Genomic DNA, 57,671 nt, shown 5'->3' with positions numbered 1-57,671 from the left:
CTGCTTTTCTTTGACCATAATCAACGGCGATAACAGGATTCTGCGTCATCCCTTCTTGCCTTTTTCTAAAATACAGGGATTCTAAATCGGAATTCAGAGAAAGAAGTAGCGGAGAGTTCTTCTCTGCCAACTCAACAATCTTATCTATCGTTATTCTTTCTGAGTCTTTTTTTACAGTCTGAGCAGAATTGCCCGGAACAGCAAAAAAAGCCATGAGAAGGATGAGCAGAGTATAAATAAAAATAATAATGAACTTAGGGAGATTATAATTTCTCCCCTTTGATACTTTGTACACGTATAACCTCCACGTTTAAAGCAAAGACTTTAAAAACGTGGATTATATAAGGATTCGTATGGTATTAATGTTTGAGACTGGATCGGAATAAAGATAGATTGGAACTATCGGATCAAATAAATTCGTAGCTACAATATCTATATTCAGTATTGAATCTACAAAAGATATATAAGAACTTAGGAAAGAAAGAAGAGCAAAAGAGTAAGCCAATTTCTCTTTATGAGAAAGATTTAAACTACCCATGTCCCATTCACAATGTGATTCCTCTTTAGGAGCAGACGATTCATGGCAAGAGCCTAAATCGTGCAGAGAGGCTGGCTCAGTAGATTTTGTTAAATCAAATTCGCAAATTGTATTACAGGTGGCTGCAAGAAAGCTAGCAGAGAAAAGCGACAAGCATACTAGAATTTTGTGCAAGCCCGTAATCATAACCCAAAAGTTAGACTTGCAGAAAGTTTGTAAAGATAAAATTTAACGAGCACTAAAGCTCACAAATACATCAATAATATACTTTCAATACAATGGAGATAATGAGAATTCAAAATCAAAAAAAGAAAAGAGATGTAGTTTGATTTGATAATATATCAATTTATCTGATTATTCTACTAAATCTAAGCGGAACCTTTTTCCCGCAGGTCCCCCCTTTCCAGCTTTAAAACCAATACTGCAATTCCTACGGCTCCGGCTACGGATGCACTAAATACGAATACGAAATTCGGTCCGACATTCTCCCAGGCCCATCCTGCAAATACGCTCGCCACGAGTAAACATATGCTCTGTAATCCTGCATAAGTTCCTAATGCGCTCGCTGCTTCGGAAGAAGGTATGGTATTGCTGATAAGCGCCTTGGCGACCCCTTCCGTCGCGGCGGAATACATTCCGTATAGGAAAAAAAGAATCACGAATTCGTAAAGTTCTTTCGCAGAGCCCATTCCTCCGTAAGAAACCGCGAAGAGGATCAGCCCCAGGGAGAGGATTCTCTTTAACCCGATCCTATCCGCTATGTATCCGAAAGGAAATGCGAAAAGAGCGTAGATTAGATTATAGAATATGTATACCGAAATCATGGATCGATCCGAGGAGAGGACTTGTTTTACTCTGAAAAGTAAAAATAGGTCCGAGCTGTTTGCGAGTGCGAACAATAATAACAAGAGTACGATGGTTTTGTATTTTTTGGGGCTACTTTTCCAATATACGAACATATCGAAGAAGCCGTTCTTTTCGCTAACAGGTTTCTCTTCCTTCGACTTTTCTTTTTCTCTTAGAAACCAGCTTAGACCCACAGTGCAGATTCCCGGAATCGCTGAAATTAGGAACAAAGAAGAATAGGAAAGCTCGAGCGTATCCATAAGGGCGAGTGCGAGTACAGGCCCGAGGATCGCTCCGCTCGTATCCATAGCCCTATGGATTCCGAAAATTCTCCCCTTGGTTTCCGGTGTCGCTTCGTCCGAGAGCAATGCGTCTCTCGCTCCGGTCCGGATGCCTTTTCCGAATCGGTCCAGGGTCCTTGCGAAGAAAATCCAACCTATGGATCGGAATGCTACGAGTAACGGCTTAGAGATTGCGCTCAACGCGTACCCGAGTTGTATGAAGGGAACTCTCTTGCCCGATGCGTCGCTCCATTTGCCGAAGCCTCCCTTGCTGAGTCCAGCCGTAGCCTCCGCGCAACCTTCCAAAAGCCCGATCCATCCGAAGGAATATCCTATGGACGATAGATAAAGTGGAAGAATGGGATAGAGCATTTCGGATGCAACGTCCGTGAAGAAGCTGATCCAGCAGAGGATCCAAACCTGTCGGGAAATGACCGGAATTTTAGAGGTTGGGTTCAAATGATAACTCTCGCGTTTTTGGCATTGAAAAATTGGTTTGGAAAAAAATAGAGAAAAGAAATTCTTTTCCGGTTAAGAAAGGTTTGCTTTTGTCTAAGGATTTAGAATCATTCTAAATTCTATAAACCATTTTTACCAGGAGGATTTTATGAAACCGAATATTGGAATTCCGGAAAAAGACCGAGAGGCGATCAACCAAGGTCTGCAAAAGCTCTTAGCCGACACCTATTTCTTATACTTAAAGACTCATAACTACCATTGGAACGTGACCGGTCCCTTGTTCAATACTCTCCATCTCATGTTCATGACCCAATACACCGAGCTTTGGAATGCTCTGGATTTGGTCGCGGAGAGAATTCGTTCTCTCGGTTATCCTGCTCCTGGTACCTACAAGGCGTTCTCCTCTTTGACTTCTTTGAAAGAAGAAGACGGAGTCCCGAAGGCGGAAGACATGCTCAAAAATCTGGTGGAAGGACACGAGGCCGTGATTCGCACCGCGAGAGCCATTCTCCCTTCCGCGGATTCCGGCGGAGACGAGGTGACCACGGATCTTCTGACCCAAAGATTGGAGATTCACGAGAAGACCGCTTGGATGCTTAGGAGTATGCTCGAGTAGCTTTGTTGTTCGCTGCGACAGGGATACGTAGGGCCTGTCCCGAGCCGGTTTACGAGATCGTATTATTTTAAAAAGAATGCGAGGGATGAGCGATTAGCGAACCCGGAGTAGCCCGGCCCCGAAGGGGGTCGCCCGAATGTCTATTATGGAAAAATGAAGTTCGGCATTAGAATATTCTAACGAAAAAGACGGAAGAGGTTTTAGCTTCTTCTTCGGGAGAACCCGGCCGACACCGGGCTCTCCTGCCGAACAAAAATGGAAGTTATAATGTGAGTATGTACTCCACCAGATCGTCGATCTCCCCGCTCGATTGGGTACACCATGGGTGAGGAGTTGCCGGTAGTCCGATCGGCTTGGAGGTTCCCAATTCGTCCGGTCCGTATTCCCTTCTCATCTTTTGGTAATCCCAGTAATACCATTGGGTATCCCATGGAACCGTTACGAAATATTTATGCCTCTCGATGAATCGATTCCTTTTGATTCCCGCGTCGTTGGTCGGTGATCTGAAAGCCCGGAACACGTCGCCTTTCCTGTTTTGAGGAGGATAAGGCTCCGGGAAATCCGGTCCGCCCAACGCGGGGGTTGCAGGAGCGTGCAACGTATAATATTGGTTATACAGAGCGGATCCTTCCACGCATCGATCCGGATTCACCAAGTCCTCCAGGTTTCTCACGTGTCCGTCGCTTAATAACCCTCTGTGCTGCACCCAATACATATCTCTTAGGAAGGTCGCACGAATGGATTGTTGCGCTCTTTGGTAGATTGTGGGAGCGAAGAATCTTCCTACTTCGTTTAGCTTGAACATTCTTTCGTTGGAATTCAATCCTACCTTATCGTTGTGACAAGAGCCACAATCTCTTTGGAAAGTCGCCTTTCCTCGATTCACAGCCGAGGTCACTCCGGGAATATTCTCCCATCCCGCTTGCACGAAGTTTCCTTCACCCGGATCCCCTCCGACTTGAGGAACCAGTTTGCCTTTGGATTTCAGCCAACGATAGACTCCCACTTGTCTTAGAGGTCGGTCGTATTGGTCCAACTTCGTCATATATGCCGTAAGAGCCTGCAGTTCCTTCTGGTGCATGGACCCGGTGGCTCCGTCCGGTTCTTCCGAATGGATGTAGGAACCTTCGAATCCCACATAGGATTCCGTGTGGGAGAGGGATCTTCTCACACCCATATAATTGGTAACGTTCGGGATAGCGATAGGAGAGAATTGGTAATCGTTGTCCGTTTCGCTTCCTTCTCCCTTGATTCGTATGAGTGCGTGTTCTCCCGCTCCTTGAGGCATAACGTAGATGAGCATGGTCTTATCCACGTCTTTGGAACCGGAGTCGAATACCGGTCCAGGTTCGTTCTCCTTGATTCCTTTGAAATCTCCTAGTAGGGACCATTTCATGGACCATTTCGGGTTAGGAAGTCCTGGAATCACGCGAGTGACCGAATTTCCGGGAGAAGCTTCGAATGTGATTCTGTATCCGTGACAGGACGCGCAGTTGAATCCGATCCATTCTCCTTTTCCGGTATAAGGATGAGAAGCTTCCGCATAACGATATCCCGCCCATCCGCTGTTTCTCGTATTTCCTTTGAAGAGTTGGTCCCCTCCCAGATATCCCGGGATCGGAGTGGGTTGCGGATAAGGATCAAAATATACATTATCCGTAGCCGCTGTAGGAACTTCTCCTGCAACCGTTTTATACGCTCCGAAGAGCAGAAGAGGATCCGCGGTATATCCGGTAACCGGATCCGTCGCCTGGTAATTGAAGATCTTTTTCCAATCTAGGTTTCGGATGGCGTGTGCGACTCCGATATTGAAATCGTAGGACCAGAATACCTTTTCTCCGAGTGCCAATAAGGAAGCGAAGCCGGGGTTATTCACGTTAACGGGAAGAGGATCGGTGCCTTTCGCATCGCTCAAGAGGGAAACAACGTCGCATTTGTGTTTGAAATCCTCGTCCGTGATTCTTCTGGTCTGTGCATCGATTACGTTATGAGGTTGCCCGGGTCTGAGTAAGGAATCGTTATATCCGAGTCTTTTCTGTACCTGCACGATGATCGGACCGGAGCTTACATGTTCCGGAACCTTGAATTGGATCTGAGTATCCGTCCAGGAGAGAATGTATTTACTCCAGCTATCATGTACCTCGTCGACTTCGAAGTTGACTTGCTTGGTGATGTCCAATCTTTGCTCGAACATTCTCAGATCCGTTTCCAGGATCCTTGTGTTTCCGATCATGATTTTGGAATAATCCACATCCGGTCCGGCTCCGAAACCGGTACCTTTGAGTGTTATCGTTTGTCCCGGACTCAGCGTGGGAGTCGGGTAAGCCGGTCCGTCTGTGACGACTTGCCAGGCAAGGTTTCCGTTAATCAAAACGGATTGTAGAACAGGCTGGGGGAATACGGATGCGGAAATCGCACGGATACCCTCCCGAACCGGATCGAATTTACATATTTCCTCTTGGTCCGGGAATTCCGTAAAGATTCCTACGGGACATCCCGCGGCCAATACGCCAAGCCCGACCAACGCGTACTGCAGATATTTCTTAGCAGTACCTAACTTTTGCATTTCCATTTTCCGCTCCTAGTCCGGAAGGTCAGAATGATTCCGGATGAGATCTGTGTGAGGAGAATATATCGAAAATAAGAGACGGTCGTCCGAGAGATAGAATTCGAACGTTCGAGTTTCGTTATTCGAACAGTTGTTTCAAAAAGCAAACTTATAAAATAAGTAAAATATAAGAGGAGGAGGCTTTGTTGGTTGGGCATCCAATCGAAATAGAGGCGTTATAAATAAATGAATCTAATGAAACCGAATTGGATTCTTTGTGTGAGAATCGCGAATCGGGTCGAGAAAACTTGACAATCCCTTTCATTTTCTTAATATACCGACTATGTTAAATCCGGGGTTGGTGACTCCTATCCTTTACTTCGGAAGCGGTCTTTCCTTTCTTTTAGTAATTCAAAGACTGATTTCCCCCAAAAATCCGAGAGAAAATAGGATTAGCGCTCTTCTATTTCTTTCTTTGGGAATCATCCAATTCTCCGTGGCCAATGTGATTTGGGAATTGGACCAGACCTATCCTCATTCCATTTTTCTTCTTCTCACTTCCTTTTCCACCATCGGACCCTTGTCCTTATTGTATACGCATTCCCTTGTATATCCCAACCAGACTCTATACCGGGATATTCGTGTGCATTTTCTGATTCCCGGCATGTTCTTTTTAGGAGAATGTCTATTCTTCGCAAGACCCTGGGCCTCCATCATAGAGGATTTGGCGGAGCTTAGGGCCTATCGTTATAAGCATTACTTATCCTTCGGATTCTTTGCCACCACGGCTTTGACCACCGCGTATTTCGTTTTTCGTTATCGTATGCTTCTTACTGTCATTTCCGTTCCCGAACTAAAGGCGCAGATCCGTTTCATTCTGATCTTAGCCACCGTTACAATGGTGGCCATGTGTTCTCTCGTGTTCGGTTTCATGTTCGGCTCCTCTTCTTTTTTCAGCGTAGGAGGAATTCTAGTAACGTTGATCATTTTCATGTTATTCTTGGCTCCTTCCCGTTATCCGGATTTCTTCGCCCCCCTGACTCGGGAAGTGAGAAAGAAGAAATACGAGAAATCCCTTTTAGTGGGCCTGGACCTGAATCTTCTGGAACTCAGGATAGAAGAGCTTATGAACGAGGATAGATTGTATAGGGATCCGGACCTGACCCTTCATTCCTTGTCGGAAGACTTGGGGATAAAGCCCTACCAGTTGACTGAATTTCTGAACGAGCATTTGCAGACCGGCTTTCATAATTATATCAATCGATTTCGGATCGACGAGGCTGTGAGGCTTTTAGGGGAGAATCCCGATCAGGATATCCTTTCCATCTGTTATTTCGTTGGATTCAATTCTAAATCTTCCTTTAACGACGCCTTTCGTAAGGTTACGGGTAAGACTCCGAGCCAATTGAGACGGAAGAAGCAGGAGAATTCCGGAAATCCTAAGATTCATACTTCCAGATCCGGCCAAGCATTAGGACGCAATCTCGGAGGAATGGTGGAATTGGGAGAAGGTAAAAAGAACGGTTCCTTGGAAACCTCGTCAAGGCTGAAAGTCGGTGAAGAGTAGAATCCAGTTCTCACTCGTCCTTTCGAACCAGTCTTTTTCCTCATAAAAAGTTCCGGTCAATAACTCTAGAATCTTTTTCATATAAGGTTCTCCAGGGTCGAAATCCTGCGCATCTAAAAAGATGGAACCTCCCCATTTTTTCTTGGCTTGGGTGTGGGAGAAGATTCCTTTCAGGGATTCTATGCTTCTATTATTGGCGGGGATCTTGTATTTTTCGCAGAGCTCCCGGACCAATTTGGCCACGGATGCGGTTTGAGCCGGATTTGCGAGTAGCATCTCCGTGTCTTTTCCTACGATTTCTATTTGGAAACAGTTCCGGTTGGTCCCGGTCGCAGCCGCCGCCATATGCAGAGGGTGGTCCAGTAGCTGGTACATTTTTCCGTCCTTATCCGCAAGGAAAGTGGCGGCTAAATTTCGTTTTTCTAATACTCTTAGCGTTCCGTCGTAATCCGAGATCGCGGTAAAATGCAGGACCACACAATCGGCGCTGATCATCCCCCTGTAATTGTACTTGAGGCGTTTCTCTTCGGGCAATAGTCCTTCGGAAGTTTTCTCTATACTCTCCAGTTCGGCCTGAGGAATAGGAGTGATTCCTCTTCCTCTATCGTAGCTCGGATCCTTGATCTCTCCGTTTTGTCCTACGAAAGGACGCTCTTTACGAAGAACCCAATCTCCGTATCTATCCTTCCATTCGGATTCGGGGAAATATTTCCCTCCCGCTTCTTCTAAAATAGATTTGAGTACGTTTTCGTTTCCGCAATCGCTTCCATTCAGAAATCTTCCGAACTTTTTCTTGGCCTGGGTATGCGTGAAAATTCCCTTTTGGGAGGATACATCGTGATTCGTGAGGGGAACTCCGTATTGTTTGGAGAATTTAGCGATCAGGGAAATCAGGGCCTTTTTCTGGTCCGGTCGTTTGAGGATGTCGTCCTTGTCTCCCTCCCAGGTTACATGGATCATATATGGATCCATTTTAGGGGCAGCCTTGAGCTCCCAAGATCCCGGTTCTTCGAGTAGGAAGATTCTTCCCTTCTTATCCACGAGAGAATGCACGAGCCAGCCCGCATTCGCGCTCTTAGATACGTATTCCTCCGGACTCAGTCCTTTGGTATGATGTATTAGAATTCCTTTAACTTTCCAGCTCCAACGGGAGGATGCAAGATCGGAGAGTCGTTTTTCAGGAGGGAGTAGGGATGCGATCGGAAGAAAACCTTCTTCCTTTTCCGAAATGGAAAGAGAAGTAGGAATTGTTGAAGCGCATCCTAGTGAAAGGTAGAATAAGACGGAAACGAATACGATCCTTTTCAACAGCCTTTCTCCGAAAGTTTTTCCTTCAATAAGGAAAGGTCGGACCTGACTCTTTCCAGGATCTTTTTGGCCTTGGTGTGGCGATTTAGAAGATCCTTATATTCCAAAACGGCATGAGTCTTCTTAGATTTTTCCTCTTCTATCCGATCCGGTTCCAAAGGAAGAGTGTCCAGATCTCTAAGCGCCGATTCCGCCTCTGTCCGTATTTTGGTCCAATTGGCGCTGTAAGCGGAATGAATCTCCTTAGGAACTATATCCTTGGATCTTTTGATTCTCTCCTCCATTTGAGGGAGATCGATTTTTAAGAATTCTCCCAAGGCTTGGGAATCCTGGACTAGTTCGTCCAAAATTCCGCTTAGGTGTTTTTCCATGGCCTCGTTCTGGGAACGAATGGCCTTTTTGGCTCTCCTAAAGATTCGGATCATGGCGAGAGCGGAAAGTATTAGGACGAGTAGGAAAATCCAGAAGGAGAATTTGGAAAAGACCCAGTGGATCCAAGGGGAATCCAGGCTGTCCTGTAGGAAATATGCGGCGATTCCGGATCCTGCCAAAAGGGTGAAAAAAAAGAGAGTCAGTATTCTCCTCATCTACCTTCTCATTTCTGGGAAGCTTTTCTTTCTGTCAAGGTCAAGACTGGACCCTTCGGAACCGAAACTTAAAGGGATGGATGCCTCTCCTAATTTATTCCCTTCGGAACCGAGAAAGTCCGAGACTCCTAAGGTCGTGAACCTCGGATTCTATCGTATCAAAAAGACCCTTCGCGAGGAAGGTTTCGAAGTCGTGGAGAAAGCCGACGGCAAAATCACTCTGGTCCTAAGAGTGAAAGAATAAGAATCTAAAACGAAAGAAGGCGCGAATCTTTATCCCCTGTCACCTTTCTTGGAAGCGGAGTGTTTCATCTTCATATACACTCCTCTCTTTTGCAATTCCTCTAGCATTTGTTTCAATCTTTTTGCCCTGGTTTCCGGTAGTTTGGCTCTGACGATCCAGCTTATATAATCGTTTTGCTGGTAAGCGGGAACAATAAGCCGTATTCGTGAAGTGGGCACTCGGAAAAATGAGTTGCCCATGTATCCATATATAGGATACAACGTTGGCGCGTCCTTCGAAGTTCGCGTTCAAAAGACAGATAAGATATTTTCGAAACTTCCGAAGAATGTTCAAAAGGAACTCCTCTTTTAGCTTCCCGTTTCTTCTAACGTAGGAAGGTCCTCGGAGAATTCCTTTGTCTCCGGTTTTTTGGGGACCAGGCTTTCGGCACAGGATTTTTTGAGTAGCGCGTGTATCTTTTCTTTTTCTGAGGAGCGGGGAACGATGCGCAGATAGATGCGATAATTGCGAACGGCTCCCACACAATATCCGGACTTCAGATATAAACTTCCCAATAATCTACGGGCCCCCGGATGTGAAGGCTCGTGTTCTACGATTCGATTTGCGAGACGTATTGCTTTGTCCGGGTTTGTGTTGATATTCTTCTTGGATTCTTCCCAATTCTTTACCAGTTCGTCTTCGTAGAGTCTATAGAGTTGGTCGTTGCCCATATCGAAGACTCGAAATACGATTGTGTCTTGTGCCCCACTGCGACAGATTCCGAACCAAACGTCTTCCTGGGCGTCGGTGATCTTATTGCCTCGGATCCCTACGAGTTCGCTTCCGTCCAGACATCCCGCCATTTTGTATATGTCCTTCATGGCGGCAGGGGAGGCGGCGAGTAGAATACGGGCTTGGTTGGCGTAAGACGCTATATCGTCTTCGGGAAGAGCGTCCTCCGGATTCACCGTATTCGGAAAATCGCTAAAGATGCGTAACTTAATGGAAGAATCCAGCACCCAATCCGGAAGTTCTAAATTCTTTATGAAATCGTCCTTGGGTTTCCAATAGGAGCGGATGGTTTCGCAGGAGGCAAAGTAGGCCTGGAATACGATCAGAAGGACCAAGGATGCGTAGAATTTGGGGAGACTTGCTTCTTTTCCGGTTGCCACTCAGGGTATCTTGTGTTTTCTCGATATTAGAAGCAACAAGGAAACCGATGCCTCAAGAGTTGAAAGCAAAACTGGACGGAAAGGGACAAAAGCACTGCATTGTCGTTTCTCGTTTTAACGAATTTATCGTGGAGAGCCTTTTGAAAGGTTCTTTGGAAGGTCTACGCATGACAGGCGTGGAAGACAAGGATGTAACCGTGGTTCGGATCCCGGGAGCGTACGAACTCCCCATCGTGGTTTCCAAGGCGGCTGCGAGTAAAAAGTTCGATTCCATCATTTGCTTGGGAGCGGTTATCCGAGGAGCCACGGCTCATTTCGATTTCGTAGCCGGAGAATCCGCAAAAGTAGGATCTATCGGTGTGCAACATTCGGTACCCGTGATTTTCGGAGTATTGACCACCGATACCATCGAGCAAGCGATCGAGAGAGCCGGAACCAAGGCGGGCAATAAGGGATACGAAGCCGCTTTGACCGCCGTCGAGATGGTGAATCTTCTGGCCCTTCTTTAATCTATGTCTTCTTCCAGAAGGAAGTCCCGTGAAATCGCCCTTATGGCTCTGTATCAATTGGAATTGGTTCAGCCCGCCTTATCCGAAGTACTAAAATTCCGTTGGTACGATAAAAAAATCGAAACCGAAGAAAGGGATTTTGCCATTTCCATCATAAATGGTGTTGTGAAAAACACGGAGACAATCGATACTCTAATCAAGAAGTACTCGAGGAACTGGGATTTTGCCCGGATTTCCCCGGTGAATAAATGTATCCTGCGTTTATCCATCTACGGGTTATTGAACTCTAAGGAGATCCCTCCCAGGGTGACCATCGACGAAGCGATGGAGTTGACCCGGGAATTCGAGAGCGAGAATTCGGTTCCCTTCATCAACGGGATTCTAGATTCCATTCTTCAGTACGAGACGAACCGACATGGAAAACCCGATCCGCAAGAACCGAATCTTCCTGGAGACGGAAGAACCTAAGCCCTCCTTCTATTACGGAGACGAGCCGGAGGAATTTCGGCCCAAAAGACAGTACGGTGTCATGGCCTATTTTTGGGGGGCCATGGTGGCGGTGGTTCTGCTCTTCCTGGCTCTCGGAATCTGGTACCAATTCTTCAGAGATAAGACTCCCGATTTTGCGGGCTCCGGTTTCGGAGGGGGAAAGTCCCTTCTTCTGCCTAAAGGGGACGTCAGCCAAGAGTTGGAGAGGCCTTATCTCCCTAACGGCACGAATAATCCCGCGCTCACAAAATGCGTGAACTTATACAAGGAACGCCATTCCGAGGAAGCATTCCATAAATGTAATGAATTTCTGGCAGGACCCGCGACGGATGCGGAGAAATCCATCGCGCTTACGGTACTCGGAATCATATATGACCAGGCGGGAGGTAGATCCGCTCAGGCGATCGACGCGCTCCAGAAAGCTATTTTAAAAGATCCGAATAATATCTATGCCTATTATAATCTGGTTTTAGCATACAAACATGGCGGCCAGCCGACTGCCGCTAGAAACGTAGCTCTTCAGGCTCAGAAGATCGCACCGGATGATCCCAAAATCCAGTTGATGGTGGGAAATCTATTCAACGAAATCAACGATCCGGATGCGGCGATAGACGCCTATCGCCAGGGACTCTCCTCTTCTCCTGACGATCCATACCTGACCTATAATCTTGCCGTTAGCTATTTCAAGAAGGGAGAAATCCCCCAGGCGGAAGAGCAATTCAAACTCGTGGTATTGAGATCTCGGGGAGGAAAACTCGCGGCCCTCTCCAGTTCGTATTTGGGAAACATCGCCTATAACCGAGGGGACTATACCGCAGCGGAACATCATTTTAGGGAAGCGGCGGTTCTTACTCCGAACGACGCCAAGGCTCTTTACAATCTTTCCATCATACTTAAGAAAAACGGAAAATTGGAAGAATCCCTGAAATATATGGAACTCGCCAAGCAAAGCGGAGCTAACGATCCGGAATTATTCCGATCCATCGCCGAAGGCTTCGAGCAATTGAACCAGGGAGAGCAATCCATAGACGCTCTGCAGAAGGGACTCAAATACAATCCGAATAATTTGGATCTTCTATTCCAACTCGCCGAGACTTATTATAACCGCGGAGACCTACTCGCTGCGGAGGAAACCTATCGTCGTATCGTCAATTCTACTCCCGGAGACAGTTATACCGAGACTGCACTACTGAATCTGGGAGTGGTACTCGACCAGATGGAAAGATACGGAGAAGCGATCACCTATCTGAACCGGGTCCTCGATCTGAATCCTAAAAACGCAAAAGCTTATTATAATTTAGGATTGGTCTACAAACATAGCGGAAACGGAACTCAGGCGATAGAAAATTTCCGCAGAGCCTCCTATATAGACCCTAACGACATCAAGCCCAAAGAAGCGTTGGGAGATTATTATCTCGAGAACAAATTCTATCGTGAGGCGGTGGAAGAATATTCCGTTCTCTTCAAGCAGAAGGAAGACTATTACCGAGCGGCGCTCAAACTCGCAGAGGCCTATATGGGGACGGGAGAGACTTCTAACGCGGAGAAGGTTCTGTTGCAGGTATTGAATCAATCCCGTAATGCTGTAGAGATCAAGCAGGCTCATAAAAAATTGGCTTTATTGTATAATAAGTCCAAGGACCCGGATCTAAAGAACAAAGCGAAGGACGAGGCTTATCGTTCCGCTCATATGGATCCGGAAGATTACGAAGGTCGTTTGGTATTGGCCAAAATTCTCTTGGATTCCAATTCCGTTTTGGATCGGGAAAAAGCGATCGAGGAATTGACCGCTGTGGTTCGTTCGGAAGTGAAGCCTAAGACCGCTTCCACCGCATACAATTATCTGGGAGTCGCATTCTATAAGAACGGAGAATATAAGAAGGCGGTTCGCGCGTTTCAAAATGCGATAGACTTCGATCCTTCGAATACGGAAGCTTACGATAATAAGAGAGCGGCTTCCGCCGCATTGGAGGATTCCTCCAAGAGGGAAGGTCTTTTCTGAAAAGAATTCTATTCTTTTGCTTCGTATTCATTCTAAGTCATGCCCTTCTAGGCGAAGAAATAAAGGATCCGTTTAAAGAATCGATCCTATCCAAGGGACGTTCCCAGGCGAGAACCATCACCGAGATTAAATCCAAATCCCGTTTGGACTTAGTGAAAGAGCTACCTAAGATCGCTTCCGATCCGGAGGCGAGAGAGGATAGTATCTTTGCAATTCTCTCCCTCTATTCCGAGTTGGAGGATCTGGACAATCTGGCACCTACCTGGGCTCCCGAACTGGACGCTACGTTTAAGAATACGAAGAATGTGGAGATCCAAAGAAGGATCCTCGAACTCGCCGAAAGAAAAAAAGAAAAAAGACTCATCTACGCCGTGATCGCGGGCCTCACTCATTCCGAATTCGAAGTCAGACAATTGGCGTATCGTTATGTGCAAACCATCAAGGATGACCGCGCCATGCCTCACGTACTGGATATGGCGATTTCCTCCAATCCGATCTACAGGGAATATTTTTTGGAGTCCTCCGTATGGATCAAGGACGAGAGAGTGCAGAATCTGATCCAAAAATTCTCCTCCGACGATAGCCCGGGGTTGCGTAAGAAATTTTTCGTAATATTGCAGAAAAATAATATTCCAGACAATCGGGGACTGATTCCCAAGATGGCGGCGAGCGACCCGGACGAGGACGTGCGTATCCAGGCCTTGGAAATTCTCAAAAATAGGAAGAGCCGCCAATATATCAGTCTCTTTTATAAGGGAATTACTGAACCGAATCCTGATATCAGAAAGGTCAGCGCGGAAGCATTATTCTTCTTGAATGATAAACCCGGAGCCAAGTCCGTTTCGGAGCAACTTGCCAAAGAAAATGTGCCTGTTTTAAAAGCGAGGCTCATAGACCTCCTTCTGGAGCTGGGAGCTCATGGAGGCGGGCAGGGACTTCTTGCCGTTTTGGACGGAGATAAGGACCCGGCTCTCAGGTCCAGGTCCGCGGAGGCCATGGGAAAATTGGGTTTCAATCCCGGTTCTTCCGAATTGAAACGGATTTTCGAGAAGGAAAAATCCAACGAAGTAAAATTATCAGTCTTGCGCGCCTTGGGAGAATTGAAAGATAAGACTTCCGTTCCCGCTCTCATCACTTATGCTTCCAATAAAAAGGAAAAACTTCCTCTACGACTGCAAGCGGTGGACACTATCCGTATTATCGCGGATCCGGAATCTCTCCCTGCGTTATTCGATGCATATGTATTCGAGAAAACGGCGGAAGTAAAGTCGGAGATGGAGCGCGCCGTCCGGGAAATCATTCAGGTGAAAGTCTCTCACTAGAAAATGGAATGCGATTCTTAATTAGTCTCTTTATTCTTCTACTAAGCTGTAAGGGAGGCCAGAGAATTCCTTCGCCTTCCCAACAGGAATCTACATCCGAGCCTCGCTGGGAAAAGAAACTAGGAAGACCGGAAAGGCCGATATGGAAACCCGCTTACGAAGTCTACGCCTCAGAGATTCGCGGGGATAAGCTTCGCCAAATATTAGAAGATCCGAATAATAACAGTCTTCCTAAAGGAGAAAGTAAGAGTCTTCTCGATTCCGATTTGGGTTGGAATCCGGGAGGAAAGCGCATTTTCTTTATCCGTATCCATCCCAATTCCATGTACAGGGAAATCGATACCCTAGGAGAAGTGGGAATCCGCCTAGGCGACTGCGATTCCAAGGACAAACTGGAATTTCCTTATACATATTATGTTTTTCTCACGGAATTAGGAAAGGGAAGGGATCGGGTACCCAAATATCTACAGGAAAACGATAAGGCGGTATCCTCTCGCAAGAGAAAAAACTACAGCCATTATTTGGAGGAGACCAGAAGAGTTCTCGTAGCCTTTCCTTCTTCCTGTTTTTCTGCCGGTCAAAATCGATTGGAAGTGCAGCTTTTAGGAGAGGAGTTATACAGCTTCCCGTTTATTTTCGATTACGATTAGGGATTTCCTAGAGATATTCTCTCAGATACTTACTATTCTTCAGATGGCTAGGAAACAAAATGGGGAAATTCTTTCCGGTGCGTTTGCGTTTTCTGCGATAGGATTTGCTGGATTCCCAATAGACTTCGTATTCGGATTCCACTCGGAAGAGAAGTTTTTCCCAGAACAGAAAATGACTGTCCACGAATTCTTGGCGTATGTCCTTGGCTCGGGAGGTGAGAGGACATTTACTTTCGAATTCCTGCATGAATACGAGTCCCACTAAGATTCCTCTCGTATCCAGATAAGGCTCGAGAGGAAAGGTCCTACAACTAATGGACCTGTTTTCCCTTTCGCAATGCGCGACTCCCTTACATTCACAAAAAGTAATTTTCCTATGGTCGTAGACGGCGAAGTCTTTCTTCTCTTCGCGGGTCATCGGTACGTATTTCTTCCAGAGATCCGTTCTCTTGGATAGCATCTCGTACTCCGCCTTATACAGTGCCGGGAGAGCGTTGTCCGCTTGACAGCACACCGGTATGCCTCCGTTCCCAGGAGCGCAAAGGCTGCCGCAATTGTATTCCGTGACTTCTTCCTGTAGCAGGGAATAGTAGTATTCGATCTCGTCTGGAGATAAGGCCTTGGGATCAGGTTTGGGAGCTTTTTTCATTCAGTTCGATTTCTCTTTGTTTCTCTCGACGGGAGATCTCTTTGTCCAAGTACAATACTCGAAAGAACAGATAGCCTCCTCCCATAATTGCGGAAGAAGCGAAAAGCCCCCATCTACGATAGAAAAGATCGACCGATTCCGAGAGCCAATCGTTTTTCTGAAAAACGAAAAATGCAAAGGAGGAGAAAAGCAAAACAAAGAAGCAGACCAAAAAGAAATACATGGTGGCGCGCAAAGACCAGAGCTTATCCTCCCTTTCATGCTTTAGCATCAGGAATTGTTTGTATAGTCTTTCGTATTCCCTAGGGGTCGCGATCTTTTGTATTTCGAAGTACTTCTCGAATTCCGCCGGCACTCCTTCCGGATCGGGTAGTATGAGTTCGTAATCCAGGGATTCGTCGTATTTCTTGCGCCTTGTCTCGTCGGAGAGATGATAATACGCTTCGGCGCCTTCTCTTACAGCGGCATCCCTCCAAGGAATCCATGAATGTTGTTGCACATTCTCCAAATAATTGCGAAAGGCCTCGTCCACAGCAGTACTGGACGCGTCTCTGGGAATTCCGAACAGATCGTAATAGTCCGTTTTTCTGGTGAATCCTGTGCCGGGCTGATTCATAACGAGATCGCTTCCGATTATGTACCGAACCTCGTCCCGGGGAAACGATTTTTCGATCTTGGACCGGGTTGACAGAGCCTTTCCCCCTCCGAAACTCGTCCTATGAGCGTCATAGAAGTCGAGAAAAAAGCCGGTAAAGTCTATATTGAGACCTACGGTTGCCAGATGAACGAATACGATTCGGGCATCGTATCCAGTCTCATGCAAGGCGCTCAGTTCGAGGCGGTTTCCGATCCGGAAAATTCGGACGTTATTTTCCTTAATACCTGCGCCATCCGGGAAAACGCTCACGCCAAGATTTACGGAAGATTGCAGAGTCTGGGTTATTTAAAAAAACGTAATCCGGATCTAGTGATCGGGGTATTGGGTTGCATGGCCCAGAATCTAGGTGACGATTTATTCCACCAGGAACTGCCTTTGGATCTCGTTGTGGGGCCGGACAATTACAGGACCCTTCCGGATCTGATCGAAAGGATTCGCTCCGACAAGCAACCTGTTTCCCTCACGCGTCTCTCCAAGATAGAAACGTACGACGAAATAGAACCTCGAGTGGTTAACGGTATCCAAGCCTTCGTTACCATCATGAGGGGCTGCAATAATTTCTGTACATTCTGCGTGGTCCCTTATACCCGAGGCAGGGAAAGAAGCCGAGATCCTCAATCCATCGTTCGCGAAACCAAGGATCTGGTGGCGCAAGGAGTGAAGCAACTTACTTTACTCGGGCAGAATGTGAACTCTTATAAAGTGGACGGGACCGATTTTGCGGGCCTGGTTCGGATGCTTCTGGACGAGACCGAAATCGAAAGGATCCGTTTCACTTCTCCTCACCCGAAGGATTTTCCGGATCATCTTCTGGAATTGATGGCACAGAATCCTAGATTCTGTGCGAACATCCATCTTCCTCTCCAATCTGGAAACACCGATGTGCTTACCGACATGAAAAGGAATTATTCCAAGGAAGAGTTCCTACAAGTGGTGCAAAGAATCCGTAGTGTGGTTCCCGATGTGGGATTAACCACCGATATCATCGTCGGCTTTCCTGGAGAAACCGAGGAGCAATTCGAAGACACTCTCGACGTGGTCCGACAGGTCGGTTTCGATATGGCCTTCATGTTCAAGTATTCCGAAAGAGAAGGTACCATCGCTCAGAAACGTTATCCGGACGATGTTCCGGAGGAAACAAAGGGAGACCGGTTGACCAAGCTCGTGGATCTGCAAACCTCCATTTCCTTGGAGCAGAATCGGGCAAGGATCGGAAGAATATTCCCTATTCTCATCGAAGGCGTTTCCAAAAAATCCGGAAAGGAAATCTGCGGTAGAACTCCTTGCGGTCGCATGACCGTATTCCCTATCCCCGAAGGAAGCCAGGCGGAAGAATGGATCGGTAAGACACTGAACGTTAAGATCGAATTCGCCACCAGCGCCACCTTAAAGGGAAGGGTAGCGGATTGAAGAAGGCTTCCCCCCGAGGGGAAGGGGAAGCTCCTCGTAAAAAGAAATCGAATATTAAAAAATCCGATACTACTTCCTTCGGAACCGAAGCCTCTGGAAAAGTGGAAGAGGGTAGGGATCTCCGTTCCGTAAGGGTCCACAGCGTTGCGGATCTTCCCCCCGGCTTTTACGTGCATACCGACCGGGAGAGATTCTGGAGATTCATTCCTATTCTGGACCGTTATATCTTCTTCGAGATATTTCCTCCGTTTCTGGTTTCCCTTCTATTCTTCACGACGATCTTCATGGCGATCGCTCTCCAAAAAATGGTGGGCCTATTCGTGGGTAAGGGGGTGGATCCTCTCCGACTCTTGGATTATTTCGGTTATCTATTGGGGAATATTCTTCCCACCACAGTCCCTATGGCGAGTCTTATGAGCGGTCTCATGGCCGCAGGGCGTTTGTCCGGAGATTCCGAAATTACTGCGATTCGTTCCGCAGGAATAGGATTCTCCCGTATCTACGTAGTATTCGTGGCCTTCGGAGTCGCTCTCTCCATCGTGGTCGCTTATTTATGCTTCTATCTTTCTCCCATCAATACGAGAAAGATGACCGAGTTCAATAATTGGATCCTGACCTATAATCCGCTACTCGCCTTGACCCCTGGCCAATTCGCGGGAGATAAGGTCCAAGGTGCGGGCTCCGAAAAAGCCAGAGCCATGTATACGGAAGGTGTGAACGCTAAGACGGGAGAACTTTCAGGAGTTCAGATACGAGAATGGACAGTTTTTATTCCTCAAAATCAGGATCCTCTTTTGCTTTCCATAGGAGGAGGTGCCGGACGCCAGATCCAATTGGGAGAATCCTATATCACCCAGATTATTTCTGCTAGAAAAGGAACCCTAGTGGAAAAGGTCGGGCCGGACGGAGAATTCGAAAAATCCATCCGTCTTCGGGACGCTTGGATTCTGGAATGGGATAAGAGCAAGGGACAATTCTCCGTGGGAGACCTCCGCAAGGGAGAGATGGATTATAATATCCCGAAGACCGAGGAAAAGAAGAGCCTAGTCATAGACGTGGATCCCGAATCCTTCACTCTTTGGGCTCTCATCGAGATCCGAAATAATATAGAGCAGGGAAAATTGGAGGAGATTCCTGGCCTGGAAATCCTGAAGGAGATGGGTATTCCCGAAGATGGACCGCCTAAGGGACTGAAGCAAAGACTTTTGCAATTGCAAATCGATCTGGTTCAGATCATGAACGATCCAGATATTTCCGAACAGGAGAAATCCCAGAGAGTTACCATCGTAATACAATTGAACACCTTATTGAACGAGGCAAAGAAAAGACTCGCCCAATTCAATATTGAAATCCAAAGAAGATTCGCGATTCCAGTCTCTTGTATTATTTTTTCCTTAGTCTCTTTGCCGTTGGGGCTGGTGGTGAAACGGTCCGGAAAAGGAATGAGTTTCACGATGGCCGTGGTTCTCATTATTCTTTATTGGGGGCTTTTCACTTTCGGATCGAATATCTCGGATACCTCCAAGGTTCCGGTTTGGTTGGGGCCCTGGCTGGGAAATATCGCGATCGCAGTCGTAAGTTCGGTAATTATGTTAAAACGAACCGATATGCGGTTTCCTCCGGCTGTGGTTAATTTCTTTCAGAAGCTGGCGCAATTTTTCGCCCCGATACGAGTTTTTCTGAATCGCATTCTTCTCCCATTTTCCCCCCTAAAAACGAAATTGACAGAGGGACTCAAAAAATTATCCTTATGGAGAAACCCAGGAAATAGGGACTGACTCCCGCTTTCTGCGGGATCGGTAGCATAGCTACCGGCGTCTTTCCGGACGCCGAGTAAGGGGGAAGTCGGCTTTGAAAACCGCAAATATTTGGCATATTACTTCCGGAGCTGAATTCCCCGTACATATTTGGAAGCATCCGCGAATCAATATCGAATTACGTAAGGTTCAGTTAAAGGATTATAAATCCATAGAGTTGGATCCCCAGGATATCAACGTCTTTTACGTAAATACCCAGATCAAAGAATGGAATGCCATTAAGGAAGATTTCCTAAAAAGGTTCGAGTTGCATCCTTTCGTGGCTTTAACCATCATTTCCTCCCCGGACGCGGAGGAAATTTACAATAAGCTTTCTCCTAAGGGTAAAACGGAAGTTCTGGAAAATCCGGTGCAACCCCGTACCTTAAGGATCATCCTAGACCGAGTCATCCAAACCGAATTCTTCAAGGTTGTCGCAAACGAGATCGGAAACAGCTGCCTGGCTAACGTGGGCTTCTTCGAGGGTGTTTTCGAATTGGCGAACAAAGAATACAAAGATGCGACCAAAGCGAATGCAGCGTTGCACGCGATTCTGGAGTTCGAAGCCAAAATCAAGAAGAACAACGAGGATATTAATATCGCGATAGATAGGGTAAACGAACTCAAGAACCAGGAACTCTTGACCCTGCACGAGCGCCTCAAAGTCTCCGAAATCATAGACAATCTCAAGACCATGGAATTAAAGCATGCCCTCGAGTTGCGTAAGGCTACCGAGAGAGCTTTGGAATATTCCAGCATCGAAGAGATAGAGATGAATAAAATCCTAGAAGCGCAAACCAAGCTCTTCGAATACACCGAGCAGGAAATCCGGGAACTTGTGGAGGAAAATAAACGCCTCCGTAAGGAATTAGGTCTTCCGGAACAGGCCTAGTCTCTGGCCAAAAGCTCCAACACCTTTTTAAATTCGTAGGATTCCCGACCGTACGCAATTTCCGCGTATAGGATTCCGTGTTTTTTACGACGACTCTGATAATAGTCCATTGCGTTTGCGTCTCCCGATTTTTTGGCAGAAAGATAAAGTCTTTCGTAACAATGGGAAAGCATGCGATGCGGTTCGGCCTCGTCGTTCATTTTCGGATCGAGCGCTATATATTTTTCCAGGAACTCCGCGGATTGCACGTAATTGCGGAGCGCATATTGGTGTTTTATAAATTCTCGATATACTCCCGCTTTTAAATCCAGGAAGGATTCGGATCGATTGATTCTGGGATTTTTGATCTTATCCATGTTTCTCATGGCGAGAGCCAATTGCTTAACGGATTCTAGTCTGGCTTGCGCGATTTCCCGGGAGAATGCTCTCTCTGCGTTTTCGATCCTAGTCTTTTTTTGCCATTCGTATCTTTCCGATTCGAGAACCTTGGCTTCCTCCGCCTTTCTTCTGGTCTGAACGCTCTCGGAGGTTTTCCTGAAATCGTCCAAGGCCTTGGACAGATGTTCTCTGGTTTTTTCCAAAGATTGCTTGGAACTGTCCTCTCCGAAGTCGCCGAGTATATCCAGGTCCTTGAACTCCGTAGGATCTTCGCTCCAAGGTCCTTCCTGGGCCGATTCGGGAATCAATACCTGTAGTTTACGATTTCGATCATGAGGATCCTCTTCCGTATGCAAAGAAATCGTAACGGAAAGAAGAAGGGGCAGGAGGAGTAGATAACCGACCCCGGACGGAGAAATCGTATTCGGTCCCATTCCCGCTATCATTCGGAACGCCATATCGGAGAGAAACCATAAAAATGGTTTCATAAACCGAGGGCTCTCACGATCCTGATTTTGGAGCCCATCATGTTGAGTGCCGAAGTTCCCAAAACGAAGCGGATCGTATTGATCGCGCATGATAATAAGAAGGAAGACCTTGTGGAATGGGTCCAACTCCATAAGGAAATTCTTGCAAGACATCATCTGTATGCGACAGGAACGACCGGAAAGATCGTGCACGAGAGAGCCGATCTGCCCGTGCACCGATTCCTTTCCGGACCTCTGGGCGGCGATCAACAGATCGGAGCCAAGATCGTGGACGGAGAGATCGACGTAGTGATTTTCTTCTGGGATCCTCTGACCGCCCAACCCCATGATCCGGACGTCAAGGCCCTGCTTAGGATCGCGGTTTTGTACAATATCCCGATCGCAAATAACCGGATTTCCGCCGATTACCTGATCTCTTCCAATCTATTATCTTCTTCTTATAAACGAACCACGATCGATTATAATACCGGCCTTCCCATCTACTGATCTATTTTCCTTCCGAAGTAAAGGCCGCCCTATATGCTTCGGCGGGGCAGGTCAGATAAGTGCAGGAAAAGGAATCCGGTCCGCTTTCCGTCCAGGCGCCTACGGAAGTAAGCTCGTTGCAGGAAACCTTATACGAATTCGATTTGGCAGGACCTGTCGGAAGACCCGCACAGGTCAGTAGAGCGATATCCTTATAACAGGAACAATTCCCCTCGAAGGCTCTGGTATTGGAACAATATACGCAATCCGATTTGCCAGTTCCTCCGGTGGCCAAGGATAGCAAAGTTTGTTTTTGGTTGGCCTTTTTCTCCTTTTCCCCAATTGAATCGGACTGGCAAAAGGATAATAGCGGTAAAAATAAGAAGAATATTACAAATTTAGAATTCATTTTTCTTTCCTCAATTGGATATAAGCGTAAAAGGTATCGTCGTCTTAAAGGTTACGTTAGTTCCCGGATTCAGGGCGTAGTCCTTATAACGGCTGAGATGGCTTACGTATTCCTTGTCAAAAACGTTCAGAACCGCCACATCGAAGGTCGCAGATTCCGTTCCGTTGGTCATTCCGGGGATTTCTCCTCCGAAGCCTATATCGTAGAGATTATAACCCGGAGTGGGGGTCTCCAATTTGTCCACCTTGTACTGGGACTGAACGAAGGTGCCGGTAACGGAAAAATACGGATTAGAGATACCTAATAATTCTTTTCTAGTGAACCTAAGTCCCAATCTTCCCCGGTTCGGGCTCATTCTTGGAAGATACTTGTTCTTTAGATCCGAATATACGGAATCCAAATCCACGTTAGCAGGATCTGCAAGAATCTCGTTCGGAATATTCTTACGTATAGTGGCTCTCAGTATGTCTATACCTCCCGTAACGACCAACCAGGATGTCGCTTGAGCCTGGAAGCTAAGCTCACCTCCTTCCAGAGTGGCCGCATCCTGCCTATAGCGATAAATGGGAAGTCCCGAATCCGCGTCTATGGCGCCTGCGCTCACGGAGTAGATATAATTATCGATCCTATTTCTAAATACGCTAAACTCCGCTTGGAATCTATCGTTCGCATAACGTAAAGAAGCGTCGTAATTCAGGGAAACTTCGGGCCTTAATCCTTCCTTTCCGATTTCGAACCTTCCGCTTCCCTCATGCACTCCGTTGGCGAATAGTTCGAAAGGAGTCGGAGCTCGAAATCCTCTACCCGCATTCAAGGCAAGGGAGAAATCCTTGGCGAATCTCCAAACGGATCCGAGGGTTCCCGTGCTTGCGGAGTAATTCTTAGTGGTTTCGGCGTTTCCTAAGTCCGTATTTTCCCTTATATCCACACTTCTTTTGTCCGAACGAGCGCCTGCGGAGAATGTGAAATCCTTGATCTTCCATTCTTCGAATGCGAAGAAACCTATATTATTCAAGCTATAAGCAGGAATCAAAGGCTCGGTCCCGATCGTATTACTTCTTTGTTGCATACCGGAGGCACCTATCGTTCCTTTGAGTCCCTTCCATTCCTTATGATGAACTTTCGCATCCACGGTGGTCGTATCCAAGGAGAGATTCAGTCCCTGTTTGTAATCGTATTTGTTCACTTGGTAGATAGAGACCGCCTTGTCGTAAGGACTCACGGAAGGATCGATAAGAGTGTCTTTGATCGGCATGTATCGATTCTTATCTTCGATTTCCCTTCTGTTATTTCTCTGATAACCCGCGTCCAATTCCACGTTCACGAAAGGTAGGATAAAGAATCCGTGCATATGTGTCTTTTGATGGAGTACGGTTTGGTAAGCGGTGGAGCCTAAATTCTCGCTCGGATTATCGTATAAATCCTGCTCCTGGTATCTTTGGAAAGAATCCACATAGAAATTTCCCCAGGATCCGTCCGTGCCCAGGGAAGCGTTTACGTTTCTTTCATGAAATCCTGTGTTCGGCAGAGTCCCTTGGGGAGTGGTGATTCTTCCCGCCTTTCTGGTATCCGTTTGGATTCTATATCCGAAATTGGTATCCTTATGATACCCGAAAAGAGAAAGAGCTCCCGCATCCTGCTTATTATTGGAGAAGCTATTCGTGGAGAAGGTTCCGCCTAAAAGAGGAGCCCCGTCTTTGGCAGTGGGGGCCTTGGAGCGGATCACATTGATCACTCCTCCGAGAGCATCGGAGCCGTAAAGAACGGAAGCGGGACCCCTTACGATTTCGATTTTGTCCACGTTAAACGCATCCAGATCCACCGTATGATCGTCTCCGAATTGCTGTTCTTCCTGTCTTACTCCGTCCGTCATAACGAGAACTCTTTGTCCGGTCAAACCTCGGATCACCGGCTTGGAGGTTCCCGCCCCGGTAGTCATTACGGAAGTCCCGGGAGTATTCTCCAAAGCGGACATCACGTTTTGTCCTCTCAATCTTTGTAGCTGTCTACCTTCTAAAACGGTAGTGGGTTGAGGGGTGGAGAGGAAATCGGAGGCCGCGGATTTGGCCGTAACGTTAATCGCTACTCCTTCTAAGAGAGAAGGACGGAGAGTCAGATCCAATTGTTTGTCCGTTTCGGATAATTCTACTTTTTCGGTTTTTAATTCGAAATTTTGGGCGGAGATCACTAGGGTGTAAGTTCCCGGAGAAAGATGTTGGAATTCAAAACTACCGTCACTTGACGAGCGGACGGAGAATTTTGTTTCCGTAATATAAAGTCTTGCGTTCGCAACGGGGCGACCGTCCGTATCCTTGATTTTCCCTTTAAGATTCACGTCCAGGGCGAACGCTTCCGCGAAAGGCAGGACGAGCGCCGTTAAAATAATGGTAAATAATTTCTTCATTCTTTCCTAATTCTCCCGCGTAAAAGCGGGCCCGAACAATCGTTCGGTCGTTAAAGTCTATTTAGATTTTGAAACGGGCTAGGAAAGGTCGGGCGGAGATCTTCCTTTATTAAAATGAAATAGAAGGATTTCTAATAGAATGGATGTATATTGATCGATTTTTCCGGAAAGCAGTTCGGGAGCTGCAAGCACCGGTTCCGATTTTTCCCGGTCGGCTTGTATGGAGGAGCCTTGGGAACAGACCAGACATTCTTCCGAGAAGCTATGTTCGATCTGTTTGTTTTGAATTCCGCCGGGAGCAAAATCGCGAGCGTGTATATGCCCGCTATGGAGGTAGATGGCTCCTAAAAATGTCAGAACCAACCAAAGGGATAGTCCTCGGCGGATGCCGGACTTGTCGGGTTGAATTAAACCTACCCCTTGGATTTTCATATTCCCAATACTGAGAAATCATTATTAATAAGCAAGCAAATAATGGATAAAAATCTGAAAAAGGAAAAAGCTTAGGCCTTTCCGCAAAAATCGGTCTTATGCCCGCATCCGATTGCGAGGGCGGTGATTTCATGTCTTCGTAGGAACTCTTTTCGCATCTTTTCGGAAAGTAGGAATTCCAACAAAGAGGGTAAAAGGAAAAACGGAGGTTCGCATGTCACTCGATCTTCCAACAAGGAACGGTTCTCCTCCTTTTTGATAAATAGATGCTCGTGTCGAAAAGAGCGAAAAGGGCCTTTTTCCTGTACATCCACGAATTTTTCCCCGTAAGAATGTTCTATATGCAAAGCGGTCCAACGGATTCTAAAGAAGAATAGAAAGCGGAGCTCCACGATCGTTCTGGATCCGGGAAGAAGGGATAGGGGGGCTTGGATGACTTTCACTCCGGGAGACAAACTTACCAATCGGGAGAATCCTTCGGGGCTAGCGTGAAAATCGTATAACTCGGAGGCGGAGCATTCGAAAGAGGAGCGACAGATGAAAATCAAAAGGGAATCCTAAACGCTAAAAGAATTCAGAATATACTGAAATTATTTACCCGCTGGAGCCGGGCCTTCTCCCTTTCTCCAAAACGCCTTATTGCCTACGGCTACGGTTCTGAGGAAAGAGTCCGCATTTTTGGGAAGAACCTTGGAGGTATACAGATCGATTTCGGAGACGGAACCTTCTCCTATTAAGTTGCCGCCGTTAAAGAAATAGACCGTCTGTCCTTTTACAAGCCCGTCGATGCTGCCCGCGTTTACTATGACCGAGTCTTCCTTCACGCGATGTACTTTTCCGCTCGCAGGAATCAGTTCCAGAAGTTTATCCCTAGTTCTTAGGACGGCTTCTACGATCGCGTCTCTTCCTTTAGAGTATACCTGGAATTTTCCTAGAATTTTCTCTTCCTTATGATCCCTTAGGGTCCACTCCATGCGAAGAGTGTCGTTCTTGAAGGAAAATTTACCGCTCGCTACGAAACGAATCCCTTCTCCTTTTTGATTCTTTATAGAAGAATAATTTTTCTCCGTCTTGTAAGCCGCTCCCGAGTAAGGTTCGAGGTCTAAGGCGCCTAACTTGGAATCTAAATCCGCGGATCTGACTCTCGGGTCCTTACTTATAAAACTTCGTATTACTTTGCCTAGTAAAGCCGAAGAATCCGGATGCTTGGAAAGGAAATCGTCCGTCTCCGGATCGAATATGAGCAGTTCGGGAGGAGTGCGGCCGTAATCCTCTTGGATACCGAATTCTCCTATCTTGACGAGTCCTTCTCTGTAACTCAAAGAGGACTTGAATCCGTCCAGATTATTCTCCACGGCATATCCGTATTTTTGGTTATCCGGAAATTTTTCCCGAAGATGCAGAAGCAGATTGAAATAACTGGGAAAAAGCCCTCTTCTTTTGTACTCGTCCAGAGTCAGAACGAGAATCTCGGGACGATTGGGAAGGAGTTCTCTGGCCCTGATCAAATGGAACCAAGACAGATCATAAAGGAAGCTATTTCGATTGGCCTTGTATCTTTGGAGCCTGTATTCTCCCAAGGTTCTACGAAGAGAGTTTCCTTGGGGAAGGTTATCTATGGAGTAGAATTCGGAACGATTTCTTGCGAAAGGGTCCAAGTCGTCCAAGGAAATGAGTTTCTCTAGATCCGCTCTCGCTTCCTTCGAACTCGGGTCCTTTCTCAATCTTGCGTAGGATCTTAAATACAAATACTCCGTTTCGTTCGGAAAAAGAGTTAGCAATCTACTCAGTAATTCTTCCGCTTCGGAATAGCGTCCCGAGTATATTCGGGTTTTTGCAAGTAATTTGAGGGATTCCTCTTCGTTGGGATAAAGGGAAATGGATCTTTCGAACTTCTCGGCGGCTTCCGCGATTTTCGTGTCCCTTTTGCCTCCGGAGGATTTTTCCGCCCAAGAAAGTAGGAACTTTCCGGATTCCAGAAATACTCCCGATTCATCGGAAGACTCGGATTCTAGCTGATCTCTTAGAGCGGACGCCTTGGAAAAATTTCCTCCCAATGCGGCGATTCTCGCCTCCAGCATTCGGATTTCCCGGTTCTTGGGCATACGGGAATAGGCGGAATTGAATTCCAGAGTGGCTTTTTCCGTTTTTCCCGAATCCAATTGTACCGAAATATAAATGGGAAAAAGTTCGCTATCGTATCTGTCCTCGTCCAAAAACGGTTTCAGCAGTTGGAAGGCTTCGTCGAATCTTCCGGTTCTGGCCAGAGTCGAGGCTTTTTCTCGGACGGCTTTTTTGTTTTTAGGTTCCAGTTCTAGAACCTTGTCCAGGGCCTGTAGGACCTCTTTGTATTTGTGTAACCTTAAGGCCGCTTCCGCCAAGCCCATTCTGGATCTTACGGAGAGAGGGTTCTTATTTACGGCCTCTCGAAAAGCATCGTAGGCTCCGGCGTAATTTCTGGAATGGAGAGCGGCTTCTCCTTCCTTGATCCATTCTATGGTTTCCTTGGAAAATGCCGGGCCGGAGAAGAATGTAAGAGAGAAGACGCAGACGAGTAGAGAAAGGTGACGGAAAAGGAAGTTTTTCATGGCGTAAAGAATCCCGTCTCCGTTTTTCCATTCGAATTTCTGAATATAGACTCCACGACTATCGGGACGTAGACGTCCCCGCCGGAAGAATTGATTCTACTCCGGAAGGAGAGAAGATAACGTCTGTCCTTCTTGGAATCGATCCAGGTCCTTAGATTCTTCTCGGATCCTCCCGCAGGGATCGTTAAGAATTTTCCTTTGGTCTTCTCCGCAATTTCCTTATATACGGAAGTTGATTCTCCCGGTTCTCCCAAGCATAAGAAATAAATGGGTATATCGTGAGCCACCGCGAATCTTATGATCTTAGTGGGAGAAAATTGGGTGAATGCCGCCTTGGAATCTCTTCCGGATACGACGGCGACGACGGCTCTGGGGCCCAAACTATCCAGTAGATCGGTGATTCCTTTCTGTAAGGATTTTCCGATCTGGAATTCCTCCTCGGGAACGAAGGAACGGATGGATTTTAGGATATCGTACATGCTACGTCCGAACGGATACGCGGTCTGAGTGTCCTTGCCGGAACGAAGTAGTTGGATCTTATCTTCTTCCCGGATCTCGGATAGAAAAGGACGCAACGCCTTCTCGATCGTAGGATAGGATTCCGAAATGATCTGGGAGTTTTCCGCTACGATCGAAACACTGATTCGGTTATTGTATTTCTTCATGTCGGTCAAACCGATAAGAGGGGAGAGATTGTCCATCTCGTAGATACGGAACGAACTTCTGGGAATCGCCTTCACAGGATCCCCGTGTCTATCCTTGGCGTGGAGAACGAGAGAGATGTCGGGATAATCGGAACTGATTACCCTTTCCACGATCAGATCCAGGTTGGAGGAGAGTTGCCCCTTAGGTGCGAAAGATTCGACTCTATGACGATTGAAATCGGCCACGAAAAGGGAACCGGTGGAATCGAAGGCCAAAGAAAAAGTTTGGTCGAAATTGCGGACTATATTTTTGGAATCTCGGAAGCTCTCGAATTTATTCCAGGTCTTGGCGATGGAATCGTAAACGAAGAGACCCGCGGTCTCGTCCGCAATATAGACTTTGTTATCCCGGATCGCAAGATTGCGGGGTCTCTTAAAGGAAGGGTTGGATATCTCCTTTAGAAAATTTCCCTCGTTATCGAATATAACTATCCTACGGTTGCCGCGATCGGCGACGTAGATCTCTCCCCGATTGTTTACCTTAATGCCCGCGGGTTGTTTCAAAATTCCTAATCCGATTTCCTGTAGGACCTTTCCTTCCTTGTCCAGTTTCTGGATCCGATTATTTCCCATATCGGAAACGTAAAGAAAGCCCTCCTTGGTACAATAAACGCCGGCAGGACCGTGGAAATTTCCGGGTTCCTTGCCCGTGGAACCGAATCTATTCTTATAAGTTCCTTTCGTATCGAACTCATAGACCTTGTCTCCGGCGTAATCGGCTATAAAGACGGATTTTCCTCGGATGGAAATGGAGACGGGGCCTTCCATATTTCTTCCGATTCCTCCCTTGAAATTCTCCAAAGGGCTTCCGTTTGCGTCGAATTTTACCACGTTTGCCGTATCGAAGCTCACTACGAATAAATAGCCTTCTTCGTCCACGGCCACGTCGGCCGGATTCCGGAAGCGGAACCTTCGTAGGTCGTCTCCGAATATGGATTTATAATATTCTAATGTTTCTTTTCTGTTTCCGCCTCCTAATCCGAATCGGAGGGCGTCCAGCCTATTCTTCTGAATCAGATTCAGCTTATTAGAAGATTCTAATTGTTCCAACTCGGATAGACTTTCCTGCCAGTCGCCGCTCAGATAATAGGTTTCGGAAAGGAAATACTTTGCGTGGTTGAAGTCAGGCTTGATCGATAAGGACTTGAGAAAATTCTCCCTGGCCGCGGCGAACTCTCCCTTATTATAGTAGGCGAGTCCTCGTTTGAAGAAGGTTCGGGCTTCCTTTTCCTTTAGGCTGAAATTGGGTAGCGGCTCGGAAACCGCAGATTGAGTGAATAGGCTTCCGAGTAATAGAAAGAGAAAGAGTTTTGTTTGCGTAAGTCTCCCCATTCTAATCCTCTAGATATCCTAGTGAATTCGTTTAGAGACATAATTTCAACCCCTTTTTAGAGGGGATCTTTTAGAAACTGCCGCCGATCCGCCGTTTTACAGAGAATCGATCACGTAATGGAGGGTCATCCGCATTCGAATCGGAGGCTAACCATACCCGTTTCCAATTGGAATTCCATTCCGACCATTCGTTTCTCACCGACCGATTTTGTTGGAGTTCCTCTTCTACGTCTCGGAGAATACGATCTAGTAGGATCACGTAGTTTCGGAAGCGCAGGGCGAGGTCGGTTTGTGAGTGGAGGTCCTGCATGATTTGAATATCGGCGGGCCCCCGGGCAAAGAATCGTTTTTTTGTCCGAGGAGCTCCTACACATCGGCTTTTTTACGGCTTAGAAGAATAGGATATGGAGATAAAGGAATGCAAGTCTTATCCGGCCAAAACCGATATATGGGCTTCCACACTCTCCGCCAAGGCTTCTAGATCATAGCCTCCTTCCAAGAAAGAGAGAATCTTCGCCTTCGATTCTTGAGAGATATCGCATACGATTCGAGTGAATTCCGCAAAAGCATCTGTGCTCAAATTCATGCCTCCCAATGGGTCCCTTTTGTGAGCATCGAAACCCGCGGAGATGAGTACATAATCGGGGGAGAATTCGAGTAAGGAAGGAGTGATCTTTTCTCGGAAGATATCCAGGTATTGCGAATCTCCGGATCCGGAGGGAAGGGGAAAATTCAAAGTGGTTCCTTTTCCCTTGCCTTCTCCCGTTTCGAATTGGGAACCGGATCCCGGATAAAACGGATATTGGTGGAGGGATGTAAAGAAGACGCGGTCGGAATCGTAGAATATCTCCTGGGTCCCGTTTCCATGATGAACGTCCCAATCCAGGATATAAATTCTTTCCGCTCCTTGTGAGAGTAGATAATGCGCGGTGATTGCTATATTATTCAGGAGACAGAATCCCATGGCTCTTCCGGTTTCCGCATGATGGCCGGGAGGACGAACCAAGGCGATGCCCGAATCCAATTCTCCCGTCAGCAATTTCTTTGCCAGACTTACGCCGCTTCCGGACGCGAGTAACGCCGCATCGAAAGTGGGTTCGGAGAAGGGAGTGTCTGCGTCGAAGCCTCCTCTTTTTCCCTGGATGGAACTAAATCTTAGAACATGCTCACTATTATGTGCCGGTTCTATCAACTCAACGGGAAGTTTTTCGGGGAGAACCGCTTTTAAATTCCTAAAGTAGTTCGTGGAGGCCAATTTATTCATGATGGCTTCCAGTCTTTTGGGGGATTCGGGATGGAAAGACCCGGTATCGTGCTTAAGAAAAGTCTCGTGATAGGCGTAGCCTAAGTTCATATCCGGTTCTCCTTTTTTGAAGGAACTCCTACAAAGAGGGCAAGAACCGCAAATGTAGGTTCGATACTATATATAGAACCGGAGTAGAATCTTGCGCAAACCGTTTTCTTTTCTTCCTATTTTCATTTTAACCGCCTTTCCAGTATGTGCCGAGTTTACGATTCCGTTTCCGGAGAACTCTAGAAGGGGAAACGAACCGGCGGAATCGGCTAGAGAAGAAAGGCCTTCGGTTCGGACCGCCTCCGTTCAGGAGAAGGAAAGGAAGAGTGCGAAAGCGCCCGTAGTTTCCAAGACCGTGGAGCCCGAACAGGAACTCCCTAAAGTCAAGCCGAGCCGCTTGAGAACGGGAAATTCCAATCTCCCCCTTCCTCCCAAATTCTATCGGGGCCTATATGTGAATAACGGGATGATTACGGATAAGAAGTCCAAAAAACAATGGGACGATCTATTATCTAGAGCGAGAGAATCCGGAGTAAACGTACTCGTGATAGATGTTCAATCTACGACTCCTCCCGCATCCGAAATTTCCAGACTGAAAGAATTGGGTTTTTATCCTGTTGCGAGAGTCGTGAATTTCGATGGGGGATTGAAAACGGAACTGCCTAGTCCGACTAGGATGGATTCGATTTTGGGTCACGTTCGTAAGGCTTGTGCAGCAGGGTTTCCGGAGATACAGTTGGATTATATACGTTATGCGGATGTCACCGATATCAAATTGACCTTGAAACAGAAATACAAGAACATAGAATCCGTGATCGAAAAAATCAGAAAGGAAGCCGATCAATGCGAGAAAATGCCTTATTTGAGCGCGGATATATTCGGTAGAATTCCGTTTAATAAGGACGATCAGATCGGGCAGAAGGTGGAGAATTTCGCACAATTGGTGGACGTACTTTACCCCATGCTTTATCCTTCCCATTTCTATCACCAACCGGCAAGAATTGCGAACCCTTACCAGACGATTTACGACGGATTGTCCAACGCAAAGAAACGTTCCTTATCAACTACGAGGGTAGTCGGGTGGATCCAGGGTTTCAGTATGAGTATCTCTTCTTCCGGAAAATCCTTAAAGGATTATATTAAGGCCCAGATAGAAGCCAGTGTGGATAGCAAAAGCAACGGTTTCGTGGTTTGGAATATCGGTAATAATTATGAAGAGACTTTCAAGGCGATGAAGGAAAGCGTGAGAGACGGAAAATTGCCGATTGAGGATTGACCCCTCGATACGACTCTCGCCTTGCTCGAATCACTCGGACAGGCCCCTACGGGATAGTCGGGTCGCATTGTATTGCACGCGAAGCGTCACGAAGTTGGCCTGCCCTGAGTGATTTTCCTAAGGGAAATCGTATCGAAGGGTCAGAGATCTTTTTCTAATATTAGAAGATCTTTATCTCCCGGGACCGTTTTGGGCCGATGGAGTTTGTAGGCTTGGACGGATTCCAAGGCCTTGTTTCTAAGAAAATTTGCCTCATCGCTGAGCGTGGAGGATTTGGAACCGTTGGAAAGTTCCAGATATCTTTTTCCATATAATAAAGCGGTCAATCTATGAATTCTATAATCCGTCAAGTTATCCAAGGAAGCTTCTTTCAATAATCTTTGAGCGATTTCCCAGGATTTTTCCTGGCGGTTTCTGGATTTGGAATCCTCTTCCGGCGAGCTGCCTTTCGGTTTTTGGGAAGGAGAGTAAGAGTTATACAGTTTGTAATATGTTTCCGCGCTACGTATTAAGAGTTCATAATCGGTTTTTAAGATTTGAAAGCCTAGTCTTGCTACTTCCTGGGCTCTTTCCAATTCTTCCGGGATGCGACTTCCCTTGGCAAAGGAGGGGGCCTGTTCCGACTTACAATTTAAAAAGGACACGTAATCCCTAGAGAATTGCAGTACGTCTTGGTTCACTTCGAATCTGGCTCTCTTCTTCCAAGCGGAGGAAAATTCCGCACCGGCGCTCATGGGTAGGATTCCGGAGCAGCTAGGTTCCTTGGATTCCACTCCCGCTTCGTTTAGATAGAGTAAGCCCAAGCGAAAATGAGGCATGGGAGAAAGCGGGTCCATACGAATCGCTTTGCGATAGGCTTGGATTGCCTCGGGGATTTCGTTACGAGTGAAATGATAATCTCCCTTCTTCCTTTCCACAAGTGCGGGACCCGTAAGTTCGGAGGAAACGGGAAAAGCCACTGCGAGTACCTTATCCTTTGCGATGCTTAAATATCCGACCCCCCTCAATTGCTTTCCGATAAAGGCGGTTTGGAAGACGGATTTCACTTCTATCTGCCCTACGATGCTTCCGTCCTTAAAGGTTTCATGATCGAAATCCTTTTCGATCAGATAGAGGATTTGGCCGGGGCGTATTCCGGGATCGTAATGTACTTTTACCGTAACTATATCGGGTCGGGTATCGTAACCCAGTTCCAAATTCTTGTATTTGCCATCGTGTTCGATCGGCTTTACTTTATCGAATAGCATGGTTTCTCCGATGAGAACCATCTTTTCTTTGCGAGGCATTCCGTCGCTGCCCGTGTTTTTGGGCATGCCCACGTCGCGAAACGCGTAGATCATATCCTTGGAATAAATAGAAGAGGAAAAGGATAAGAATAGAATGAGGGCAAAGACCGATCGGGAATGGGCCATAATATGATTTTCGGTCGATCTGTCCGGCCGCTACACCTTTAATTTTCCGAGATTCGGGGGCTATTTAGGATAAACCGCGAGATGACCGATCCGATGAACGATCTCTATCTTATCCAAATCGATCGATTCCGGGGATAGGGGGCCGATTGAACGGAGTTGCGAAGGATCTTATAGGGTGGGACAAGGGTCCACGACGTATCCATCTTCTTTTCCAGATAATAGAAAGCGATTCCGGTCTTTTCTTTTTGGAGAGATTTCTCCAAATAACCCAAGGCCTCATAGTTTTTCTTTTCCTTATAGAATTGGATGCCTTGCTCCAAATCCGGATCCGCCGCAAACAGAGAGCCCGAAGATAGTAAGATTAAATAGGCGTATACGGACATGATAAGTGCTTTCATAAGAATGGAATTTTCTCCCGGAGGTAAAAGGCAAAGACGAATATCGGATTCCGCTTTTATGTAGGCAATTCTTTTCGCTCTGCTCCTTGTCGGGATCGGGAGATAATATCCTACTCTAACGATGGCCGACTCTGGACCGCAATTTCCGGTATGCAATATCTTTCTTTCTTAGGTTTCGGGTTCGTATCGCAACCGCCCGAAGTTTCTAGGGAAAGACTTCCTTGCGTATGATTAATTTGAACGGAGACGTCTAGATCTACTCTACTCTTTCCGAAGGTTTGGATGGCTTCTCTGACGCACTCCTTCCGTATAGACTCGTTTGTGATTTCGTTCGATTTCGTATCTTCGTTGTCGAATCTTTCGTCCTCGATAGCGATACAATCGTCCTCCAAATTTACCCGCATTTTGAATCGCAATATGATTCTTTTTTCGGTTTCTCTCTTCCATATTCCGAATTGAGGCCTTAGCATCCCTCCCAATTCGAGGGAGTTGATCGACGTAAATCCCCCCGGGAAAAGAAATATATCGGGGTGTACTCCGTCCAAGTGAGTGGGATTTGAAATCGAAGCGTCTTGGGAGAATAGTTTATAATTCCTAAATATAATGGATTCGTTTCCCGAAAAAGGGATCCAACCTTCCGAAAAATCGTTCTTTAAATGGATCCAGGTCGTTCCGTCGCTTGTGCCGTCTTCCCTATGGAAACCTATGACTTGCATATCGGCTCCCTTGGGAAGTTTAGAAACTCTTTTGGATTTGCGAGTAGGACTTACCAATAGATCGGTGGTTTTCGACCAATCGGTAATCAATTCTCCCAGGGAAGAATGACAAAAACCGAATGGAATAAGAGCTAGAAAAATAAAAGAAACGATCGAACTTCGGATCTTTCCGGATTTAAGACTCCCGACTTTCATGACTGCAAGGTATATCCTTTCTGTAGGATCTTTCCGCCTGGCTTTCCCTAATTTTTATTCCAACAATCGGTCGGGAACTTATGCAAGGATAGCGTCGAAATTCTTCAGGACTTCGTAATCGTGAGACGCCTGCTGATGATTTCCCGGGCGGGAGAGAATCGCCGATCGGAATCCCGCTTTTGTAGCGGCATCCGCTTCTTCCTTGATATCCGTAAAGAATAGGATGGAAGAAGGTTTTAAGGAAAGTTTTTCGGAAATATTAAGGTAACTTACTTCTTCCTTTTTTCCTCCGATTGCGGTATCGAAATAGGAATCGAAATAAGGAGTCAAGTCGCCGGCTTCGCAATAGCGATAGATGAGAATCTGGGCCTCCACACTGCCTGAGGAATAGACCGCCGCTCTTTTTCCTTTTTCTTTGATTCTCTTTAAGAACGGAGGGACGTCCGGAAAGATCGTACTCTTGAGTTCTCCGGATTCGTAGCCTTTTTTCCAGACTCCTCCCTGGATTTCTTTCAAAACTCCTAATTTACGATCTTTTGATACTAAAAATCTGCAAAACTCGGAAAGAGAGTCGGAATTCTTTTCCAATACGCTGGAGTATTCGGGTTCCTGCTTCGAGGAAAGCAGGAGGTCCTGGAAATACCTTTCCCTATTCTCCTCCTCTCCGAAGAAGGCGTCGAAATTCCGATTCGAATAAGGAAAGAGGACCTTATGCACGAATTCTATCGGCGTGGTTGTCCCTTCTATATCAAATAAGTATAATTCGACGTCCGAAAATTCCAATTAGACCGCTCCTTTGATTCTCTTGGCTTCGTCCGCCAATTCTTGGTGCATCCAGTCGTGGTCTTTTTTGAAATTTTTCAGGATATAAAGCCAGGAAAGACCGCTAGGAACCCAGAACAAAATGGAGATCGTGAATGCGGTAGTTCTGTCCGGCAGAATGGTGAGAAGTAGGGCTGCCATTGCGGGCCCTAATCCGTTTCCTAAGTTATCCGTAAGATTATAAAGAGCGAACATAGAAGATCTACTCTTGGGAGGATTGACGTTCATGATCAAGGCCCTCACGTTCGGGCCTGTGACCGAAATGATGATCCCCGTCAGGATGTTCACAGGGATGAACAAAGGACTGGAGGCGATATTTCCCGCATGAAGGAGGAAAACCGTCGGAACGATACCGGTCAGGATACAAGCTCCACAGAATATGGGCAATAAGGTCTTTTTTGTATCGTAGATTTTTTGTCCTATCACTCCTCCGAAGAAAGTCCCGATGAAGATTCCTGCAGCCGCATAAATCACCAGGGCGGAAGCTATATCTTTCGGTAATCCGTAATGGAATTCGTAATAGTCGTTCAAGAATACGAAGAAGACTCCCCAGGGGACGCAACCTGGGATTCCTTGTAGGAAGATTCCTATATTCGTTTTGCGGGTGAAAATATTCCGAATATCCTTCCATGTTAAACGAACCGATTCCGAATTCAAATCCACGGAGACTCCCGAGAGTTCCTTCTCTTTTCCTCCTCTCGCCGGTTCTTGGCAGAATAGTGCGTAGATCAGCATGAATAGGAAGGAAGGCGTTGCCATATAGATGAAGCTCGTTCTCCATCCGTTTATAGGGTCCGCGGTTCCTAATTCTCCTCCCACCAACTGTCCGATTCCCACTCCGAGTCCCATGGATAAAGAAAGGTAACCCGCGGCGGTGGAGCGGGATTTATCCGAGAAATAGTCGCCAACGAGAGAGAATAGTAAAGGGAAACTTCCTCCTAACCCGAATCCGGTTAAGGTGCGGAGAATCAGGAACTCCTTATAGGTTCCCGCAAATCCGGAAAGTAGGCAGGGAATTTCTCCCAATAGAACGGTGCCGATGACCAACCATTTTCTAGGAAATTTTTGGGTGAGATATCCCATGTAGACCGAAACGAATCCACCCAGAACGAAGAAGCAAATCGGGATGATTCCTCCCAACTTCCAATCGATCTCGCTTTGCTCGGTGATCCCGAAAGAAGCGGCGATATTTCTCAAGTTAGGGGCGATTAGATTTTGATCGGCAAAAAGGAAGAATGCCATTCCCATGATCATCCAAAAGGCTAGGACCGCTCTGCCTCCATGGGCCGCGAGTTCGCCTAATCCGAAATAGCGAAGTAGGCTTTTTTCCGACGATTGTTCTGACATTCTATTCTCTCCAAGAGTATGTTGTATTCCCGATCCGACGGTTCACTTTCCGATTGAGTCAAAGCGGGGTTCTGTATGTTTCAAAATTGTGCCCGAAAGAATTAAGGGCTCGTAAAGCGACACCTTCGAAGAAGGAAAGGGAATCCGCAACGAAAATGTGATCTTCGTTCGTCACTTTCCTTCGTTTATGACCTTCCATCTGCCGATTCGGAATATTTACTTGACCCCAGCCTTGTTTCTGGATAGCTTCGGTCGCATTCGGGATATCCGCCCCAATCATCAATGGAGCCAAAAATCATGGCCTACCAACACAAAGAATTCTTTATACAGTCCTCCAGAGACAATACTAAACTTTATGCTCAGGCTTGGATAAAACCCGGGGCAAATCGTGTGATTGTCTTTAATCATGGATTCGGAGAACATAGCGGGCGATATTCGAACTTGATCCAATTTTTCAAGGATAGTGACGTTAGTTTTTACGGATTCGATATGCGGGGTCATGGGAAGTCCGAGGGTAAAAGGGGGCATGCCGCCAGTTTCGAGCTTTTCGTAGATGATTTAGCCGATTTCGTTCAGGAAGTCCGTAAAAGGGAAAATAAGGATAAAATACTATTATTAGGTCACTCGATGGGGGGAGTCGTGGTGATCCGCTATTCTTTAGAGGGGATTAATCAGGATTATCTGCATGCCGTGATCACCTCCGCTGCCGCTTTAAAGATACCGACCAATCCGGTCCAAAGGATTCAAATTTCGATCGCAGGGTTTCTCCGAAAAATCGCTCCTTCGGTTACTTTGGATGCGAACCTAAACGTGAATCTGATCAGCCGGGACCCTGAGGTCGTGCAGGCCTACGTTTCCGATCCTTTAGTTCACGGAAAGATTTCCCTTTCGATGGGATACGAATTGTTCCAACAGGGTGCAATCGCGAATAAGAAAGCGGGGATTCTTAGGACTCCGATTCTGATCCTACACGGATTGGCCGACGGTATCGCCGATCCGTCCGGGAGTCTCGAATTCTATAATCATCTGGCTTATAAGAACAAGAGAATGAAGACCTATAAGGGTCTATATCATGAAATTATGAATGAGTTATCTCCGGACAAGGAGAAGGTCCTAAAGGATATTAAGGATTTCGTGGACTCTTTGGTTCCTGAAAAGGCACCTCTTAGTAAGAAAGCCGGGGCTAAGGCCTCCCTTAGCAAAAAGAAAGCTAGTCCTAAAAAGAAAGTCGCCGCCAAGAAGAAATAGGAAATATTCCGAATAGTAAGGTTCTATTTACTCTTTAAGAGAATGGAACCTCCCTTAGTCAGAAAATTGACAGTACCTACGTGAGAAACCTGGGGGTTCTTTGATTGCAAGAATCGGAATTTCCGTTCAGTGTCATTTCAGAACAGTAGGATTTTCTCTAAAGGTCTTGATTTCCCTTATTTCTTTTCTGAGCGATCAAAAAAGATAATAAGAATAAGAAGGAAATTACCCCGATCACACCGTAGATTGTGGTCTGCGTGGAGGTAAAATATTTTCCGTTGACGATTTCCCGTTCTTGCTCCGTCGCCTGTTCTAGGACCGGATCTCCTCCGCTGACCGAAAGAGTAATCTCGTATTGAGGAGCCGGATAAGCGACGATATTTGCCGTTACGTCATCGGGTGCTTCTTCCAAGACCGGACTGGTCTTCCCCGCACCTATAAAAGATACTTTCATGTCTTTCGGTTTGGAAAAGACGACCCTTTCTCCCTCTCTATTTTCAAAGAGAAGTCTGTCCTTGAAATTCACATTGGCCAAATCCGGCGCGGGGATGGAATAGGATACGAATAATTGCGAGGATCCGGGAAGGATAGGTCGATCAATGGCCCATCCGTTTCTACCTTTTCTGAGAGGAAGCGGGATTCCCATGCCTGCGCCCTGGGTCAATTGGGCCACTATGTCCGTGGCCTGCTCGGGCACATAAATCTCCATCGGATCCGCTTCGTTTTGGAAGCTCTTAGGGGGAATAATATTGTTCGTTAATATAAATACTTTATAAACAACTAATGCATCTCTCGTTCTCACGACCTGAAGGAGCGATTTGGTCTTGATGAGGGTTCTGTCGTTCGTTTTCTCGTAAACGGTCACTTCCTGAGGTTTGGTTCTCATCATCGGAACCGGAGGGACGATCTTGTTATAGTTCACCCCTTTATAGGTCACCTGTAGCAAAACGGGTAATCCGTCCGGAGCGTTTACCTTGGGCAGTCGAAAGGATCCTTGTACGGGACCTAAGTTTCCGACCGATAAGGGAATCATTTGCCTTTCCAATGCGAATAATCGGATTTCGTCGGCGTTCCCGACTCCGCCGGTTGTCCCGTTTTTAAGGACGACTTGTAGTTCTATTTCTTCGGCTCCTATGGGAGAAGTGCAAAGAGCGAGGATCGTAAGAAAAAGGACGGAGTATAAATACTTTTGCATAGGAGAGATTCCAACATAAGAAAAAGGCCTTAAAAGGGAAAGCACTTCCACCGAATATTCTTCTACGATTCGGATCCGAAAATTGTGGACGAAACTGGCTTCGGGATTAGAAAGGAGCGCGTCTCAATCGTTCCTTAGTCGGACAATACGCATAAAGTGAGGATCTCGTTGAAGTTTTTAAGAAATGCTCTGTATGTTCTTCTTTCCTTATTTGCATTATTACTACTAACGGTCTACTTTTCCACGTTCCATCCCTCCGATTTGGAAGTGGCGGAGATCCATTGCGAACCGGACGCTCCGACTTTGGATGCATCTAAACCTCTTAAGCTACTTTCTTGGAACGTCCAGTATTTTGCGGGTAAGGACAGAGTCTTTTGGTACGACGTTCCGGACGAAAGCGGACCGGACACTTCTCCTTCCAGAGAGGAGATAGAGGCGACTCTCAAAAAGGTGGCGGATGTGGTCCAAGAGAGGGATGCGGATTTCGTTCTTTTTCAGGAAGTGGACGACGGAGCCAAAAAAACGTACGGAGAAAACCAATCGGAGAGAATTTATCCTCTGATTTCAGAGGCTTATCCTTGTAGGAGCGAAACATTCTATTGGAAGGCGCGCTTCGTCCCTCATCCTAAAATCATGGGATCGGTCGGCATGAAGCTGACGATTTTCAGTAAATACAAGATCGCTTCTTCTCTTCGTCACCAGCTTCCCCTGCCTCCCGCCGATCCGATCACGCGTCAGTTTCAATTGAAACGAGCCGTGCTTCAAACGGATATACAGGTCCAAGACGGTTCTCGAATTTCCATTTTGAATACCCATTTGGATGCCTTCTCCCAAGGGACCGATACCATGCAAAGGCAGGTTCGATTCATCTCGGGACTCTTGGAAAGTTTGGACGATAGAAAAACGAAATGGATTTTAGCAGGAGACTTCAATTTGCTTCCTCCCGGCTTCTCTCGGAAGGAATTGCATCCTAACGGAGCCTATTATTATAGCGACGACGAAGAGATTGCTCCTCTATTCAAGAATTGGAATTCGACCGCTACGATAGAAGAATTGAACGGGCCGGATAAGGAAAAATTCTTCACCCATGTCCCGAACGATCCGGAGATCGCCAAGCCTGACCGCACCATTGATTTCATTTTCTATTCCAAAGGTTTGCTTAAGAAAGAATATAGAGTGTTAAGGGAAGGAAAGGCATCGGAGGCAAGCGATCATCTTCCTTTGGAAGCCGTCTTTACGGTTCAGAACTAGACTTCGTTTTCGGACAAATCTCTTGCTCTTTTCCGCCGAGTTGGAAATTTAGAAAAAAAACGAATGATAGGTTCAATATGAGACCCTTTAAGATTCTAGGAATCCAACAGATCGCTGTCGGAGGAGACAGTAAGGATAAATTGAGGAAATTCTGGGTGGATATCCTCGGCTTGGAAAACACCGGATCTTTTCGCAGCGAAAAGGAAAACGTAGACGAAGATATTCTTAGAATAGGCAAGGGACCTTACGCGGTGGAAGTGGATATCATGGAGCCGGTGGATCCCTCTAAAAGCCCTAAGGTAAACGATCCGAAATTGAATCACGTCGGCTTATGGGTGGACGATATCCATAAGGCGGTGGAGTGGCTTTCTTCTCAGGGAGTGCGTTTTACTCCCGGAGGAATTCGCAAAGGTGCCGCCGGATTGGACGTTACTTTCATCCATCCCAAAGGAAACGAAGAATTTCCATTCTGCGGAGAGGGCGTGCTGATAGAATTGGTTCAGGCCCCTGCTGAAGTGATTAAAGCATTAGGTTAATTTAATATTTCGGGTTCGTTAGAATCGGGCCCGAATTCTATTTTCGAGGATCTCTTATTATTTCGAACCGAGTAGGAAGTAGGTGTGCATCGGGCCTTTTCCTTTTACCTCGATGATATTCCTATCTTCGAAAGTATACTTATCCTTTAAGGCTTGGTAAACGGATTCCGAAACGTGAATTCTTCCCGTGGCTCCGTGAGATTCCATCCTGGAGGCTGTGTTCACGGAATCTCCCCAAAGATCGTATACGAATTTATTCTTTCCAATGACTCCCGCTACGACTTCTCCCGTATGCAATCCGATTCTCACGTTGAATTCGAACTCCAATTCCTCAAGCCTATGCAGCATATCTAGGGCCGCCCTTGCAGCTTTGTCCGCATGGTCTTCGGAAGTGACTGGGATGCCTCCCGCGAGCATATAGCAATCACCGATCGTTTTAATTTTTTCTAATTTATATTTATCCGCGATCACGTCGAACTCGGTGAAGATCCGGTTCAGAATCTCGACGAGTCTAGTGGGGGTCTGGATTTTAGTGGTCAATTTGGAAAATCCCACTATATCCGCGAAAAGTACGGTGGAAGAAGGGAAGTAATCGGCGATGACTCCTTCTCCTCCCTTTAGACGCTCCGCTATGCTTCTTGGAAGAATGTTCAAAAGCAGATTCTCCGACTTCTGTCTTTCTTCTTCGATGCTCTTGTTCAATACTTCGATCTTTTCCAGGGAATCCTTCAATTCCTTGTTTCTCTTGGTGAGAGTCCTGTATGCGTCCGCATTATCCACGCCAATGGCGACGTAGTTTGCAAGAGTCCGAAGAATGTTCAGTTGGTTGTCGATGAAAGCGTTCTTGGAATAACTATGCACTGTGAGAATTCCGATCAATCGATCTTCCACTTTCAGAGGAAAGTAGGTGGCCGACTTAGTATTCTCGCCGAAATGCTTTCTGATGTCGGCGATATACTGGGGAAAATCCGTTTCGATGTCCTGGGTAACCAGTTCTCTGGCGTTCTTTACGCAATAAGAGGAGGGATTGTCCTCGTTTAAAGGATCCACCGACGGCGCGGGAGTGTATCGTCCATCTATTACACAAAACTTATATTTGATTTCCTGTTTTTCCTCGTCGTAGGTTCCGAAAGCGAGAACGTCCATGGGAACGATGGACTTGGTGTTTTCATAAACGGATTGTATGATGACTTTCGGTTCTAGAGAGGATGTGATGATCCTACCGATTTCAGTAACCAACTTGAGGTCCATATAGGCCGCCTCAAGCATGATATTGGAATCCGTTAATTCTTCCTGGGTCTTTAAGAGTCTATGCTGTGTGGAATCCCCGATCTTCATGATCTTGGTGGATTGCTTGAGTAAAGACTCGTAGGAAGTTGCGAGTGATTTTAATTGTTCTGCGGGATCGCCCTTGGACCCGTTTCCGTTTAGAAAAGCTTGAGCTTCCGACAGGAGTTTATACTCCTGCTCGAAGAAGGAATTGGACTCTTTCTGTGAATCATTCTTTTCCAAAATTGCGCGTCGAATTCACTTATAGGATTTCATCTTAAAGGGAAGACTTAGGTCGGAAGAGAATTCCTCTCCGGTTTCTTGCATGTCCTCGTCGTCCTCTTTATAAAGCCATTCCACTTCGACCTTGCCGCCTTTTTCGTGGAACTTCTGCAGTTTGTCCAGAATGTCCATGATCACTTTAGAAGAGCTGGTGTTGAAGTAATCCATTTGAAAACGGAACTGGATCTGCTTGCCTTCGGATTCTACGGCCGACAACCAATCGAATACAGGCTTATAAAAGGCCATCGCGTTTTCTGGATAAGATTCTCCGATGATCTCCGCTAGGCCTTTAGCGGAATCTAGGATAACTTCCGGAGAAGTTTTGGTCTGTTGTATATGCAAGGATTCCATGATTAGTTTTCCTTCGTAAAGAATGCAGAGATTGTGAAGAAGGATAGTTTTCCATCCACCGAGTCGAAACGAAACACGAGAGGTCCGTCCGACTTTCTAGCGATATCGATTAGTCCTACTCCCGCTCCTTTGCTGTCTTCCGGCCTCTCCGATCTAAGTTGCTGTTGGTAAAAGGACTTCAATTCGTCCTTGTTCATGGAGTTGATTTTTTGAATCCTTTCGGTCAAAAACTCGATCTTCTCGTTCAATACCAAATTTCCCGAAGCGACATGGTAGCCAACTGAATTTTCCCGGACTACGAGGATCCCTACCCCGGCCTCCTTCTGTTCCTCGTTGATTTTTCGTTCGGCGGAGTAATGCAGCATATTTTGCGCTAATTCGATAAAGACGGCGAAAATCTTCTTAATTTTGGATTCCGTGCTTAAGGATGTCCGGATCATGGACCCTAGCTCTGTTAGAACTTCCTGGGAGAGTCTACCCTTAAAGGACACTAGCAGATTGTATTCGCTCGTTTCCTTATAAGTCTTAAACAGATTAACGACTTCATTTTCCATCATTAGCATCTTCCTTTTTCAGAAACATCTCCTCTATTTTCCCCCTAAAACTACTCCGACTAAAGTTATGTCGTCCCGTTGGGCTTCTCCGTTTTGGTGGGCCAGCAGGAAAGACTCCAAGCGCTCTTTCTGTTCCGAGCCGGTAAGATGTTCGATACCGCTTAAGAAAGCAACGAGCCCTTTGGTGCCGATTTTCATACGTTCGGGATTCGGTTGATCCACGAAACCGTCGGTAGTTAAGTAAACACTCGTCCGAACTCCTTTCTCCAAAGGAATGGAATGAGTGGTGAATTTTCGCGTTTCTTCTTTTTGCCTGCCGCCGATCGAAAGTCTGTCCCCTTTAATTTCGGTCAAACTTCCGCCTTTTCCTATAAATATCGGACGTTTCGCTCCCGCAAAGAATAAATTGTTTTCCTGAATCTTTAATAAACAAAGGTCCATACCGTCTCGGGAATTAGTTTGCTCCGCATCCTGTTTCAAGGCCTGTCTAACCCGAATATGCAGATGCTCTAAAATGGCTCCCGGGTCCGTTATCCCTATTTCGTTTACAATCTGGTTCAAGAGAGTGTTCCCTATCATGGACATAAGGGCTCCGGGTACTCCGTGTCCGGTACAATCTACGGCGGCGATATAAGTGGCATCGTCCTGTTTGGAAAACCAATAAAAGTCTCCGGAAACGATGTCCTTAGGTCGGAAAACCACGAAATGATCGGACAGAGCGCTCTTCAATACTTCTGCAGAGGGCAGAATCGCCTGCTGTATATTCAAAGAATACGTAATACTGTCCGTTATATGTTCGTTTTTCAAGGCCAAGTCGTCGTTCGCTTGGGCTAATTCCTTGGTTCTTTCGGCGACCTTGATCTCCAAGTTCGCGTAGAGTAACGCGTTGTCGATGGAGATGGCCGCCTGGGAGGAAAGAATGGAGATCGTCTGTAATCGATCGGATGTGAAGGCAGCTTCGGAGAGGTTATTCTCCAAATAAAGGATCCCTACCAATTCTCCCTGTTTGATAATGGGAGAACATAGAACGGATTTCGTTTTTCTTTCCCGGATATAAGGGTCCTTATTGAATTTTTCGTCCGCGAAAGCGTTTCTAAGAACCAAATCTTCCTTGGTCCTTTCCACATAGTAAATAACGCTGATAGGGATATTCTTACTCTCTTGGATCGGAATTCCTTGCAGAACTCGGATCTCGTCATCGGTGGTGCTACCTTCGGCCTCGACGGAAAGTTTTCCGTCTCTCCTAAGTATCATAACGCCTTTTTCGGCGCCCACATTCTCTATGGAAATCTGCATTAGAGTGTTCAATAGGGACTCTAGTTTGATTTCCCCGGAAATAGCAGTAGAACTTTTTAATATAGACTGGAAGTCCAGGGTTTGGCCCGTATAAACTTCGGTGGCCGAGGCTGTACGAGTGCTGATAGTGCCGATGGTACGTGTGGTTCGGAAAGTGTCCCTTCCTCCCTTTTCTCGGATGAATTCCGGAAACTTGGCGCGTAGCAGTTCCTGCTTTTTCGTGGCACCCCATCTTCCGTATTTTTGATAAGCTTCTCCGATATATTGGGATCCGATCTTTACGCTGCCTTTTGCGAACCAGAACTTCGCGGCCAATTCGCAGGCCAGGGCCTCGTCGTTATAGTATTCGTTTTTGCCAGCAAGTTGAACCGCCTGTTCGTAGGTCTTGGCGGCTTTCCAATTCTTATATTCCAGTCTGGCGAGCTCCGCTTCCACCAGAAGATATTTATGCTCGAAGTTTTCGGGAGCATTCTCCGCTAGTAGTTTTAATTTCTGCTGATTCTTCTTGATCCTTTCCAGATACTTCACTTTTTGGTCGTGACTGGAAAGCTTATAATTCGCAGCAAGGGCTATGGAATAGAGAAAGCCATGTTCTTCTACGGCTATTTGCCCGGAAATAAACCCGAGCATTCCCTCGGCTTCTTCCAGTTCCTTCAATGCCGCTTCCGATTCTCCGTAGATAAGAAGCATTTTGCTCTTCATGATTTTGAAAAGACAAACAGGGAAAGGGCTCTGGTGAGCGTTACAAAGCTCTATGTATTCCTTCTCGCTCATCTCTTCCGTGGAGAATTCGAGAGGAGAATCTGTCTTACTGCGGATATTGGAGACCACGAGCGCGGATGCGAGAACCGTATCGATAGCCAGATTGTTTTTCACTTTTCTGGTGAATTTTAAAAGCTGATCTATTTTAGGTTTTACTAATTCTATATTCTTGGATTGTAATACCACGTTTACCGCATCGTTCATGGCGCAATACCCGCCGTGTAGGAACTCTCCGGATTCCAAACTGGCTTGGATTCCCCTATGGTTGATCTCCTCCGAATATTTGAGGTGTCTGACGAAGGGAGTCGTATAGTTCGCCAATATATTGGCAGTCTTTGCGGTTCCGCTCGGGTTCTTGTATTTCTCGCTTACCTTTAAAGCGAGTTCCGCGAATTCGTAAGCTTTGCGATATTGTTGGAATCCCGAGGTGAGAACGATCGCATACATGGAATACGGATAAGGATCGGACATGTTTCCGTATTTCAGGAATAGGTTCACCATTTTTAAGGAAATGACCGGAAATAAGGAAAGTGCAAAATTATAAGCGGTGGGAATCGCACTGATCATGATGTTTACCGCCATGATCTGTTCCTGGCTTTGTATCAGTGGGAGATCCAGCAGGGATTCCACACTCTTATTTTCCAAGGCGTTGTTTGCAATTTCGATTTCGGCTCCCACTACCTTATCGTGACCTTCGTCCGGAATATCCACACCCAAGGGCTTGAGAGCCTTGATGATCATAGGTAACGCTAAATCGAATTTACCCAGAGCGGAATATTGGATGATCAACAGATTGAATGCATCCGCTTTCTCGATAGGAGTTTTGGCGTATTTCAAAAGAATATCGATGGTCTTCTGAGAATCCTCGAAATTACCGTTTAGATATTGCGTTTCTCCCAATTCCCGGAATACGGAATAGCATACTTCGTAATGAGTGTTCCAAAGTTTATCGTCTCCTTGGTTCGCTTCCGGAAGTAGGAAAAGCATCTCTCTCGCCTTAGCGATATAGGAAAGAGCCGGCTTATAAGCGGTGGAATTCTTGGCTTTTTTTCCGGCAATCAGATCGAGTTGCGCCAGTCGCAATTTTTCCGCTGGTTCGGTGATGAGGCCGGAACCTATGTTCAAATGGTTGGCGATGTCGAATATATCGTCTTCGATCTGCTTGGAGTCGGCTCCTTCCAGAAGGAAGCGTCCCAGTTGCAGTCGGATCTTTTTCTTCTTCTCGTCTTCCACGATTTCGTAAGCCGCTTGCTGCACCCTATCATGCTGGAATCGGAAGGTAACAGTCTTCGCCGTCTGGTAATTCTTCTCCCGATTCTCCTCGGTCTCCTCGAAGGACTCCGCCAATCTGTAATTTTCTCCGATGGGAACGATGAGTTCCTCGGAGATCGCCTCCTGGAGGGAGGAAAGTGCGGTCTTGTAATCGCTTTCCAGAATCCTAGTGAGCAACGCCAAGTCGAAGCTACTTCCGATACAGGAGGCCAATTCCAAGGTCTCTTGTATTTTTGGGGGGAGCTTACGGATTCGGTTGATGAGAAGTTCTACTACGTTATCCGAAATCTTAGTGTTTCGGATCTTGGAAATATCCCATTTCCACACGCCTTCTCCCGGTTTGCCCGAGCCCTGGTCGAAATAGATGGAGTCCTCTTTGGAAAGCTGCTTTAGAAGTTCTCCGATAAAGAAAGGATTCCCGCCCGTTTTAGAATGAATCACTTCGGCAAGCTCGGAGGTTTTTCCAGATTCTATATAAAGGCTATCCGACAGTAACTCTTTGACGTCGCCTAAACTTAAGGGCTGTAATACTATTTTGTGCGGTTCTAACCCTTCCTTTTCGAGAGTGTCCAATAGGGCCTGGAAGGGATGGGAAGCGTCCACTTCGTTGTCCCTGTAGGCCAGCATGATGAATAGATAGCTGACCGTGACGTCTTCCATTAGATTTTTGAGAAGTTCCAAGGAAGCGGTGTCCGCCCATTGCATATCGTCCAGGAATACGGCCAAAGGATGTTCCGAACTTGCGAAAACCTTGATAAAGTTCTGGAACACTATATAAAAGCGGTTCGCATTTTCCTGGGGGCCGAGTTCGGCAACCGGATCCTGCTTACCTATGATGATTTCTAGTTCGGGAATGACTTCGGTGACCACTTTCCCGTTGGCGCCAACTGCCTTTTTGATTTTACTTTTCCAGGCTTCGATTCTTTCCGGAGGCTCGGTCAATATGAGCTCTACTAGGCTGGAGAAAACCTGAATCACCGCGGAGAAGGGGAGGTTCCGGTTGTACTGGTCGAATTTACCGGAGATGAAGTATCCCTTGGACTCCGTCAGAGGTTTGTTGATTTCCTTGACTAGAGAGGATTTTCCCACTCCGGAATAACCTCCGATGAGAACCATCCTAGAACGTCCGCTTGCGGCCACATTCTTGAATTCTTGTAAAAGAGTTCGGATGTATTCTCCCCTTCCGTAGAGTTTTTGGGGGATCTTGAATTCGGTGGAAAAGTCCGTTTGGGCCAGGGGAAAAGGAGGGAAGTCCACTTTTTCCTTCCAGAGAGAATAGGCTTTCTCCAGGTCTCCTTGCAACCCTCTCGCAGTTTGGTATCTATCCTCCGCGTTTTTAGCCAAAAGCTTCATTACGATTTCGGAAAGTACCAGCGGAACTTCGGGTCTGGCTTCCTTGGGGGTGACGGGGACTTTCGCCAGATGGGAATGCACTAATTGGAGAAGATCGTCTCCTTCGAACGGAAGTTTTCCCAATAACATCTCGTAGAATGTGATTCCGAGAGAATAGAAATCGCTTCTGTAGTCCACGGAACGGTTCATTCTTCCCGTTTGTTCGGGAGAGATATAATGTATGGATCCTTCCAGTATATTCGGCGCGGACCAGGAAGTCTCCTCTCGGTTCAATCTGGTGGAGATTCCGAAGTCTATGATTCGGACCGTCTTCTCGTCCTTATTGTATATTATGTTTTCCGGTTTTAGATCCTTGTGTATGATCTTTCTGGAATGGATTTCGCTCAATCTTTCCGCGAGCTGGATGGCGATCGGAAAGAAATCCGATAGGGTGATCGGTTTCTTGGAGATGAATTGTTTTAAGGATCCGCCCGGAACGAAATCCATGAACAACGCGAATCCGTCCTGGAGTTTCTCGAATTTCAGGGGTTTGACGAATTCGTTTTTGGAGAGAAGATTCAGTATTTCGAATTCGTTTCGGAGGTTCACCACGGAGGGATGCAGCTCGTCCAGGAGCGGAAGGAATTTTACGATTACCGGTTTTCCGTCCTCTTGGCGGACGGCTTTATACACTTCGGACGCAGATTCGGCATTTAATCTTTCTTGCAGTTCGAACCCTTTTACGATCATCCTTCTACTTCACCTTTTTCTTTTTTTATTTAACCTTGCCGTTTTTGTGAGAGAGTCACAATCGGTAGAGAAGCCCGCCCCAATAGAATCCAGCTCCGACCGCAGGAGAAAGGATAAGGTCTCCTTTCTTTACGATTCCCTTATGATAATATTCCGATAAAGCGACCGGAATGGAAGCCGCAGAGGTGTTACCCACTCTCTCGAAGTTCAGCAGGATCTTTTCTTTCGGGAACTTGGTCCTTTTTAGAACGTCCTGGACCACCACATCCGTTCCCGGATGGGGAATAACCCAATCTATATCGTCCTCAGTGAGTCCGTTCTTTTTGAGAAGATCGTCCATGGAAGAAAGAGTCAAATCGGCCGCATTAGTGACTAGATCGGGAAAGCTCTTTACGTAACTTTCGGGAGGGGGACCCGTTACGATGATATAAGCCAGATCCGCATTGTCCTTTAGAAAAGAATCATATATGCCGGTATTCTTGTCTCCGGTGTATTCTAATAATACTCCGGCCGCGGCGTCTCCGGCAGTAAATTCTCCGTAACCTCCCATCCTCGTTCTTACCGAGAATCTTTCGCTTCCGATCACGAGCGCGTTTTTAAATTTGCCCGAACTTAGGAAGGCGGAACCCATCTGCACTCCGTGCACGAAACCCGTACAAGCGGTACAAATATCGAATGCAAGTGCATTGGAAGTGCCGGATAATTTGGATGCTTGCGGAGCAAGATCGGGAAGATAATAACGATCCGTCCAATTGGCGAGAATGTAGAGATCCACATCTTCGGGTTTTTTGCCCGCATCTTTTAGGATCATCTTTGCGGTTTCCGCCGCCATGAAGGGAGCCGTCTCTTTTTCGTTCGCCCTTCTTCTTTCGGTGACTCCTATGTCCCCGATTACCGCCTTCTCTGCAGGATGCATTTCGGGATATTTCAGCCGAGTTCGAATTTCTTCGTTGGTTACGATTCTTTCCGGAAGGTAATGTCCGATCCCGGCGATTCGAACTCCGTTCGAAACTAGGTTCTTAGCGCTCGCCATGAATCAATACTCCTTCGGTGCATAATAAATTTCCAGTCATTATTCCAATCTTTTGCTTTAATCGTGCCAATATTAAGGCAGGCGAGTGTATACCATAAATTGTTCCGTATAAATTCTCTCCGGATCCAATTCCCTTAAGGCTGTTAACTCCTCCGAAGTAATCGGAGGTTCCTGAGCGATCGGAAGATCCTCATCCGGAGGAAGCCAAAGACTATATCTAAGAACCGCCTCTTCCGGTTCCATTTCATCGTCCGATGCGGGAGCGATCCAAGAACTCATTTCGAAAGGATGATCCGAAAAGGATTCCCTTTTGAATCTACCGAATTGACAAACGGCTTCGACCACTCTCTCGCCGGGGGAAGTGATATGCTTCACCTTTCTAACGAATCTGTATCGATTCGCTTTGGCGACCACGATCGTATCCGCGGTGGAGACGATATCGTTCGCTCCTCCCGAGCCCACTAAAAAATTTCCCTTACTATCGAGGACGGAGTTGATATTTCCAAACCAATCCACTTCCGCAGCGCCGATCACTCCCAAGCAATCGTCGGGTACTACGGTTCCTAAAATGCTGACTACGTCCGAAAGCATAGAGCAGCCCGACGTATGAAGTTGACTAAAGAGAAAAACGTCTCCCGTAAACGGTTTCATTCCGAAGAAACCCAACTCCGCGATGATCTGGACTCGGATTCCTTCCTTTTCCAAGAGTTTTGCGGCGGTCCAGGCCGCCATATGCGCGGCACCGATTCCTGCGAGAATCGTCTTGTATTTCTTAGTCTTTACTCTTTCTATAATTGCTCTGACTGCGAGAATAATGGTCTGTTCCGAATCATTTACCGTCTTCGGGTCTTCCTGAGTGGAAAGACTATGTTCGGGTGGAGTCATCTTCAATCTTCTGAGTCGTACCTCTCCGATCTGATCCAGATATTGCTCGTGACCTCCGGGTAGATTTACGTTTTCCTTATACCATTTTTCGGCCTTGGAGGGAATCGCCGCGGCTTCGTTGGCTTCGGTCTGGAATTCGTAATCGTCCATATAAGTTTCCACACCTTCGAAGGCTGGAATATCCGGAAATCCGTGGACTCGAAGAGATTGAGGATGAGCCCCGAATCTTGCAAGAGCCAAACCTAAAACCTTAGTGCCGGGTATTTGGACGAGTTCGGGAGGAATGGTCCCTCTAGGCACGATCTTCTCCACGCTCGCGATCACACCTTGCGTGGCGGCTAACGCACCCCAGGCTCCTTCTCCTGCCGGTGGGCAAAGCACTATATTTCCGTCCTCATCCGCGACCACACCGTGAACGAGAGTGATCTCCGGGTTTAAAGGAGAAAGGACCACCATATCCTTCTTTTTCGTTCCTCTGCTTTCCGTGGAAAGATGAGGACTCGCCGCTTCTCCGAAGGCCTGGCCGGGAGTAGGCTTATGATACAGAAATGCGGATTTTCCCAATTTGTCCGTGATTAAGTCGGATCCGATCAGTGAATTGGAAACGAAGCCGGGTAACTTCATGGCGCCGGCCATGAGTCTCTGCACTAGACTCAGGAGAGACCATAGCTCCAACTCGAACGGTTTTCCCTTGAGCAAATCCTTATAGAGACCGTTGGGGCTGGGTTTGGGATAATTATCTCCTGCGAAGCCGGTTATGACTTTTTTAACGATTCCCGACAGAGCCAAGGAATGCGCGCTGGAATGGATACCTGCGACGCTGATCGTAAAATCCGGTTTCTTCCCCTCGAAGACTCTGCAAAGAGAATAGATGAGCGCGTTCGGGCGAGACATCGTAGTGGCCAGGTGCAGGTACATGCCCGGTTGTACGAATTCTCGGATTAGCGAGTCCGGATCGGGCAGAATCTTAGTTGGCTTTCGATCTTCGGGCTTGGACGGCATGCTCTATTTCTTCCAAAAGTCGCTAAAGCCGATTCGCTTTAGTTTTCCTGTAAAAGATGCACTTTTTGACGGAAAAAAGGGGAATTTCATACGAAAACCTAGGTAAATTCCGGCTTAACCTTTCTCAAAAGAGTGGAATCCCAGTTAGACGGGCCGGAACCGAAATCCGATGCTTCCGGTAACTTTCCCGGAAGAAGTTTCCCTATGATTCGACTCGAGTATAATGATCCTTTCCGTTAGGAAAGAAAAATCGGGAAGTCCGGTTGCGATAATCCCGCCTTTAAGATCGGTTTTCCCGGATCCGATACTAGTTTATAGCCCCAAGAGCTTAGGAGTCTCATGTCCCAATCCCCTCCATCCTACTCTTTCCGAACGGACATCCAGGTGAGAAGATCCGATACGAGAAGCGCTACCGTAGTAGGCGGACTGTACGTTTCCCACCTAACATACGAAACTTTGATTCCCCTCGTAAACGAAGCATTCGACGCCTTCTTGGAATCCAATTCCTGGTCCAAGGCGGATATAGCGGGCGCGAATATTATCGTACCTAAGATGGAGGTCGAATACAAATCGGAGGCTAAAGCAGGGGACATCTTGGAATTCGGAGTCGGAGTCTCGAATTTGGGTAGGAAGTCATGCGAATTGGACGTACTCGCCGTACAAAAAACGAGCCGAGAAGAAGTGGCCAAGGCGAAGATCTATCTGGTCTTTTACGACTACGTCGCCAAGAAAACCCTGGAGATTCCGGAAACATTCCGTAAACGGTTCGAAGTATGAATACCGAGAGCCAGACTAAATATTCCGAGCCGGAATTTCCGGAGAAATATTATTTCTCCACCGAGATTCCCATTCGCAAAATAGATCTGAGTCTGGACATACATGTTTCTTTCGCGAGCGTACTCGATCTGGTTATGGAGGCCCATCTTCAATTTTTCCAGTATTTGGGCTATTCCGTCACAGACATCCACGGAAATAGCATCATATTCGCGAACGCCTCCATTCAATACCAGGGAGAATTATTATATAAGGATAAGGTGATTATCGACGTTTCCCTGGATAATCTGGGAGAGAAACATTTCGATCTCTACTTCCGATTATCCAAGAAGAATCGGACGGAAAAAGTCGCCTTGGTCAAAATCAGAGTACTATTCTTCGATTATAATCAAAGGAAAGTCGTGCCGATTCCCGAACCTTTCCGTGCAAAATTCTCCACGGGAAAACTGATTTCGCAAGCGAGTTCGGATATCGGTGCGGGCGCCGAAGGAAATGCGGGACCCGACGGATTCGTATTCGGGTTCCGTAAATTAGAAGTTTGGAAATTATCCCACGTGTTCCTGTTGCATCTTTACGAAAAATGCGAGGAGTGGAAGGAGAAGGCGGAGCCTAGCCTGATAGAACACATCAAATCGGTCTCTTCCTTATTGCCTGTGAGAATTGCGGGCGCTTGGGGAACCAGAATCCGTTCCGAGAAGATCAAGAATATCCTAAAAGCGAAGGTTCATTTGGAGGAATTGAGATACCTTTTGATCCTTGTTTCCGACCTGGGTGCTGCGGATCCTTCCCAAGAGTTGGAGGACTTGGAAACGGTAAATTCTCATTTGAAGAAATATCTGAATCGAGTCAGAACCGGAGAAGCGAGGAAAATTCGATGAAAGGCAAAGTCGCTTTGGTCACCGGCGGAAATACAGGAATCGGAAAAGCAATCGTTCTGGAATTCGCTGCTCGAGGAGCTAAGGTCTTATTCTGCGCAAGGCGCGAAGAAGAAGGTCGAAAGGTGGAAGAGGAAGTTCGTCGTTCGGGAGGAGAAGCCAAGTTTTTCGTTTGCGACGTTTCAAACGATTCTCAGGTAAAGGAGTTCGTAGGAAAAGCGGAGGCGCTCTTCGGGGGCTTGGACTTTGCCGTGAATAACGCGGCAGTCGGAGGATTGGCCTTGCCTTTACACGAATATCCCGAAAAGGTTTGGGACAAGGTTATAGGAGTGGACTTGAAGGGAGTCTGGCTCTGTATGAAGCACCAAATCGAATCCTTACTGAAGAGAGGAGGAGGATCGATCGTGAATATTTCCTCCATCGCGGGACTCGTGGGAGCCGATTGGAAAGTGGCCCCTTATGCTGCGGCAAAGCACGGTGTGGTGGGGTTGAGCAAATCCGCGGCCTTGGAATACGCCGACAAAAAAATCAGGGTGAACGCCGTTTGTCCCGGATTCATCCGTACGGAAATGTTAGAAGGATTGTTTCATTCTTCTCCCGATCCGGAAGAAGCGGAAAGAAAAATCACTCTTTTACATCCGATCCGTAGATTGTCGGAACCGGAAGAAGTCGCGAAAGCGGCCGTTTGGCTTTGTTCAGACGAAGCCTCCTTCGTTACGGGAGTCGCTTTGCCCGTGGACGGCGGATATACGGCCAAGTAAAAAGGAAAATACGTTAGTGTTTTCCGATGGATTATTTCCGTTTTTCTTATGCTTCGAATCGTATCTTTTTTCTTGTAGGAAACTTCGGATAGCGTATCCTCTTGTCATACTCTTCTTTTTCGAGAATGGAACGGCTTCCTTTTTTGGATACGTATGAAACTTCGTTATTACGCAATCACGGATAAAGGAAATTTTCGCTCCCATAACGAGGATTCCTTTTTGGCGGTAGGGTCCTTGGTTTGCGGTCAGGTCCACGGAGAATTGGATACGATTCTCGAGCTGGATACCAATCAGGATTCCGGGCTGTTCGCACTGGCCGACGGGTTGGGTGGGCACGAAGCGGGAGAGATCGCAAGTCGTGTGGCTCTGGAAAAACTTTCCTGGATGGAGAGAGCGATTCGTCCCATCGAGGAATTGCCTTCCAGCGGTTGGCAAAATCTATTACGTAAAATTAATAATGAAGTCAATTCCTACGGGGAATCCATCGGCAAACCCAAGATGGGGACCACACTCGTAGGCTGTCTAATCGGTAGAAAAAAATCCTGGGTTTTCAATGTGGGCGATAGCCGTCTGTATCATTTAAAGAAGGACGGCTTAAGGAAAGTAACCGTGGATCATAATATCGGGGAGGAACTGGGTTCGATGCACGGTAGGAACTTTCTCACTAGTTGCATCGGCGGCGGGACTAAAAGTATGCAGGCCGATATTTTCGATTATACCGGCAAGATAGAAGAAGGGGACATGATTTTGGTTTGCACGGACGGACTCACGGAAGTGCTGAATATAGATCAGATAGAAAAAATCCTAAGAGATAACCACGACTTGAGGGAGACTTCCCGAGCCTTGTCCGAAGAGGCGAATCTAAGACTCACAAGGGATAATCATACGATTTTACTGATCCAATTCGAATCCGTTTGAATTCGATTAAGCATTATAAAGACCGATTTCGTTCTATTCGTTCCCATCCAGAAGAAATCTGGCGGTTAATCTAAAGAAGATTCCGTCTTCTCCTTCTTCGAATTGGTATACGAGAGGTAGATCTGACTTTCTGGCGATCTCGTAGAAACCCAATCCGGCTCCTTTACTTTCCTCTGGACGATCGGATCTGATTTGATCGTTGTATTTTTGTTTCAGTTCCTCGGGAGAGAATTTTTTGGTTTCCTCCAGTCTGGATCTTAAAAAGTCCGCTTGTTCCCTAGTGATCGCGTTTCCGCAGTTCAATTCCCAATTCTTTTCCTTTCTTCTTAATGCGAGGATTCCGATCCCGGACTTCTCGTCTCTTTCGTCGGAATAATGGGCCACATTCTGTGCCATTTCCACGAAAACGGTGAGGATCCGGTTCTTCTTTTTTTCTCCTTCCAGTTTTTCCTTTAGAAGTTCGTTCAGAGAAGAGATCGTGGTCTCGGAGAAAGGCCCCTTGTAAAGTAAGGCGATCCCGGTCTTTTTTAGAATATTATATTGTTTTGATAGTTGCATCCTATCACCTCAAAATTCGGGAGCGGCCAGACTTACGAAGGAGGATTGACTACCTATGGCGAAGGCCATGGAGACCGCGTTCCTGATTTTGGTTTTCCGGGCTCCTTCGGCTACGTGGTCGTGGTCGCATTCCGGATCCGGATTCTCCAAATTGATGGTAGGACATATCGTTTGGTTTTTGAGCATGAGAGAAGTCGCCGCCACGTTGATGATGCCCGCCGCTCCGAACGTATGGCCGAAGATCGGCTTGATGGAACCCACCGGTGCCCAATGGAATTTCGGCTTTCCATCATACAAAAGAGAGATCGCTCTGCTTTCCGCCAAATCATTATTATGCGTTGCGGTCCCGTGTCCGCAGAAATAATCCACGTCTCCCAATCGTAAGCCGCTGATTTTAAGTAGATGTTTCAGGCCGGTAGCCGCCTTTTTGCCGGTAAGGTCCATTCTCATTGCATGGTCCGCCTCGTTATAACTATAGGTTCCCAAGACTTCCGCGTAGATTCTCGCCCCTCTTTGTTGGGCTCTGTCCAGACGCTCTAGTACCAGAACTACTGCACCTTCTCCCAATAGGAAGCCGTCCCTATTCTTATCGTAAGGACGCATTCCTTTTTTGGGTTCCTTATCTTCCAACGACATGACACGGCTCAAAGGATCGGAGTACATCATCATGAGAGGTTGCAGAAGCGGAAACTCGTGGCCTCCGGCATACATAACCTCCGCTCTACCTTTTCGGATGGCTTGGTAGCAAAGGCTGATAGCGTGGTGACCTCCGACGCAAGCGGCCGAAATCGTAGTAACGAATCCTTGTATGTTGGCGTTGATGGCGGTAAGATTCGTGGGATTGGAAGCCATGGAAGTCAGAACTGAATATCGATCGAAAACGTTATCGTTCTTTTCCTCCAGATATTTTCTCCATGCAAAATCCCACCAGGATAAGGAGGCGCGAGAGGAAGAATCGATGAATCCCACCCGAGACGGTTCTAAACTGCCCTTGGCTATGCCTGCATCCTTATTGGCTTCCTCCATTGCAGCCATAAGCGCGAAAGTTTCGGTATTATAATTCTTTGCATGTTTTTCGGACAGATCGGGAAGATGTTTCTTCCAGTCGAAGGTGTTCATTTCCGCAGCGACCTTCACGGGGAAATTCTCCGTAGGGAAGCGGGTGATGAAATCTAGTTGGGACTTTCCTTCCGAAATATTCGTCCAGAAGTCGGCCAGGTTGAAAGTGTTGGGGAGAATGACTCCGATTCCCGTGATGACCACCCGGGAATTTTTTCCGTTTTTTGTTTTGTCCATGGTTTTCGAAATTTTTAAGAACCTAAGCGATTGATGTATGTTTGGAAATAAAAAATCTTCCTGAGACATATGTGACGGAAAAAAGACGAAAAATCCGCCTCTAACGAAAAGAAGGCGAACTATACCGGGAGCCTAGGACTTTTCCTTCTATGAGGCCCGGAAATACCCGCAAGAGGCAACGTTATTTGCTAGCGGGTCCATCGAAACCCTCCATTAAAACGAAGGAAGAATTCGCAATTTCTTTCCAGTCAGGAAAAAGGATTTTCCGTAGGAATCGGGCGGATAAATT

General features: G+C 46.7%; 51 protein-coding genes (1 of these 51 cut by a window edge). 20 read left to right on the top strand and 31 right to left on the bottom strand.

Going from position 1 to position 57,671, the window contains the following annotated elements:
• Both LEP1GSC061_RS04090 and LEP1GSC061_RS04085 read right to left on the bottom strand, forming a co-directional pair.
• Nucleotides 1–214: the beginning of a TolC family protein gene (locus LEP1GSC061_RS04090; RefSeq protein WP_198014239.1), read on the bottom strand. It extends 1,046 nt beyond the left edge of the window; 214 of the gene's 1,260 nt are visible here — the first part of the coding sequence; it begins with the start codon at nt 212–214; its stop codon lies off the left edge, out of view.
• Between the two features lie 692 nt (nt 215–906).
• The gene (locus LEP1GSC061_RS04085) at nt 907–2,124 is read right to left on the bottom strand and encodes an MFS transporter (RefSeq protein WP_016543709.1); all 1,218 of its coding nucleotides are present in this window, start codon (nt 2,122–2,124) and stop codon (nt 907–909) included.
• 148 nt (nt 2,125–2,272) lie between these two features.
• On the opposite strand from LEP1GSC061_RS04085, the gene LEP1GSC061_RS04080 reads away from it, so the two are divergent.
• Nucleotides 2,273–2,740 (top strand): Dps family protein, encoded by a 468-nt coding sequence (locus LEP1GSC061_RS04080; RefSeq protein ID WP_016543993.1) that lies wholly within the window; start codon nt 2,273–2,275, stop codon nt 2,738–2,740.
• 262 nt (nt 2,741–3,002) lie between these two features.
• On the opposite strand, the gene LEP1GSC061_RS04075 is transcribed toward LEP1GSC061_RS04080, so the two are convergent.
• Complete coding sequence (locus LEP1GSC061_RS04075; protein WP_016543434.1) at nt 3,003–5,306, bottom strand: IPT/TIG domain-containing protein; 2,304 nt, start codon at nt 5,304–5,306, stop codon at nt 3,003–3,005.
• Between the two features lie 325 nt (nt 5,307–5,631).
• Here LEP1GSC061_RS04075 and LEP1GSC061_RS04070 point away from each other — a divergent pair, with 325 nt between their 5' ends.
• Entirely contained in the window at nt 5,632–6,855 is a 1,224-nt protein-coding gene (locus LEP1GSC061_RS04070; protein WP_016544167.1) for a helix-turn-helix domain-containing protein, read from the top strand.
• Here LEP1GSC061_RS04070 and LEP1GSC061_RS04065 read toward each other — a convergent pair.
• Both LEP1GSC061_RS04065 and LEP1GSC061_RS04060 read right to left on the bottom strand, forming a co-directional pair.
• Nucleotides 6,829–8,166, bottom strand: a complete 1,338-nt coding sequence (locus LEP1GSC061_RS04065; RefSeq protein WP_040507779.1) for a peptidoglycan recognition protein family protein — start codon at nt 8,164–8,166, stop codon at nt 6,829–6,831. The two genes, LEP1GSC061_RS04070 and LEP1GSC061_RS04065, sit on opposite strands and share 27 nt — an antisense overlap.
• Nucleotides 8,160–8,750 carry a hypothetical protein gene (locus tag LEP1GSC061_RS04060; RefSeq protein ID WP_016543399.1) on the bottom strand — a complete coding sequence of 197 codons (591 nt, stop codon included), beginning with the start codon at nt 8,748–8,750 and terminating at the stop codon, nt 8,160–8,162. Before LEP1GSC061_RS04060 ends, LEP1GSC061_RS04065 begins: the two co-directional genes overlap by 7 nt.
• Before the next feature lie 76 nt (nt 8,751–8,826).
• Between LEP1GSC061_RS04060 and LEP1GSC061_RS21630 the strand changes: the two genes are divergently transcribed.
• Nucleotides 8,827–8,994 carry a hypothetical protein gene (locus LEP1GSC061_RS21630; RefSeq protein WP_016543613.1) on the top strand — a complete coding sequence of 56 codons (168 nt, stop codon included), beginning with the start codon at nt 8,827–8,829 and terminating at the stop codon, nt 8,992–8,994.
• A gap of 29 nt (nt 8,995–9,023) precedes the next feature.
• Here the strand turns inward: LEP1GSC061_RS21630 and LEP1GSC061_RS22080 are convergent, their stop codons facing one another.
• Entirely contained in the window at nt 9,024–9,233 is a 210-nt protein-coding gene (locus LEP1GSC061_RS22080; protein ID WP_052006476.1) for a YdeI/OmpD-associated family protein, read from the bottom strand.
• A gap of 108 nt (nt 9,234–9,341) precedes the next feature.
• On the bottom strand, nt 9,342–10,145 hold the full coding sequence (locus LEP1GSC061_RS04050; RefSeq protein ID WP_016543677.1) for a tetratricopeptide repeat protein: 804 nt from the start codon (nt 10,143–10,145) through the stop codon (nt 9,342–9,344).
• A 47-nt stretch (nt 10,146–10,192) separates the two neighbouring features.
• On the opposite strand from LEP1GSC061_RS04050, the gene ribH reads away from it, so the two are divergent.
• The 5 genes from ribH to LEP1GSC061_RS04025 are packed head-to-tail and all read left to right on the top strand — an operon-like array spanning nt 10,193 to nt 15,117.
• Nucleotides 10,193–10,654: a 6,7-dimethyl-8-ribityllumazine synthase gene (gene ribH / locus LEP1GSC061_RS04045; protein ID WP_016543402.1), complete on the top strand. Its 462-nt coding sequence runs from the start codon at nt 10,193–10,195 to the stop codon at nt 10,652–10,654.
• Between the two features lie 3 nt (nt 10,655–10,657).
• Nucleotides 10,658–11,122 carry a transcription antitermination factor NusB gene (gene nusB, locus LEP1GSC061_RS04040; protein WP_016543539.1) on the top strand — a complete coding sequence of 155 codons (465 nt, stop codon included), beginning with the start codon at nt 10,658–10,660 and terminating at the stop codon, nt 11,120–11,122.
• Nucleotides 11,070–13,145, top strand: a complete 2,076-nt coding sequence (locus LEP1GSC061_RS04035) for a tetratricopeptide repeat protein (RefSeq protein WP_040507777.1) — start codon at nt 11,070–11,072, stop codon at nt 13,143–13,145. The genes nusB and LEP1GSC061_RS04035 overlap by 53 nt, the downstream gene beginning before the upstream one ends.
• 5 nt (nt 13,146–13,150) lie before the next feature.
• Entirely contained in the window at nt 13,151–14,467 is a 1,317-nt protein-coding gene (locus LEP1GSC061_RS04030) for a HEAT repeat domain-containing protein (RefSeq protein ID WP_375517384.1), read from the top strand.
• A gap of 8 nt (nt 14,468–14,475) precedes the next feature.
• Complete coding sequence (locus LEP1GSC061_RS04025) at nt 14,476–15,117, top strand: hypothetical protein (RefSeq protein ID WP_016543829.1); 642 nt, start codon at nt 14,476–14,478, stop codon at nt 15,115–15,117.
• 7 nt (nt 15,118–15,124) lie between these two features.
• Here LEP1GSC061_RS04025 and LEP1GSC061_RS04020 read toward each other — a convergent pair whose 3' ends face one another.
• Nucleotides 15,125–15,766: a hypothetical protein gene (locus LEP1GSC061_RS04020; RefSeq protein WP_016543716.1), complete on the bottom strand. Its 642-nt coding sequence runs from the start codon at nt 15,764–15,766 to the stop codon at nt 15,125–15,127.
• The gene (locus tag LEP1GSC061_RS04015) at nt 15,744–16,382 is read right to left on the bottom strand and encodes a molecular chaperone DnaJ (protein ID WP_016543891.1); all 639 of its coding nucleotides are present in this window, start codon (nt 16,380–16,382) and stop codon (nt 15,744–15,746) included. Before LEP1GSC061_RS04015 ends, LEP1GSC061_RS04020 begins: the two co-directional genes overlap by 23 nt.
• A 102-nt stretch (nt 16,383–16,484) precedes the next feature.
• Here LEP1GSC061_RS04015 and miaB point away from each other — a divergent pair, with 102 nt between their 5' ends.
• The 3 genes from miaB to LEP1GSC061_RS04000 all read left to right on the top strand — a co-directional run bounded on the left by miaB (nt 16,485) and on the right by LEP1GSC061_RS04000 (nt 20,522).
• Complete coding sequence (gene miaB, locus LEP1GSC061_RS04010) at nt 16,485–17,834, top strand: tRNA (N6-isopentenyl adenosine(37)-C2)-methylthiotransferase MiaB (RefSeq protein WP_016543933.1); 1,350 nt, start codon at nt 16,485–16,487, stop codon at nt 17,832–17,834.
• On the top strand, nt 17,831–19,612 hold the full coding sequence (locus LEP1GSC061_RS04005; protein WP_016543319.1) for an LptF/LptG family permease: 1,782 nt from the start codon (nt 17,831–17,833) through the stop codon (nt 19,610–19,612). Before miaB ends, LEP1GSC061_RS04005 begins: the two co-directional genes overlap by 4 nt.
• Nucleotides 19,613–19,685: 73 nt before the next feature.
• Nucleotides 19,686–20,522 carry a hypothetical protein gene (locus LEP1GSC061_RS04000; RefSeq protein WP_016543488.1) on the top strand — a complete coding sequence of 279 codons (837 nt, stop codon included), beginning with the start codon at nt 19,686–19,688 and terminating at the stop codon, nt 20,520–20,522.
• On the opposite strand, the gene LEP1GSC061_RS03995 is transcribed toward LEP1GSC061_RS04000, so the two are convergent.
• A complete protein-coding gene (locus LEP1GSC061_RS03995; RefSeq protein ID WP_415751823.1) occupies nt 20,519–21,334 on the bottom strand; it encodes an FcpA-related putative periplasmic flagellar protein in 816 nt (271 codons plus the stop codon). The genes LEP1GSC061_RS04000 and LEP1GSC061_RS03995 overlap by 4 nt on opposite strands.
• 93 nt (nt 21,335–21,427) lie before the next feature.
• Here LEP1GSC061_RS03995 and LEP1GSC061_RS03990 point away from each other — a divergent pair, with 93 nt between their 5' ends.
• Entirely contained in the window at nt 21,428–21,874 is a 447-nt protein-coding gene (locus tag LEP1GSC061_RS03990; protein ID WP_016543460.1) for a methylglyoxal synthase, read from the top strand.
• Nucleotide 21,875: 1 nt separating this feature from the next.
• Here the strand turns inward: LEP1GSC061_RS03990 and LEP1GSC061_RS03985 are convergent, their stop codons facing one another.
• The 7 genes from LEP1GSC061_RS03985 to LEP1GSC061_RS03950 all read right to left on the bottom strand — a co-directional run bounded on the left by LEP1GSC061_RS03985 (nt 21,876) and on the right by LEP1GSC061_RS03950 (nt 31,076).
• A complete protein-coding gene (locus tag LEP1GSC061_RS03985; RefSeq protein ID WP_016543748.1) occupies nt 21,876–22,262 on the bottom strand; it encodes a hypothetical protein in 387 nt (128 codons plus the stop codon).
• Between the two features lie 10 nt (nt 22,263–22,272).
• The gene (locus LEP1GSC061_RS03980) at nt 22,273–24,666 is read right to left on the bottom strand and encodes a TonB-dependent receptor (RefSeq protein WP_016543775.1); all 2,394 of its coding nucleotides are present in this window, start codon (nt 24,664–24,666) and stop codon (nt 22,273–22,275) included.
• A gap of 78 nt (nt 24,667–24,744) precedes the next feature.
• The gene (locus LEP1GSC061_RS03975) at nt 24,745–25,098 is read right to left on the bottom strand and encodes a hypothetical protein (RefSeq protein ID WP_040507769.1); all 354 of its coding nucleotides are present in this window, start codon (nt 25,096–25,098) and stop codon (nt 24,745–24,747) included.
• Between the two features lie 71 nt (nt 25,099–25,169).
• Nucleotides 25,170–25,646: an SRPBCC family protein gene (locus tag LEP1GSC061_RS03970; protein WP_016543563.1), complete on the bottom strand. Its 477-nt coding sequence runs from the start codon at nt 25,644–25,646 to the stop codon at nt 25,170–25,172.
• Between the two features lie 42 nt (nt 25,647–25,688).
• The gene (locus tag LEP1GSC061_RS03965) at nt 25,689–27,686 is read right to left on the bottom strand and encodes a tetratricopeptide repeat protein (protein ID WP_016543425.1); all 1,998 of its coding nucleotides are present in this window, start codon (nt 27,684–27,686) and stop codon (nt 25,689–25,691) included.
• A complete protein-coding gene (locus tag LEP1GSC061_RS03960; RefSeq protein ID WP_016543327.1) occupies nt 27,683–29,722 on the bottom strand; it encodes a VWA domain-containing protein in 2,040 nt (679 codons plus the stop codon). The genes LEP1GSC061_RS03965 and LEP1GSC061_RS03960 overlap by 4 nt, the downstream gene beginning before the upstream one ends.
• 427 nt (nt 29,723–30,149) lie before the next feature.
• Nucleotides 30,150–31,076 carry a histone deacetylase family protein gene (locus tag LEP1GSC061_RS03950; RefSeq protein WP_016543952.1) on the bottom strand — a complete coding sequence of 309 codons (927 nt, stop codon included), beginning with the start codon at nt 31,074–31,076 and terminating at the stop codon, nt 30,150–30,152.
• 91 nt (nt 31,077–31,167) lie between these two features.
• On the opposite strand from LEP1GSC061_RS03950, the gene LEP1GSC061_RS03945 reads away from it, so the two are divergent.
• Complete coding sequence (locus tag LEP1GSC061_RS03945; RefSeq protein WP_016544168.1) at nt 31,168–32,292, top strand: putative glycoside hydrolase; 1,125 nt, start codon at nt 31,168–31,170, stop codon at nt 32,290–32,292.
• A gap of 140 nt (nt 32,293–32,432) precedes the next feature.
• Here the strand turns inward: LEP1GSC061_RS03945 and LEP1GSC061_RS03940 are convergent, their stop codons facing one another.
• The 5 genes from LEP1GSC061_RS03940 to LEP1GSC061_RS03920 form a co-directional block, all read right to left on the bottom strand.
• Nucleotides 32,433–33,704, bottom strand: coding sequence for a tetratricopeptide repeat protein (locus tag LEP1GSC061_RS03940; RefSeq protein ID WP_016543875.1), 1,272 nt, complete (start codon nt 33,702–33,704; stop codon nt 32,433–32,435).
• Between the two features lie 104 nt (nt 33,705–33,808).
• Nucleotides 33,809–34,102, bottom strand: coding sequence for a hypothetical protein (locus tag LEP1GSC061_RS03935; protein WP_156844481.1), 294 nt, complete (start codon nt 34,100–34,102; stop codon nt 33,809–33,811).
• Nucleotides 34,103–34,212: 110 nt separating this feature from the next.
• Nucleotides 34,213–35,013: a hypothetical protein gene (locus LEP1GSC061_RS03930; RefSeq protein WP_016543953.1), complete on the bottom strand. Its 801-nt coding sequence runs from the start codon at nt 35,011–35,013 to the stop codon at nt 34,213–34,215.
• Nucleotides 35,014–35,091: 78 nt separating this feature from the next.
• Entirely contained in the window at nt 35,092–35,796 is a 705-nt protein-coding gene (gene mtnC, locus LEP1GSC061_RS03925) for an acireductone synthase (protein ID WP_016543944.1), read from the bottom strand.
• On the bottom strand, nt 35,797–37,182 hold the full coding sequence (locus LEP1GSC061_RS03920; RefSeq protein WP_016543842.1) for an MFS transporter: 1,386 nt from the start codon (nt 37,180–37,182) through the stop codon (nt 35,797–35,799).
• A gap of 297 nt (nt 37,183–37,479) precedes the next feature.
• On the opposite strand from LEP1GSC061_RS03920, the gene LEP1GSC061_RS03910 reads away from it, so the two are divergent.
• On the top strand, nt 37,480–38,430 hold the full coding sequence (locus LEP1GSC061_RS03910) for an alpha/beta hydrolase (protein ID WP_016543543.1): 951 nt from the start codon (nt 37,480–37,482) through the stop codon (nt 38,428–38,430).
• 157 nt (nt 38,431–38,587) lie between these two features.
• Here the strand turns inward: LEP1GSC061_RS03910 and LEP1GSC061_RS03905 are convergent, their stop codons facing one another.
• Nucleotides 38,588–39,625 (bottom strand): hypothetical protein, encoded by a 1,038-nt coding sequence (locus tag LEP1GSC061_RS03905; protein WP_040508034.1) that lies wholly within the window; start codon nt 39,623–39,625, stop codon nt 38,588–38,590.
• 168 nt (nt 39,626–39,793) lie between these two features.
• Between LEP1GSC061_RS03905 and LEP1GSC061_RS03900 the strand changes: the two genes are divergently transcribed.
• Together LEP1GSC061_RS03900 and LEP1GSC061_RS03895 are read left to right on the top strand one after the other, a co-directional pair.
• Nucleotides 39,794–40,876, top strand: a complete 1,083-nt coding sequence (locus LEP1GSC061_RS03900; RefSeq protein ID WP_016543997.1) for an endonuclease/exonuclease/phosphatase family protein — start codon at nt 39,794–39,796, stop codon at nt 40,874–40,876.
• A 77-nt stretch (nt 40,877–40,953) separates the two neighbouring features.
• Nucleotides 40,954–41,412, top strand: a complete 459-nt coding sequence (locus tag LEP1GSC061_RS03895) for a VOC family protein (protein WP_016543462.1) — start codon at nt 40,954–40,956, stop codon at nt 41,410–41,412.
• Nucleotides 41,413–41,469: 57 nt separating this feature from the next.
• Here the strand turns inward: LEP1GSC061_RS03895 and LEP1GSC061_RS03890 are convergent, their stop codons facing one another.
• From LEP1GSC061_RS03890 to LEP1GSC061_RS03865, 6 genes are all read right to left on the bottom strand, one after another.
• A complete protein-coding gene (locus LEP1GSC061_RS03890) occupies nt 41,470–42,924 on the bottom strand; it encodes an adenylate/guanylate cyclase domain-containing protein (RefSeq protein ID WP_016543561.1) in 1,455 nt (484 codons plus the stop codon).
• 15 nt (nt 42,925–42,939) lie between these two features.
• A complete protein-coding gene (locus LEP1GSC061_RS03885; protein WP_016543640.1) occupies nt 42,940–43,314 on the bottom strand; it encodes a DUF1987 domain-containing protein in 375 nt (124 codons plus the stop codon).
• A gap of 2 nt (nt 43,315–43,316) precedes the next feature.
• The gene (locus LEP1GSC061_RS03880) at nt 43,317–43,871 is read right to left on the bottom strand and encodes a SiaB family protein kinase (protein WP_016543393.1); all 555 of its coding nucleotides are present in this window, start codon (nt 43,869–43,871) and stop codon (nt 43,317–43,319) included.
• Between the two features lie 30 nt (nt 43,872–43,901).
• The gene (locus LEP1GSC061_RS03875; protein ID WP_016543718.1) at nt 43,902–49,280 is read right to left on the bottom strand and encodes a protein kinase domain-containing protein; all 5,379 of its coding nucleotides are present in this window, start codon (nt 49,278–49,280) and stop codon (nt 43,902–43,904) included.
• Nucleotides 49,281–49,335: 55 nt separating this feature from the next.
• Entirely contained in the window at nt 49,336–50,313 is a 978-nt protein-coding gene (locus tag LEP1GSC061_RS03870) for a ketoacyl-ACP synthase III (protein ID WP_016543587.1), read from the bottom strand.
• Between the two features lie 72 nt (nt 50,314–50,385).
• A complete protein-coding gene (locus tag LEP1GSC061_RS03865) occupies nt 50,386–52,200 on the bottom strand; it encodes a CoA-transferase (RefSeq protein WP_016544104.1) in 1,815 nt (604 codons plus the stop codon).
• A gap of 339 nt (nt 52,201–52,539) precedes the next feature.
• Between LEP1GSC061_RS03865 and LEP1GSC061_RS03860 the strand changes: the two genes are divergently transcribed.
• From LEP1GSC061_RS03860 to LEP1GSC061_RS03845, 4 genes are all read left to right on the top strand, one after another.
• A complete protein-coding gene (locus LEP1GSC061_RS03860; protein WP_016543408.1) occupies nt 52,540–52,977 on the top strand; it encodes an acyl-CoA thioesterase in 438 nt (145 codons plus the stop codon).
• The gene (locus LEP1GSC061_RS03855; RefSeq protein WP_016543634.1) at nt 52,974–53,852 is read left to right on the top strand and encodes a four helix bundle protein; all 879 of its coding nucleotides are present in this window, start codon (nt 52,974–52,976) and stop codon (nt 53,850–53,852) included. The genes LEP1GSC061_RS03860 and LEP1GSC061_RS03855 overlap by 4 nt, the downstream gene beginning before the upstream one ends.
• On the top strand, nt 53,849–54,610 hold the full coding sequence (locus LEP1GSC061_RS03850) for a glucose 1-dehydrogenase (protein ID WP_016543528.1): 762 nt from the start codon (nt 53,849–53,851) through the stop codon (nt 54,608–54,610). Before LEP1GSC061_RS03855 ends, LEP1GSC061_RS03850 begins: the two co-directional genes overlap by 4 nt.
• Before the next feature lie 153 nt (nt 54,611–54,763).
• Entirely contained in the window at nt 54,764–55,528 is a 765-nt protein-coding gene (locus LEP1GSC061_RS03845) for a PP2C family protein-serine/threonine phosphatase (protein WP_016543836.1), read from the top strand.
• 33 nt (nt 55,529–55,561) lie between these two features.
• Here the strand turns inward: LEP1GSC061_RS03845 and LEP1GSC061_RS03840 are convergent, their stop codons facing one another.
• Nucleotides 55,562–56,086, bottom strand: a complete 525-nt coding sequence (locus LEP1GSC061_RS03840) for a SiaB family protein kinase (RefSeq protein ID WP_016543686.1) — start codon at nt 56,084–56,086, stop codon at nt 55,562–55,564.
• A gap of 9 nt (nt 56,087–56,095) precedes the next feature.
• Complete coding sequence (locus LEP1GSC061_RS03835; RefSeq protein ID WP_040508033.1) at nt 56,096–57,382, bottom strand: beta-ketoacyl-[acyl-carrier-protein] synthase family protein; 1,287 nt, start codon at nt 57,380–57,382, stop codon at nt 56,096–56,098.
• Between the last annotated feature and the right edge of the window lie 289 nt (nt 57,383–57,671).

It is taken from the genome of Leptospira wolffii serovar Khorat str. Khorat-H2 (assembly GCF_000306115.2).
Classification (GTDB): Bacteria; Spirochaetota; Leptospiria; order Leptospirales; family Leptospiraceae; genus Leptospira_B; species Leptospira_B wolffii.
This window is presented reverse-complemented; position numbering and strand designations above follow the sequence as displayed.

Excerpts from the sequence above, each read along its gene's own strand:
- LEP1GSC061_RS04080 (WP_016543993.1), top strand. The coding sequence starts at position 2,273 with ATGAAACCGAATATTGGAATTCCGGAAAAAGACCGAGAGGCGATCAAC.
- LEP1GSC061_RS04075 (WP_016543434.1), bottom strand. The coding sequence starts at position 5,306 with ATGCAAAAGTTAGGTACTGCTAAGAAATATCTGCAGTACGCGTTGGTC.
- LEP1GSC061_RS04070 (WP_016544167.1), top strand. The coding sequence starts at position 5,632 with ATGTTAAATCCGGGGTTGGTGACTCCTATCCTTTACTTCGGAAGCGGT.
- LEP1GSC061_RS04060 (WP_016543399.1), bottom strand. The coding sequence starts at position 8,750 with ATGAGGAGAATACTGACTCTCTTTTTTTTCACCCTTTTGGCAGGATCC.
- LEP1GSC061_RS21630 (WP_016543613.1), top strand. The coding sequence starts at position 8,827 with ATGGATGCCTCTCCTAATTTATTCCCTTCGGAACCGAGAAAGTCCGAG.
- LEP1GSC061_RS22080 (WP_052006476.1), bottom strand. The coding sequence starts at position 9,233 with ATGGGCAACTCATTTTTCCGAGTGCCCACTTCACGAATACGGCTTATT.
- ribH (WP_016543402.1), top strand. The coding sequence starts at position 10,193 with ATGCCTCAAGAGTTGAAAGCAAAACTGGACGGAAAGGGACAAAAGCAC.
- nusB (WP_016543539.1), top strand. The coding sequence starts at position 10,658 with ATGTCTTCTTCCAGAAGGAAGTCCCGTGAAATCGCCCTTATGGCTCTG.
- LEP1GSC061_RS04035 (WP_040507777.1), top strand. The coding sequence starts at position 11,070 with ATGGAAAACCCGATCCGCAAGAACCGAATCTTCCTGGAGACGGAAGAA.
- LEP1GSC061_RS04025 (WP_016543829.1), top strand. The coding sequence starts at position 14,476 with ATGCGATTCTTAATTAGTCTCTTTATTCTTCTACTAAGCTGTAAGGGA.
- LEP1GSC061_RS04020 (WP_016543716.1), bottom strand. The coding sequence starts at position 15,766 with ATGAAAAAAGCTCCCAAACCTGATCCCAAGGCCTTATCTCCAGACGAG.
- LEP1GSC061_RS04015 (WP_016543891.1), bottom strand. The coding sequence starts at position 16,382 with ATGAATCAGCCCGGCACAGGATTCACCAGAAAAACGGACTATTACGAT.
- miaB (WP_016543933.1), top strand. The coding sequence starts at position 16,485 with ATGAGCGTCATAGAAGTCGAGAAAAAAGCCGGTAAAGTCTATATTGAG.
- LEP1GSC061_RS03995 (WP_415751823.1), bottom strand. The coding sequence starts at position 21,334 with ATGGGACCGAATACGATTTCTCCGTCCGGGGTCGGTTATCTACTCCTC.
- LEP1GSC061_RS03990 (WP_016543460.1), top strand. The coding sequence starts at position 21,428 with ATGTTGAGTGCCGAAGTTCCCAAAACGAAGCGGATCGTATTGATCGCG.
- LEP1GSC061_RS03985 (WP_016543748.1), bottom strand. The coding sequence starts at position 22,262 with ATGAATTCTAAATTTGTAATATTCTTCTTATTTTTACCGCTATTATCC.
- LEP1GSC061_RS03980 (WP_016543775.1), bottom strand. The coding sequence starts at position 24,666 with ATGAAGAAATTATTTACCATTATTTTAACGGCGCTCGTCCTGCCTTTC.
- LEP1GSC061_RS03975 (WP_040507769.1), bottom strand. The coding sequence starts at position 25,098 with ATGAAAATCCAAGGGGTAGGTTTAATTCAACCCGACAAGTCCGGCATC.
- LEP1GSC061_RS03965 (WP_016543425.1), bottom strand. The coding sequence starts at position 27,686 with ATGAAAAACTTCCTTTTCCGTCACCTTTCTCTACTCGTCTGCGTCTTC.
- LEP1GSC061_RS03960 (WP_016543327.1), bottom strand. The coding sequence starts at position 29,722 with ATGGGGAGACTTACGCAAACAAAACTCTTTCTCTTTCTATTACTCGGA.
- LEP1GSC061_RS03950 (WP_016543952.1), bottom strand. The coding sequence starts at position 31,076 with ATGAACTTAGGCTACGCCTATCACGAGACTTTTCTTAAGCACGATACC.
- LEP1GSC061_RS03940 (WP_016543875.1), bottom strand. The coding sequence starts at position 33,704 with ATGGCCCATTCCCGATCGGTCTTTGCCCTCATTCTATTCTTATCCTTT.
- LEP1GSC061_RS03935 (WP_156844481.1), bottom strand. The coding sequence starts at position 34,102 with ATGAAAGCACTTATCATGTCCGTATACGCCTATTTAATCTTACTATCT.
- LEP1GSC061_RS03930 (WP_016543953.1), bottom strand. The coding sequence starts at position 35,013 with ATGAAAGTCGGGAGTCTTAAATCCGGAAAGATCCGAAGTTCGATCGTT.
- LEP1GSC061_RS03920 (WP_016543842.1), bottom strand. The coding sequence starts at position 37,182 with ATGTCAGAACAATCGTCGGAAAAAAGCCTACTTCGCTATTTCGGATTA.
- LEP1GSC061_RS03910 (WP_016543543.1), top strand. The coding sequence starts at position 37,480 with ATGGCCTACCAACACAAAGAATTCTTTATACAGTCCTCCAGAGACAAT.
- LEP1GSC061_RS03905 (WP_040508034.1), bottom strand. The coding sequence starts at position 39,625 with ATGCAAAAGTATTTATACTCCGTCCTTTTTCTTACGATCCTCGCTCTT.
- LEP1GSC061_RS03895 (WP_016543462.1), top strand. The coding sequence starts at position 40,954 with ATGAGACCCTTTAAGATTCTAGGAATCCAACAGATCGCTGTCGGAGGA.
- LEP1GSC061_RS03885 (WP_016543640.1), bottom strand. The coding sequence starts at position 43,314 with ATGGAATCCTTGCATATACAACAGACCAAAACTTCTCCGGAAGTTATC.
- LEP1GSC061_RS03880 (WP_016543393.1), bottom strand. The coding sequence starts at position 43,871 with ATGATGGAAAATGAAGTCGTTAATCTGTTTAAGACTTATAAGGAAACG.
- LEP1GSC061_RS03875 (WP_016543718.1), bottom strand. The coding sequence starts at position 49,280 with ATGATCGTAAAAGGGTTCGAACTGCAAGAAAGATTAAATGCCGAATCT.
- LEP1GSC061_RS03870 (WP_016543587.1), bottom strand. The coding sequence starts at position 50,313 with ATGGCGAGCGCTAAGAACCTAGTTTCGAACGGAGTTCGAATCGCCGGG.
- LEP1GSC061_RS03865 (WP_016544104.1), bottom strand. The coding sequence starts at position 52,200 with ATGCCGTCCAAGCCCGAAGATCGAAAGCCAACTAAGATTCTGCCCGAT.
- LEP1GSC061_RS03860 (WP_016543408.1), top strand. The coding sequence starts at position 52,540 with ATGTCCCAATCCCCTCCATCCTACTCTTTCCGAACGGACATCCAGGTG.
- LEP1GSC061_RS03855 (WP_016543634.1), top strand. The coding sequence starts at position 52,974 with ATGAATACCGAGAGCCAGACTAAATATTCCGAGCCGGAATTTCCGGAG.
- LEP1GSC061_RS03850 (WP_016543528.1), top strand. The coding sequence starts at position 53,849 with ATGAAAGGCAAAGTCGCTTTGGTCACCGGCGGAAATACAGGAATCGGA.
- LEP1GSC061_RS03845 (WP_016543836.1), top strand. The coding sequence starts at position 54,764 with ATGAAACTTCGTTATTACGCAATCACGGATAAAGGAAATTTTCGCTCC.
- LEP1GSC061_RS03840 (WP_016543686.1), bottom strand. The coding sequence starts at position 56,086 with ATGCAACTATCAAAACAATATAATATTCTAAAAAAGACCGGGATCGCC.
- LEP1GSC061_RS03835 (WP_040508033.1), bottom strand. The coding sequence starts at position 57,382 with ATGGACAAAACAAAAAACGGAAAAAATTCCCGGGTGGTCATCACGGGA.